The organism is Saccharothrix luteola, assembly GCF_020859565.1.
GTDB classification, from domain to species: domain Bacteria; phylum Actinomycetota; class Actinomycetes; order Mycobacteriales; family Pseudonocardiaceae; genus Actinosynnema; species Actinosynnema luteola.
The window spans coordinates 1-43,082 of the sequence record NZ_JAJHUO010000056.1 but is presented as its reverse complement, the minus strand read 5'-3'; the positions used below and the strand labels follow the sequence as shown (position 1 = coordinate 43,082).

Sequence of the window (43,082 nt, the reverse complement as noted above, 5' to 3'; positions counted from 1 at the left end):
AATTGCCTGACGGTGATCGCACGCAGCCACAGGCGGTCTTGGGGATCCGTCGTGGCGAAGGCGGACTCTTCGACCTGGAGCACGAGCGCGCGTGCCAGGCCGTGCTCGCAGGTGCATCAGCGCCCGCGACCCGTCTTCTCCTGCAACCGGTCGATCAACTGCGAAGCCTCCACCTTGGTCAGCTCCGCCGGCACCTCTTCGCCCGCCTCCTGCGCCAACGTGTGCAGGTAGGACTCCTGCGGACCGGTCATCGGCTCGTCGCCGGTCGTCCACTCCCGCGGGTCCTTCTCCGGATTGCGGTCCACGCGCGCCTCCTCACCTCGAACGCTCGTTCGAGGTACCCGCTGCGCCGTTCGGTCAACCACCTCCGCCACAGCCCTTGACACGTCGCAGGTGGTCTAGTCCAATTCGTCCTACCTGGAGGCCGCCACCGCTGGGAGGAGACGAATGTCGCGCAGGGTCCTGTTCGCCAGGGTGGCGGCGGTGACGGCGTTGGTGGTGGGTGCGGCGGTGGTGAGCTTCGCGCCCGCCCACGCCGCCTCGGTCACCGCGACGTTCGCCAAGACGTCGAGCTGGGAGACCGGCTACACCGCGCAGTTCTCGATCAAGAACGAGACGGGTTCGGCCGTCTCCGGGTGGAAGGTCGAGTTCGACCTGCCCGCCGGCACGACCGTCGGCGCCTACTGGGACGCGTTGCAGACCAACTCGGCCGGGCACTACGCCTTCACCCACCGCGAGTACAACGGCGGCATCGCGCCCGGCGCAACGGTGACGTTCGGCTTCAACGCCTCGGGCACCGCGAGCCCGACCAACTGCAAGGTCAACGGCGCGTCGTGCGCCGGTTCACCGACCACCACGACAACCACCACTACTACGACCACGACGACCGGGCCGACGACGACCACGACCACGCCACCGGTCACCGGCCTGCCCAAGCGGGTCCTCGTCGGCTACCTGCACGCGAGCTTCGCCAACGGCTCCGGCTACATCCGGATGAAGGACGTCTCCGACGACTGGGACATCGTCAACCTGTCCTTCGCCGAACCGACCTCCGCCACCTCCGGCGACCTCCGCTTCGCCCAGTGCCCCGTCGCCGAGTGCGGAGGCGTCGAGTCCGAGGCCGACTTCATCGCGGGCATCCGGGACAAGCAGGCCAAGGGCAAGAAGGTCCTGATCTCGATCGGCGGCGCGAACGGCCAGGTGCAGCTGTCCACCACGGCCGCGCGCGACGCGTTCGTCCGCTCCGCCTCGGCGATCATCGACAAGTACGGCCTGGACGGCCTGGACATCGACTTCGAAGGCCACTCGCTGTCGCTCAACGCGGGCGACACCGACTTCCGCGCGCCCACCACGCCGGTGATCGTCAACCTGATCCAGGCGTTGAAGGCGCTGAAAGCGCGCTACGGCGCGAAGTTCGTGCTCACCATGGCCCCGGAGACGTTCTTCGTCCAGGTCGGCTACCAGCACTACGGCGGCAGCGGCGGGGCCGACCCGCGCGCGGGCGCGTACCTGCCGGTGATCCACGCGCTGCGCGACGACCTCACCCTGCTGCACGTCCAGCACTACAACTCCGGGCCGATCATGGGCTTGGACAACCAGTACCACTTCATGGGCGGCAGTGATTTCCACGTCTCCATGGCGGACATGGTGCTGGCCGGCTTCCCCGTGCGCGGTGACGCGACGAAGGTGTTCCCTGGCCTGCGGCAGGACCAGGTGGCCATCGGCCTGCCGGCGAGCGTCAACGCGGGCAACGGCTTCACGTCCGTCGCCGAGGTGCACAAGTCGTTGGACTGCCTGATGAAGGGCGCGAACTGCGGCGCGTACAAGCCGAAGGCGGTCTACCCGAACCTGCGCGGCCTGATGACGTGGTCGGTCAACTGGGACCGCCACAACGGTTTCGAGTTCTCCCGCTCCCACCGCGCCTACCTGCCGAGGTGACCGGAGGCGGACCCGCCGGGACGTCACCCCGGCGGGTCCGCCCGGTTCACAGCCGGGGAAACAGGGGCTGGGGCTGGGGGAGCCGGCCCGTCAGCGTGACGCACTGCTCGGAGATCCGCGTCGCCAACGCCGGCACGAACGGGGTGAGTTCGCGGGCCAGGACCCGGCACGCGGCCAGCAGCGAGGTGACGGCCGCGTCCAGGCGCTTGCCCGCCTCGGCGTCACCGCCGCGCTCGGCACGGGCCAGGTCCCACGGCCGCACCTGCTCGACGTACCGGTTGGCCTCCTCCACGATCCGCCACACCGCCGCCGTCGCCCGCCGGAAGTCGAAGTCGGACACGGCGGCGTGCACGAGGTCCGGCGCGTCCCGGCACGCCGCCGTCAGCGGTTCGGCGTCCGGGTCCGGCGCGGCCACGGGTGGTCGGCCCTCGCGGTAGCGGTGGACCATCACGGTGACGCGGTTGACCAGGTTGCCGAGGCCGTTGGCCAGGTCCTCGTTCGCGCGGGCGACCAGGCGGGCCTCGGTGAAGTCGGCGTCGCCGACGCGCGGCACGTCGCGCAGCAGCCACCACCGCACCGCGTCCGAGCCGTACCGGTCGGCCAACGCCACCGGGTCGACCACCGCGCCCGCCGATTTGCTGATCTTGCGGCCGTCGGTGGTGAGGTAGTCGTGCACCAGGACGTCGGTCGGCAGCGGCTCGCCCGCCGACAGCAGCATGGCCAGCCAGTGCACGGCGTGGAAGCGGACCACGCCCTTGCCGATCACGTGCACGCGCCGGTCGCCCTCGACCCACCAGCGGCGGTAGTTCGAGCCGTCCGCGCCGTAACCCAGGCTGCTGATGTAGTTGCCCAGCGCGTCCCACCACACGGAGACGACCTGGTCCGGATCACCCGGCACGGTGAGGCCCCACCCGTGCGCGCGGGCGCGGGAGCGGGAGACGGAGAAGTCGCGCAGGCCGGCGTCGATGAACGCCAGCACCTCGTTGCGGCGCGCGGCGGGCTCGATCCGGACCGTGCCGTCGATGATCAGGTCGCGGAGCCGGTCGGCGTGGCGGGAGAGCCGGAAGAACCAGTTCTCCTCGGCCACCGGCTGCGGCTCGACCTCGTGCTCCGGGCACTTGCCGCCCACCAGGTCGGCGGGGGCGTAGAACTGCTCGCAGCCGACGCAGTACAGGCCCTCGTAGTGATGTCGGTAGAGGTCGTGCGCGCACGCCCGCCACAGCCGCTCCACACCGGCGCGGTGCCTGGCGTCACGGCTGGTGCGGATGAAGTCGGTGAACGACAACGCGAGCGGGTCGCGCAACGCCGCGAACGCCTCCGAGTTCCGGTCGACCAGCTCGCCGGTCGACACGCCTTCCGCCTGCGCGGCCAGCACGTTCTTCAGCGAGTTGTCGTCGGTGCCGGTCAGGAACCGCACCCGGTCACCGCGCAGGCGGTGGTGCCGGGCCAGCACGTCGGCCTGCACGATCTCCAGCGCGAAACCCAGGTGCGGGCGCGAGTTGACGTACGGGATGGCGGTGGTCACATAGTAGCGCGACATCGCGAACCTCCTGGGTGCGGGGGTCCACAGCCGGCTGAGACCCCCTGGGACGGGGGCCTCGGACTCGTCATCCGTGCAGCGTCGGCCGCCCCGCGTGGCGGGGCGTCATGACGGGGCACGAGAAGGACATGGCGGCGACGCTAGCAGCGCCACCGCCCGTCCGCGCCTGGTTTTCGCCCGGCTAGCAACCGATGCGGTCGGAGCCCAGCGCGATGTCGTCCAGCCAGATGTCGTAGCTGCCCTCGTTGGGCTGGTAGAGCTGCCAGCCCAGCTTGACCGTGTCGAACTCGGGGAACAGGAAGTCGACCTGGTTGCCGCCGTGCTCGCGGGTCGAGACGGTCAGGTCCGGGTTCGGCTTGCCGTCGAACCACAGCGTGATCCGGTTGTCGGAGGCGTCCATCCGCCACTCGACGCACTGCCACACGCCGGCCTTCGACGGCGCCGACTCGCGCCAGTTCGTCCAGTCGCCGGTCGGGCCGCCGTCCGCGCCGACGCCCCACAACGCCTTGTCCAGCGTGGGCACGTACTGGCCGCCGAGCGGGCGCACCACCTCCGGGCCGTTGCCCGTGGCCTCGATCAACGTGTAGTGCGCCCAGTCCGGCGCGTCCGGGAACGCCTCGACGCGCACCCGGACCCGGCCGTAGAAGCTGTTGCCCGGCGCGGCGAAGTCGTCGACCTTGAGGAACGCCCGGCCGTTGCCCTCGGCCCGCACGTGCAGCACCTTCTGGCCGCGCCGGTCGCGTTCGACCTCCAGCGAGCCGTTGCGGGTGTCCACGCCCCACTTGAGGCTGGTGCCCGCGCCGGTCGGCACGTGCTGGAAGTCCTCGCAGAACAACAGGTCGGCGCGGGCGCAGGTCTTCAGCCGGTGATCGGCCTGACCGGGACCGGCGGCGTCCGCGACCGGGAGGGCGACGACCGACAGCAGGACGGCGAGGACCGCCGTGGACAACCGTTTCCGCACGGGTAGCTCCTTCTGCGCTGAGGGGGCAGCAGGAAGCTATCCGTTCTGGGAACGCTCCCATACCTCTGACCGGCGCAACAGTGCTGGTGCGTTCGCGGGTGCTACTCGAAGCGGGAGGGATCGCCCGCGCCGTGGCGGACGATCTCCGGCTCGCCGTGCGAGAAGTCGACGACGGTGGTCGGCACGGTGCCGCAGTCGCCCGCGTCCAGCACGGCGTCGACCACGTGGTCCAGCCGTTCCTTGATGTCCCAGCCGTGGACCAGCGGTTCCTCCTGGTCGGGCAGCAGGAGCGTGCTGGACAGCAGCGGCTCGCCGAGCTGCGCCAGCAGGGCCTGCGCGACCGGGTGGTCGGGGATGCGCGCGCCCACCGTCTTCTTCTTCGCGTGCATCAGCCGGCGCGGCACCTCGGTGGTCGCCGGGAGGATGAACGTGTAGCTGCCCGGCGTCGCCGCCTTGATCGCCCGGAAGACCGCGTTGTCCACGTGCACGAACTGCCCGAGCTGGGAGAAGTCGCGGCACATCAGCGTGAAGTGGTGGCGGTCGTCCAGGTGCCGGATCTGCCGGATCCGGTCCAGGCCCGCCTTGTTGCCGAGCCGGCAGCCGAGCGCGTAGCAGGAGTCGGTCGGGTAGGCGACCAGGCCGTCGGACTTGATCAGCTCCACCGCCTGGTCGATGGACCTCCGCTGCGGGTTCACCGGGTGCACGTCGAAGTACCTGGCCATGCGCGGAGCCTAGTAGTCCGGCCGGCGCGCCGCGTGCGGGCCCGCGGGTCAGGCGAACACGAGCAGGGCGCCGAGCGCGACTGCGGGTCTCGCGCGGGGTGGTCACCGAGGCGTACCAACGGCTCGCCGAGGACGGCCACGTCAGCGGACGGGGCCGGGCGGGCACTGTGGTGGTGGCCGCGCCGCACTCGTTGACGCCCCGCACGGGTGGTGTGCAGGGTTCGGGTGGAGGGGACGCCCGGCAATCGGGTGCGGGCTGGTCGGGCATTCGGGGGGCGCCAGACGTGGGCGAATCGTCGGACGCCCCGGGAGCGGCGGCCCCGGGACTGGCGGGAGAGGGAGTGGCGGGTGGGTCGCCCGGCGCGGGCGGTGTGACCGCCCGGTCGGTCGATGGCGGGAGTGAGGCGGGCCGGCCGGTCGATGGCGGCGGTGTGGCGGGTTGGCCGGTAGGCGGCGGCGTATTCGCACGGCCGCCCGGCGCGGACGCGTTCGATGCCTTGCGCGGCGTTCCCGCGCGGATCGACCTGTCGCCCGGTGTGCCGGACCTGACCGCGTTCCCGCGCGCCGCCTGGTTGCGCGCCGAGCGTGCCGTCCTCCGCACGTTGTCCGCGTCGGACTTCGGCGCTCGCCGACGCGAACTGATGCGGTGGGCCGAGGCAGGCGGTCTTGTCATCGAGGACGATTGCGAAGCAGAACACCGTTATGACAGGCCGCCCGCGCCCGCGTTGCGATCAATGCTCCCCGAACGCGTTTGTTACGCCGGAAGTGTGTCCAAAGTGCTCACCCCGCATTGCGCGTCGGGTGGTTGCTCGTGCCCGACGCGAATCGAAACAGTGTGATAAAAGCGAAGCGGTATGCCGACCTCGGCAATGCGGTGCTGCCCCGACTCGTGCTGGCCGCCATGATGGCGTCCGGGGAACTGGACCGGCACCTGCGGTTCGTCCGCCGACGCCACCGCCGCAGGCGGGACGCGATGATCGCGGCGATCGCCCGGCACCTGCCCGACGCGGTCGTGCACGGCGCCGCGGCGGGGTTGCACCTGCTGATCACCTTCGACGACGGTCGTGGCACGCGCGACGACCCGGGCGACCAGGACTGGGTGCTCGGCTACGGCGCGAGCACGCCGACCGACATCGCCGAAGGCGTCGCCGTCATCGCGGACGTGCGCCGGCAATCGTGATCGTCCCTCTTGTTCTCGATCACTCAGGATTTCATTGCCGGCGGGCGGAGTCACACTATCGCGTGGATGATGTGCACGGTCGGATTTTGTTGATCATCCTAAGTGGACATGCCTGGTCGGCGCGGTCACGATGGGCGGACGCCGGGAAGTCGGGCGCGGAGATCCTGCGGCACTCCCGGTTTATTTCACGCTCTTCGTTTGAAAGCAGAACACCACTCATGACCGCACAAGCACCTACGAAAACCCACGATCGAGAGCACGACCACCACCCGTTGCCCGTCCACCTCGTCGGCTCGCTGCCGCGTCCGCTGTGCGACGACCCCGCCACCGCCATGGGCTGGTTCCTCCGGCACCGGGGCGACGCCGCGCTGACCGCCCTGCCGTCCGACCGCGATCCGCGCTGGATCGTCGACTGGCTCACCCACCACATGTCCTCCGTGCCGTCCCTCGAACAGGTGCGCGGCGGCGAGAGCCGCGGTTACGACGACATGCCGTACTACCGCGTCCGGCCCGGTCAGCGGCTGTGCGCGGAGGAGATCGGCCTGTCCCGCGTCGACCAGGCGGACGCGGCGTTCGCGGCGCTGGACCGCCTGCACGTCACCGGAACCGACGAAGCGCTGCGCGTGCAGGTGGGCATCCCCAACGCACTGGACCTGGCGGTGTTCGCGTTCGGCTCGATCGACGCCGCCCACGAGTGGCTGCCGACCATGCAGGTCGCGGTGGTGCACGAGGTGACCGAACTGGTCGCCCGGTGGGGTGACCGGCTGCAGCTCCAACTGGAGACGCCCGCCGTGCTGGTGGCCTACCACCTCACCCCGCCGTCCGCGTGGCCGGCGCTGACCGCGCAGCTCTCCGGGCAGGTGGCCGGCGTGCTGGCCGCCGCGCCGCTCACCCGGTGGGTGCTGCACCTGTGCTACGGCGACCTGGAGCACGTGCCGGTGTTCACGCCGACCGACCTGCGGCCGGCGGTGCTGTTCCTCAACGCGCTGGCCGACGTGCTGGCCGAGCAGGGCGTCCCGATGCCGACCGTGCACCTGCCCGTGGCCAGCGGTTCGAACCCGCCGCCCACCGACCCGGCGTTCTACGACGAGCTGAAGCACCTGCGTCGCGGGGTGGAGGTCATCGCGGGCGTCGTGGCCGAGGATCACCCCGAGGAGACCCGCGAGGCGCTGCGGCTCACCGTGGACGCGCTGGGCGTGCCGGTGGCCGGCGTCGCCGCCGCGTGCGGGTACGGGCGACGGACCGAGGACGCCGCCGCGGCGAACCTCGGTCTGGCCGCCCGGCTCGCGCAGGAGTGGAGCGCGAGCTGATCGCCCGGGCGGTGGGACGTCCGGCGTCCCACCGCCCGGCCGGGAGCGCTGCGCTGAACAGGCGGATCCTGCTCGGTGGCGTGGGAGACGAGCGGGGGTCGGTCCGGCGCCGACCCCCGCCCGTTCCAGGGTGACGTCCGCGGTCTGGGAGCGCTCCTGGATCGCACCGCGACAAGCCCGGTGCGAGGTGGAGATCGGACGCCGTCGGTCGGCCGTGGTCGAGTGGCACGTACGGTGAAGGCTGGTTGCGCCGTTGGAATCACCGAGGAGTACGCGACATGGCCGAACGATCCCGCGCCAGGAGCGGGCGCGTGGTGCGCACCGAGCGGATCGCGCCGCACATGGTCCGCGTGGTGCTCGGCGGTGACGGGCTGGCCGACTTCGCCGTCGGCCCGTACACCGACAGCTACCTCAAGCTCGCGTTCCCGCTGGACGACGTGCTCTACCCGGAGCCGTTCGACCTCGGCGCGATCCGCGCGACCATGCCCCGTGACCAGTGGCCCCGCACCCGCACGTACACCGTGCGCAAGTGGGACGCGCGCGCCGGCGAGTTGTGGATCGACTTCGTCACGCACGGTGACGCGGGTGTCGCCGGTCCGTGGGCGGCGAAGGCCCAGCCGGGTGACGTGCTGCACTTCGCCGGTCCCGGCGGCGGGTACGCGCCCGACCCGGACGTCGCCTGGCACCTGATGGCCGGCGACGAGAGCGCGTGGCCCGCCATCGCGGCGGCGCTGGAGGCGTTGCCCGCGGACGCCCGGGCGGAGGTGTTCGTCGAGGTCGACGGGCCCGAGGACGAGCAGTCAGTGCGGTCGGCGGGTCGGGTGGACCTGCGGTGGCTGCACCGGGGCGGCGGCCCGCGTGGACGACTCCTCGTGGACGCGGTGAAGGCGTCGGCGTTCCCCGAGGGCGTGGTCCAGGTCTTCGTGCACGGCGAGGCGAACATGGTCAAGGACCTGCGCGGGCACCTGAAAGTGGACCGGGGCGTCCCGCGCGAGCAGATGTCGATCTCCGGCTACTGGCGGCTCGGGGCCGACGAGGACGGGTGGCAGTCGTCCAAGGGCGAGTGGAACCGGCGGGTCGAGCAGGAGCAGGGTTAGCGGTTCGTGCCGTCGGCGGCCTGGTGGGCTGCGGTGCCGCGCTTCTTGTCGAGGGACTCCTGGTAGAGGTCGGCGTACGTGCGCGAGTCCTTGATCAGGTCGTCGCAGAACGCGGCGACGTCCTCGCCGATGAGTTCCAGCACGCCCTTGCCCGCCGCGACGCCCTCCTCGAAGAAGTCGACGATCCCGGAGAGCAGCGTCCCGTCGGCCAGCTCGACCGGACCGACCTTGAAGAAGTACCGCTGCATCTCCTTGTAGACGATCCGGTAGTCCGGCGGCAGCGCCTTCACCCGCGCCATGTGCGCCCGCCACTGCTTCTTGCCCTCGATGATGTCCTGGATGCCCACGTCAGCCTCCCAGCTGGGCCAGTTTCCTCGCGACGTTCCGGTTCAACTGCTCGCGCCACCGGTCGCGGTGGGTGCGACCCCCGTGCTCGCCGGCCAGCGCCGCGCAGAAGCCCGCGACGTCGTCACCCAGCACGTCGCCGATGGGCTGCCCGTCGGCCGCCGTCTCCTCCAGCAGGCCCAAGGCGCTGTCGAAGATCGGCATCAGGCCCCGGCCGGTGAAGTCGGAGTAGCCCATGAGGTGGCCCTTGACCTGTTCCCACGCCGCCAGGTAGTCGGCCGGCAAGGCCGCGGCCCGTGCTTCGAACGCGTTCCACTCCCTGGTGAGGTCGCTGCCGGTGATGGTCTCCCAGAAGCTCATCTCCCGCCCTCCTTGAGCTTGTCGATCCGTGACGAGACGTACTCCCACTTCGCCCAGAACGTCGCCAGCTGCTCGCGTCCCGCGTCGTTGAGCGCGTAGAACTTGCGCGGCGGGCCCAGCTCGGACGGTCGTTTCGCCACCTGGACGAGCCCGTTCTTCTCCAGTCGCAGGAGGATGGTGTAGACCGTCCCCTCCACGACGTCGGTGAAGCCGAGGTCGTTCAGCCGACGCGTGATGGCGTACCCGTAGGTCTCCTCGCTGCCGATGATCTCCAGCACGCAGCCCTCCAGCGTGCCCTTGAGCATCTCCGTCAGGTCGTCCATCGCGGGTCCTCTTCGGTCTTCCGGTACCCGGTGTCACCGAGTACTGCTACAAGGTATCACGGAGTAGTGGGTCAGCCCAAGGCGTCGCGCAGGCCGAGGCGCACCGGCGGCGGCAGCGGGTCGCGGGCCTGGAACGCCTGGAGGAAGTAGGCGACCAGGCGGCGGGAGGCGGCCACCGCCGCGTCCACCGAATCGGCGACCAGGCCGTTGTTGGCCATCAGCACGAGCGTCAGGTCGTCGAGCGTGAAGTCGGGCCGCAGCCTGCCGGTCGCCTTGGCGCGTGCCACCACCCCGGCGAACGCCTCCTCGGCCCGCGTGCGCAGCTCGTCCACCGGCACGGCGTCGGGGAACGCGGTCAGGAACGCCGCGCTGAACCCCCGGTCCCGGGCCTGCATCTCGCAGAGCTTCTCCACCACCCGGCAGAAGCCGCGCCACGGGTCGGGGTCCTCCGCCGCCCGGTGCACCTCGCCCGTGCAGGCGGCCAGCTGCTCCGCGAACACCTCCCTGACCAGGTCGTGCTTGGTCGGGAAGCGGCGGTAGAGGGTGGCGACGCCGACCCCGGCGCGCCGGGCGATCTCGGTCATCGACACGTCCAGGCCGTCGGCGGCGAACGTCTCCCTCGCCGAGGCGATTATGCGCTCGCGGTTCTGCCTCGCGTCCACGCGCAACCGAGTCGTCTCACCTGGCACGTCTCTCACTTTAGCTCAAGTGGAGGGTGCCTTCCGTTTCGCGTGTTAGCGTCGAAGTGGAGGGTGTCTTCCACTTGTGCGAGAGGTGAGGTATGCGCGCAGCGCTGTTCGACCGGTACGGGCCGCCCGAGGTCTTGTACGAGGGCGTCGTGCCCGATCCGGTGGCCGCGCCGGGCCAGGTGCTGGTGCGGGTCCACGCGGCCAGCGTCAACGGCGGCGAGCTGATGGGTCGGTCCGGGAAGCTGAAGGTCCTGCTCGGCCCGAGGTTCCCCAAGCGGGTCGGCATCGACTTCGCCGGCGAGGTGGTGTCCGGGCCCGGCTTCGCGCCCGGCGCGCACGTGTGGGGCGGACTGCCGCGCGGCCGGTTCGGCAGCGTCGCCGAGTACGTCGTCGTGCGCCCGCGCCAACTCGCGCTCAGCCCCGCCGGGCTGGACCTGGTCCAGGCCGCCGCGTTGCCGGGCGTCGGCACGACCGCCATCACCGCCCTGCGCGACAAGGCGAGGCTGCGCCGGGGGGAACGCCTCCTCGTGCGCGGCGCGAGCGGGGGAGTGGGCAGCGTCGCCGTGCAGGTGGGCAAGGCCTACGGCGCGCACGTCACCGCCCTGGCGGGCAGCGGAACCCTCGACTTCGTCCGCGAGCTGGGCGCCGACGAGGCCGTCGACTACCGCACCGATCCCGCCGACCTGGGCCACTTCGACGTCGTCCTCGACACCTACGGCGGCACGCCCCGCACGTACCGCCGCCTGCTCGGGCCCGGTGGCCGCATGGTCGGCATCGCGTTCCGCTCCGCCGCGGACGTCGGTTACCTCCTCGCGTCCGCGGTGTTCGGCCCGCGCCGCGTCCGCTTCTTCAGCGGCAACCCCGGGTCCGAGCTGTTCGCCGACCTCACCGCGCTGGTCGAGGGCGGCGCGGTCCGACCGGTGGTCGACGCCGTCCACCCGATCGCCCGGGTCGCCGAAGCCCATCGGGCGCTGGAAGCCGGTGGCGTGCGCGGGAAGCACGTGATCCAGGTGCTCTGATCACGTGAACGGGCTGATGGTGTTCTCCGCGCCGACCAAGGCCGCGCCGTAGATCTCCAGGTTCACCTGGGGGAGGAGCATGCCGTGGCGCGCGGCCACGTTCGCGTCGCGCCACATCCGCTGCAACGGGCTGGACTCGGCGAAACCACGCGAACCGTGCGCGTACAGCAGCGTTTCCAGGGCGCGGGTCACGTGGCGGACGGCCACGGAGGAGTCGGCGCGGCACCGGGCGCGGAGCAGCTCGGACGGGTACTCGGCGTCGGCGGCGTACCGGTCGAGGAGGTCGGCGGCGCGGTAGGCGTGCAGCTCGGCGCTGTCCACCGCCGAGGCGGCCTCGGCGACGAGGAGCTGGAACGCGGCCGAGTCGCGTTGCCGGTCGAAGCTGGTGTAGGCGATCCCCTTGTCCGCCGCGGCGTCGATGACGTGCGCCAAGGCCGCCCGGCCCAGCCCGAGCAACGGGCCGCTGATCATCGTCACGAGCGACGGCACGAACGCGGCGCGGTAGGCGACGGGGGTGTCCGGCGTGACGTTGGCGCCCGCGACCATCCGCTCCAGCCGCAGCACGCGGTGGTCGGGCACGAACGCCTCCCGCACCACGAACCGGTTGCTGCCGGTGGACCTCATCCCGGCCACGTGCCACTCGTCCACGACCTCGAAGTCCTCGCGGGGCACCAGCGTCCACGCCAGGTTGCCGTCCAGGACGGCCGCCGCCAGGCCCCATGACGCGTGCCCGATGCCGGAGGCGTAGGTCCACTCGCCGCTGAGCCGGTAACCGCCCGACACGCGCTCGACCGGGCCGCTCGGCATCAGCGTGCCGGCGACCAGGGCTTCGGGGTCGGCGCCCCACACGTCTTCCCGCGCCTGCTCGGGGAACAGGGAGGTGATCCAGTTGCTGCCGTTCCACAGCGCCGTGCACCAGCCCGCGCCACCGTCGATCCCGGCCACCGCCGCCGACACGTCCAGGTGCGTGCGGATCGACGCCTCCCCGCCGCCGTACCGCGCGGGCCGCGTGACGCGGAACGTGCCCGCGTCCCGCATGGCCGCCACGGTGTCGGCGGAGACCTGGCGTTCCTCCTCGGCCCGCCCGGCGGCAGCCGTCAACCGCGGCGCGAGGCCCGCGATGGCGGTCAGGACTTCGGCACTCATCACGAAACCCCCTGCGACGGCGGCGGCGAGTGATCCATCGTCCCACCGCCGGTCGTCGGGCCGGCACGACCATTCGCGTGGCCCCGGGCCGCCGAACGGGTCGAGGGCAACCGAACGCCGACGCCGTCTCGTCATCCTGGGCGAGGGGGTGGACGGGTGAAGGACAAAGACGCCGAGTTCGTCGAGTTCGTGCGCGCGAAGCACCGCCACGTGCGGAGGACGGCGTTCCTGCTGTGCGCCGACTGGCACCTGGCGGAGGACCTGGCGCAGGCCACGTTGCTCAAGCTGTACCGCTCGTGGTCACGCGTGCGGCGGGCCGACTCCGTCGACGCGTACTGGCGCACGGTGCTCGTGCGCACCGTGATCGACCACCGACGGCCGTTGAAGGGCTCGGAGAAGCCGGTGGCCGAGCCGCCGGACCTGCGCGCCGACGAAGTCGAGCACGAGAGCGGCATGGACGTGCAGCGCGCGCTGGCGGCGTTGCCGCCGGGTCAACGCGCGGCCGTCGTGCTGCGGTACTGGGAGGACCAGTCGGTCTCGCAGACGGCGAAGCTGCTCAAGTGCAGCGAGGGAACGGTCAAGAGCCAGTGCGCCAAAGGTCTCGCCGCGTTGCGCCGAGACCTGGGCAGCACCTTGGAGAAGGGGGGAGTGGCGTGATGAACGACGTGGACGAGGTGCGGAGGATGCTCGCGCCGGCGCTGGAAGGTGACACCGGGCCCCGGCACTCGCCGGACGAGGTGGTGAAGTCGGCGCGCGAGGCCACGGCCCGACGGCGGGCGGTGGTGGCCGGTGCGTTGTCCATCGGAGTCGTGCTGGCGATCGGGGCGAGCGTGCTCGTCGGCGTGACCGGGCGGTCCACTGTGGAATCGGCGTCGGTGGGATCTGCCTCGAGCCCAGTGCTCACCATCGTGCCGACCGACGTTCCCGCGGTGCCGACCACACCCGGGCACGCCGCCGAGCTGACCGCGAGGCTCGCGGCGGCGGATGTCGTCCCCGACGGCTTCGAGATCCTTCCCACGCACTCGGACTGGAGCGCGCCGCCGCTGCAGTTCATCGCCTTCGGTCCGGACACCTCGGGCGGCTACTTGGCGTCGGCGGTGTTCTCCGACGCCGAGGGCAGCGTGACGGTGAGGCTATACGTGCGGTCGGTCACCGCGCCGGAGAAGTGCACGGTGGAGAGCCGATGCATGCGCTTCACCGCGGCGAACGGCCCGTTCTTCCACCCGCCGACCGTGAAGTCCGTCGACGGTGTCGAGGTCCGGGTCGCGCGTGACCTCGGCACCGGTCTGCCGGGGGAGGTGTCGGCGGAAGCCCGCTTCCCGGACGGCACCGTCGTGGACGTCACCGTCACCAACCAGACCACGGTGAGGGACGACGGCTCGCTGTACCTCCAGCCGTCCACTCGCGACAGCGTGCCGTTCACCGAGCAGCAGCTGATCGACATGATCAGCAAGCCGGGATTCACCTACCGGTCGTGACCGCGCGGTCGTCGGCGTGCCTCCCCGCGGGGCGCGTCGACGGTCGCGCGTCGGCTCAGGGCACGCGCTGGTCGGCGATGTTCCGGTAGCCCGCCGCGTGGAGCAGGCGGGTGCGCCGGCGGTCGATGCTGGTCCTGGCCGGTGAGCCGGGCGGTGAGCCGCCGGCCAGCGCGCCGACGGCGACCGCGACGAGCAGCGCCGGCAGCAGCACGGTCCGGACCGTCATCGCCCACGGCGCCTTCAGCCCGACCCGGCGTCCGCTGGACACCCGCACGAGCTGGGTGCCGGTGAGCACGGCGCCGAGCGCGCGGCCGTTGCCGTAGCACAGGCCGTACAGCGGGGGCACCACGACGAACAGCGCGAGGTCGGCCAGGACGAGCTGGTTGTCGTCGATGGTCCCGGCGGTGTACAGCAGGCTGAGGACGACCACGCCGACGCCGACCGCGAGCAGGAACACCACGAAGTCGACGAACCACGCCAGGAGTCGGCGCAGGTCACCGGCGCCGACGTAGAGGACCCCGTCGGCGAACGCGTCGACGCGTGCGGCGGCGGCCCTCGACCCGAGGACGTGCGCCGCCTCGGCCTGGACGACCTCCAGCCTGGTCGGCGGCCGGTCGATGCCGGGAGCGGCCATGGCGTCCTCCAGTCGGTCGTGACAGGCGACATTCTGCATCACGTCGAATCCGGATCGGCCGCGAACGTATGATCCGGGCTCCACGACGTCAGGGGGACGGGACATGAACCCGAGTCCGAACGCCCGCGGCCACGCCGCCGCGCAGGCCGCTCCGGCGAAGGCGTCGATCGTCCCCTACTTCCTGGCGCACCTGCTGACGGGGATGGTGGTGTTCGTGGCGATGAGGTTCATCAGCCCCGCCCGCGACCCGCTCCCGTTCGGTTCCGATCTCCTGTACTACGTGACCGCCCACCTGCCGGTGCCGCTGGTGCTCTCGACTGTGCTGGCGTGGTTGCTGACCAGGAGGGCGAGGCTGCCGTTCTGGGCGGTCCTGCTGCTGTCAGTGCCGTTCTACCTGGGCGCTTCGTTCGTCTACATGATGGGCCAGATCATGGCGTCCACCCAGCAGTGAGCCCGGCTCGCGTGCGTGCGGGCTCGTTCCCGGTCCACGTCTAAGGTCCTCGTGTGCCGACCGAACTCAGCCCCACCGCGAAGGCGCTGCGCGCCATGGAGATCCTCCAGGCGCGCCCCGGGGTGACGGCGGGCGAGCTCGCCGCGGGGCTGGGTGTCACGGAACGGGCCGTGCGCCGGTACGTCGGGATCCTCCGCGAGGCGGGCATCCCGGTGGAATCGACCCGGGGCCCCTACGGCGGCTACCGGCTAGGGCGCGGCACGCGGCTGCCACCGGTCGTGTTCACCGAGCCCGAGGCGCTCGTCCTGGTCATGGCGGTGCTCGACAACCCGGCCGACGACCTCGTCGACAGCGCCCTCGGCAAGGTCGTCCGGGCGCTCCCCGAGCACGTCGGCAAGCAGGCGGCGGCGCTGCGCGAGCACGCGTCGGCCGCGCCCGACCGGAACTCGGTCCGCCCGGACCCCACCACGACCAGCGCACTCGTCGCGGCCATCGCCGCACGGCGTCGCGTGGTGGTCACCTACGGCCAGGACACGGGCAGCGAGTGGGAGTCCGAGGTGGACCCGTGGGCGGTCGTCGTCCGGCACGGCCGGTGGTACCTGCTGTGCCACTCCCACCGCGCGGGCGCGCTCCGCACCTACCGGATCGACCGGGTCCGCGCGGTCCGGCAGACCGAGCACGGGTTCGAGCCGCCCGCCGACCTCGACCCGGTGGCGGCGGTGGAGGAGAACCTGGGCGCCGGCTGGGAGTTCCCGACCCGCGTCGTGTTCCACGCGGCGCCGGAGCAGGTGGCGCCGTGGATCCGGCCGCCGATGGGCCGCCTCGAACCGCTGGACGACGGGTGCGTCCTCGTCGGCAGCACGAGCAACCCGGCCATGTACGCGCAGGAGTGGCTGGCGACCGTGCCCTTCGCCTTCCGCGTCGAGGGCGGGCCGGAACTGCGGGCCGCGGTCGTGGCGCTCGCCGCGCGGTTCGCCGCCGCCGTGGACTGACCACGAGCCCGACCGCCGCGCACCCTGCTCGCCGCCACGTCCTGACACCGAACCCGTTCGGCGGAGTGGTGGACGGGGCGACAGGGGGACCATGGGTCGGGGGGAGTGCTCATGGAATTCGGTCGCAGAAGTTTCATCCAGGCCACCGGACTCGTCGCGCTCGGCGCGTGGGAGAACGATTGGGACCGGCTGCGCCGCGTGCTCACCGGCAGGCTGGTCCTGCCCGGTGACGACGTCTACGACACCGTGCGCCGGCCGTACAACACGGTGTACGCGCACCGCAGGCCGGCGGCCGTCGCGTTGTGCGCCGACGAGTCCGACGTCGCGCGGTGCCTCGACTTCGCGGCACGAGAGCGGATCCCCGTCGCCGCGCGCAGCGGCGGGCACAGCTACGCCGGTTACTCGGTGCCCGAGAACGGTCTCGTCATCGACCTGTCCGCGCTGCGCGCCATCCGCGTGGACCGCCGCGGCCGGGTCGAGGTCGGCGCGGGCACGCGGATGATCGACCTGTACGACGAGTTGGCGCGCAGCGGCCGGTTGTTGCCCGCCGGGTCGTGCCCGACGGTCGGCATCGGTGGTCTCACGCTGGGCGGCGGGATCAGCGTCGTCGGGCGCAAGTACGGCTTGACCGTCGACCACCTGCGCGCCGCGCGGATCGTGACGCCGGGTGGCCGGCCGCGCCGGACCGACGACCACGTGGATCCCGACCTGTTCTGGGCGCTGCGCGGTGGCGGCGGCGGCAACTTCGGCGTCGTCACGTCGTTCACGTTCGACACCGAGCCCGCGCCGGACGTGGCCGCGTTCGTCCTGCAGTTCCCGGCGGGCGCGGCGACCGACGTGCTGGGCGCGTGGCAGGAGTGGATGCTCGACACCCCGGACGGCCTGTGGTCCGCGTGCAACGTCGGGGCCGGCAGCCCACCGCCCGCCAGTGTCATCGGCAGCTGGATCGGGTCCGAGGGCGAGCTGGACCGGTACCTCGACCGGTTCGCCGCGAAGGTCGCGCCCACCAGTCGCACGGTCCAGCCGATGGACTACGGCACCGCCATGAGGTTCTTCGCCGGCTGCCTGCCCGCGTGCCTGCCGGACGACGGCTCGTCGTTCGTGGCGTCGTCCCGGATGCTGCACCGACCGGTCGACCCGGCGCGGGTCGTGGCCCTGCTGGAGGGGCGGCGGACGGGACGGGCCCAGTTCGACACGTTCGGCGGGGCGATCGCGCGCGTGCGGCCCGACGCCACCGCGTTCCCGCACCGCCACGCCATCGCCAGCGCGCAGGCGTACGTCGACGTGGTCGGCGTGAGCGAGGCCGAAGCCCGCCGCATCATGGCCGACCTGCGCGACGGCATCGGCCACGACACCGGCTACGTCAACTACATCGACCCCGACATGCCGAACTGGCCGACCGCCTACTACGGCCGGAACCTCCCGCGCCTGCGCCGGGTCGCGCGCCGCTACGACCCGGACCGCGTCCTCGCGTTCCCCCAGGGGCTCGCCTGACCCGGTGGTCACCCGTCGCCCGGCCGGTGAGTCGCCGGTCGCCGCCGCGCCGGTGCTGACGACGCACGACTGGAACGATCCGGTGCGACATAGGCGTCCGGGGGGTTACGGGCTACTATGGGAGCGCTCCCAGGAGATTCCCCGCCGTCGTGGACCCTTCGGAAGGAGTTCCATGCGAAGCACTGTCCGCGCCTTCGTGCTGGCCGGGTTGATGGCCGCGTCCGCGGTCGTCGCCGCAGCCGGGCCGGCCCAAGCCGACACCACGATCTGCGAGCAGTACGGATCGACCACCATCCAGGGCCGCTACGTGGTCCAGAACAACCGCTGGGGCACGTCGGCCACCCAGTGCATCAACGTCACCTCGACCGGGTTCCGGATCACCCAGCAGCAGGGCTCGGCGCCGACCAACGGCGCGCCGCTGTCGTACCCGTCGGTGTTCCTCGGCTGCCACTACTCCAACTGCTCGCCGGGCAGCAACCTGCCGATGCAGGTCAGCCGGATCCGCAGCGCCTCGTCCTCGATCAACTACACCTACGTGGGCGGCACCTACAACGCCTCCTACGACATCTGGCTCGACCCGACGCCCAAGACCAACGGGGTCAACCAGATGGAGATCATGATCTGGTTCAACCGCCAGGGCTCGATCCAGCCGATCGGCAGCGCGGTCGGCAACACCACCATCGGTGGCCGCAGCTGGCAGGTCTGGCGCGGCAGCAACGGCGCCAACAACGTGATCTCCTACGTCGCGCCGTCGCCGATCACGTCGTGGTCGTTCAACGTGCTCGACTTCGTCAACGACGTCCGCAACCGCGGCGCGATCACCACGTCCTGGTACCTGACCAGCATCCAGGCCGGTTTCGAGCCGTGGAACGGCGGCACCGGCCTGGCGGTCAACAGCTTCTCGGCCTCGGTCAGCGGCTGATCCCGGCACCGGGCCGGTCCGGGCCGACACCCGGACCGGCCCCTCGGCGCGGTCAGCGCCCGAACACGACCTCCGCCGCCGGCACCAGGCGCACCACGCCGCCGGGGTGGACGGCCGCGCTGAGGATCCGGTTGTGCCGGTCAACGACCTGCTCGGCGGTGAGGCCCGCCTCCGGGTCGCCGTCGGCCGCCGGCGAGTGGCCGTCGCTGACCAGCACGACGTCCAGGCCGTGGCTCAACGCGGACCGCGCCGTGGCGTCCACGCAGTAGTCGGTGGCCAGGCCGGCCAGCACCACGGTGTCCACGTCCCGTTCGGCGAGCAGCGCGGCGAGGCCCGTGCGGTAGAACGCGTCGGTCGCCGTCTTGTCGAGCACCACGTCGGTCGGTTCGAGGCCGAGCCGTGAGCTGATCCGCGTTCCCGGGTCCTCGGGGTCGAACGGCGTGCCGCCGGGCCCGACCTGCCGCACCGCGATCACCGGCACGCCGTTGCGCCGGGCTTCGCGCGCCAACGCGGCGACGCGGTCAACCAGTTCCTCGCCGCGCCAGACGAGCGGGACCAGCATCTCCTGCAGGTCGACGATCAGCAGTGCCGCGTTCATGCCGACGCAGCCCATCCGGGCGGCCCGACGCGGTCAGTTGCTCCAGGTGTAGCCGTTGGTCCCGACCTGGGCGCCGCTGTCGGCGGACGCGGTTGCGGTCGAGCCGAGGAAGATCGTGCCGATCGCGAGCGCGAGAACCGGCAGCAGTCGCAGAACCCTTGCCATGGCGCGTTCCTTCCGATCCGACGAGGTCGCCTGGCGAATACGCAGGCCCGGCCAGTGTCGCAGAGCGGAACCGGCCCGAGGACGCGAACGACGTCGGCGGTCCGGCCCGTCACCCCATTGCCGCAACGCCGCGACCGCGGCGCGGGCCGGCCGGCCTTCCCGTTCGCGGCGGGCGTCGGTTTGCGGTGGGGTCGGTGTAACCGATATAACCAGTTACATGGCACTGAGCTGGAAGCTGGTCATCGACACCAGGAACGCACCCGCCCTCGCGGACTTCTGGGCCGCGGCCCTGGGTTATGAGGTGGAGGACCCGAGCGCGCTCATCGAGCAGCTGCTGGCGGCCGGCCACCTCGGCGCGGAAGCGGTCATCGAGCACAACGGCCGCAAGAACTTCCGCGGTTTCGCCGCCGTCCGCCACCCCGAGGACCCGTTCGACGCGACCAGCGGCGTCGGCCGCGGGCGGCGGCTGCTGTTCCAGGACGTGCCCGAGGCCAAGTCCGGCAAGAACCGGCTGCACATCGACGTCCACAGCGAGCCGGGCGGCCTGGACGAGTTGGTGACCCGCCTGGAAGGGCTCGGCGCCACCCGCGTCAGCGAGTTCGACAAGGGTCCGGCCGGGCACTGGTGGGTCATGCGGGACCCGGAGGGCAACGAGTTCTGCGCCTCATAGGGAGCTCGGAGGAGTGACGGGGGCGTTGATCGGGTACCTGAGGCTCACTGACTCGAAGGAGTGAACGTGACCGTCTCCGGAATCATCAGCGCCCTCATCGTGGGCCTGATCATCGGCGCGCTCGGCAGACTCGCGCTGCCCGGCAAGCAGAGCATCCCGATCTGGCTGACCATCGTGGTCGGCATCGTGGCGGCCGTCATCGGCACCTTCATCGCCAACGCGCTCGGCGTGGGTGACACCCGCGGCATCGACTGGATCGAAGTGATCATCCAGGTCGCGCTCGCGGCCGGCGGCGTCGCCGTGGCGGCGGGCTTCTACACCCGCAAACGAGTCTCCTGACCCGGGGCGACCGACCTCGTCGAAGCCTGACCTCCCGCTCACCCGGCGGGGGTTAGGCTTCGCCCCATGTCGAGATGGCGCGGCCGGACGGCGGACACCGCCGCGGCGATCGCCGCCGGCCTGGTCGCGCTGCTCGGGCTGCTGGTGCAGTCGCGCGGCGTCGACACCGCGGCCGACTGGGCGGCACTGCTCGTCGTGCTCGTCTCCTCCGGCGCGCTGGTCTTCCGACGTCGCCACCCGATCCCGGTCGGCGTGGTGGCGTTGGCCGCCATCAGCGCGTACGGGGCGCTGCTGCACCAACCCGGCCCGATCATGGTCGTGTTCGTCGTGGCGCTCTACACCGTCGTCGACGAGGGCCACCTCGCCGTGGCCATCGGGCTCGGCGTCGCCTCGGTCGTCGCCTTCGCCCTCGCGGACAGCTTCAACCGGACCGACAACGGCGCGACGTTCCTGCACGCCGGCTGGCTCATCGCGGTCATCGTCGGCGTGACCCGCAACCGCCGCGCCTACCTCGCCGAAGCGGAGGCCCGGGCCCTCGCCGCCGAGCGGCGGATGGAGGAGGAGGCCCGGCGACGCGCCACCGAGGAACGGCTGCGCATCGCCCGCGAGCTGCACGACGCGCTGGGCCACCACCTCTCGCTGATCACCGTGCAGGCGAGCGCCGCGCTGCACCGCCCCGACCCGGCCCGTTCCGAGCAGGCGCTCACCGCGATCAAGCAGGCCGGCAAGGAAACGCTGCGCGAGCTGCGCGCGACGCTCAACGCGCTGCGCCAGGACGGCGACGCGGCACCCGGCCTGGACCGGCTCGGCGAGCTCGTCACGACGGCGGGCCGGTCGGGGCTCGAGATCCGCGTCGAGCTCGCCGAAACCCGGCCGCTGCCGCCCGCGGTGGACCTGGCCGCGTTCCGGATCGTCCAGGAGGCGCTGACCAACGTGACCCGGCACGCGGACGCGACCGCCGCCGTGGTCCGCGTCCGGCCCGATCACGACACCGTGCTGGTGGAGGTGGAGGACGACGGCACCGGCGCACCGGGCGCGCCCGGCAACGGCATCCTCGGCATGCGCGAACGGGCGCAGGCGCTGGGCGGCGAGCTGACCACGGGCCCCCGCCCGGACGGCGGCTTCCGCGTCCACGCCCGCCTGCCGCTGCGCGAGGACCGGGTGCCCGCGTGATCCGCCTGCTGCTCGCCGACGACCAGACGCTCGTCCGCGCCGGTTTCCGGTCCATCCTGGACGGTGAGGACGGCATCGAGGTGGTCGGCGAGGCCGCCGACGGCGCCGAGGCGGTGCGGCTCACCCGGCACCTGCGGCCCGACGTCGTCCTCATGGACATCCAGATGCCCGGGCTGGACGGCCTGGCCGCCACGCGGGAGATCACCGCGACCTCCGACGTCCGGGTGATCATCCTGACCACGTTCGACCTGGACGACTACGTCTACGGCGCGCTGCGGGCCGGTGCGAGCGGCTTCCTGGTCAAGGACACGGAGCCTGCCGAGCTGATCCACGGCGTGCGGGTCGTGGCCCGCGGTGACGCGCTCATCGCGCCGTCGGTCACCCGCCGGCTGATCGCCGAGTTCGCCACCCGCGCCACGCACCCGGACCCGGGACCGCGGCTGAGCGCGCTCACCGACCGCGAACGCGAGGTGATGGCGCTGGTGGCCGCCGGCCTGTCCAACGACGAGATCGCGGCCAGGCTGGTGCTGAGCCCGGCCACCGCGAAGACCCACGTCAGTCGCATCATGACCAAGGCGCGGGTCCGCGACCGGGCCCAGCTGGTGATCCTCGCGTACGAGTCCGGCCTCACCGTCCCGGGCTGGCTGACCGATCAGGCGGTCTCCCGGCGCGAGCGCGCCAGCGCCGACCCGCCGAGGACCACGGCGACCAACCCGACCACCAAGGCCACGTAGGCGCCGCCACGGCCGTTGCCCGTCCCGATGCCGCTGTCGGACGTGGCCGCGACGAGCCCGCCGAGCGCCAGGGCGGCGACGCCCGTCGCCAAGGACAGGAGGGCTCCGAGCCGTCCGGTGCGGACGCCGAAGCGGCCGGTGGGTCGGGCCAGGGCCAGCGCGCCGACCACGAGGCCGACCAACCCCAGCACCGCGCCCAGGCTCGCGCCGATCCGTCCGGGGCTCATCGTGTAGGCACTGGCTGCGGCAAGCACATTGGCGAGATGCATCGGGGATTCCTCCGCTCGTACAACAGGTACGGGCAGCGTAGGAACCGACGTGGCCGCGAGTCGTCGTGCCGGAGTTGCCGATCGTCCTACCACCGGGGTTGTACGCCCTCCGCGCGCCGTACCACCCCAGTGGTCGTTCATCGGGTTCGGCGAACTACGTGACCCGCGGGCTCGACGACCTCTCGCGGATCCCGACGGCGAGCAGGATGACGAGCGCGAACGCGACGAGCGCGGTCAGGGTGCGGGCCACGTTGAACATCTCCCACCGGTCGAGGACGGCCGCGTGGTCGGCCGGTGGCGCGGTGTCGGCCCACACCTTGATCCGGCCGTTGATCGGCACGTTGCCGAACCTGGTGATGAGGAAGGAAGTCACGGCCAGCGCGCCCGCCGCACCGGCGAGGAGGCGCGGTCGGCCGCGGTGCAGCCCGGCCAGCGCGAGCGAGCTCAGCGCGGCCAGCCCCATAGTGGTCTGCATGACGGGGCCGTTCATCCGCATGAGGGCGGAGTGGAAGGTCAGCCGCACGTCGAGCGGTACGACGTCGAACGTGGTGGCGACGTTCACGGCCCCGTAGCCGAAGGCGCCCGCGAGCAGGCCGGTGGACAGCAGCGCGAGCACGGTGACGAGCCGGGTCGGCAGTTCCCGGTGCTGGAGGCGTGGCGGCGATGGCGCACTGCCGACGCTGATCTTTGACATGCCGTCAAACCTAACTGCGGCGGATAACCTTGACAACCTGTAAGAGTTGTTCCGGGGTGCGAGTCGACGCCCGGGGCGCGGTGGAGCGCGGTCCGGTGCGGCGAGGACCTACGATGACGGACAGCCGGCCACGAGGTCGGCGGGGAGCGCAGGAGAGACGGTGCGGCACGCGCGGGTGGTGGGAGCGGCCGTCGTGGTCGTAGCTCTCGCGATCGCCGCCGCGGTGCTCGACCTGCCGGATCCCGAACAGCTCCGCGGCTGGGTCGACGGCAACGGCGGGCTGGCCCCGCTGGTGTTCTTCGCCCTGTGCGCGGCGGGGACGGCGGCGTTCTTCCCGAAACCGGTGCTGGCCACGGCGTCCGGCCTGCTGTTCGGCGTCCTGCCGGGCCTGGTGGTCGCGGTGGCGGGCTTCACGGCCGGTGCGCTGATCTCGTTCTCCGTCGCACGCCTGCTCGGGCGGCGGTCCGTGGCGCGGTGGCTGGGCTCCGGCCGGCTGAAGGCGCTCGACGCGGTCTTCGCGCGCAACGGCCTGTCCGCCACGGTCGTGCTCCGCCTGCTCCCCGTGATCCCGTTCGCGGTGTCCAACTACGGCGCGGGCGTCACCGCCGTCGCGCCGAGGTCCTTCGCCGCCGGTACCGCGCTCGGCCTGCTGCCGACCACCGCCCTGGCCGCGACCCTCGGTGACGCCGCGCTCGACCTCGGCTCACCCCGCTCGATCGCCGCCGCGGCGGCGTGGCTGGCGCTGGCCGTCCTCGCCGTCGTGTGGGGCCGGCGCCTGCTCCGGCTCTCGACGGTCTAGTCACCGGTCCAGGACGGCGCGTGCCAGGTGGTCGGCCACCAGGTGCCGGTACGGGTTGGTCGCGGGGCCTGCCGCCGTCGGGTGCACGCGGTTGGTCAGCAGCAGCACGAAGGACCGGCTCGCCGGCTCGATGACCAGCGAGGTCCCGGTGTACCCGGTGTGCCCCACGGTGTACGGCGTGGCCAGCATGCCCATGAACGCGGGTTTGTTGACGTCCAGGCCGAGCCCGCGGTCGGCGCCCGGCATGGCCGCGTTCCAGTTGGTCGTCATCGCCCGCACGCTGTCCGCCCGCAGGACCCGCCGGTCGCCGTACCGGCCGCCGTTGAGCAGCATCTGGGCGAAGACGGCGAGGTCGCGCGCGGTGGAGAAGACGCCGGCGTGCCCCGCCGTGCCACCGAGGTACCAGGACGTGGAGTCGTGCACCTGGCCCCAGATCAGCCCGCGCGAACCGCCGGTGTACTGGGTCGGCGCGATGCGCGGTCGCAGGCTCTCCGGCGGGGTGAACATGGTGTCGCGCAGCCCCAGCGGCTCGGTGACCTCCGAGGCCACGAGGTCCGGCAGCGACCGGCCGGTGACCCGTTCCAGCACCTTGCCGATCACGATGAGGCTCAGGTCCGAGTAGACGTACCGCGTGCCCGGCTGCGAGCGGAGCGCCACCGCGTAGACCGCGGCCAGCCGTTGGTCGACCGTCGGGTAGGAGCCGAGCGCCAAGCCGGCCGGCAGCCCGGAGGTGTGGGTCAGCAACTGCTTGAGCGTGACGTCCTGCTTGCCGTTCTGGCCGAACTCGGGCAGGTAGCGCGCGGCTGGTTCGTCAAGGTCGACCAGGCCGCGCTCGACCAGCCGCAGCGCGACCACGGTGGTGAAGAGCTTCGAGATCGACGCCACGTCGAAGACGGTGTCCTCGCGCATCGGGATCCGCTGGTCGGGCGGCAGTTCCGCGCCGTCGGCCCCGTACCGCAGCGCGTCCCCCACGGCCGCGTGGCGGGCGATCACGCCGTTGCGCGCGGCCAGCACCACGCCGCCCGGGAACGCCTGGGGCACGGCCCGCACACCCGCCTCGACGTCGGGCACCAGTCGGTCGACGTGCTCGGCGGCGAGTCCGGCTTGCCGTGCCGTGCCGTAGCGCAGGCGTTCGTCGGGAAGCGGTCCGTCCCAGGGGGAACCGTGTCGTCGGACGATGGCCAAGTCGGCCACCACGGGCAGGTGGTCCGACGCGCCGGTCGTGACCACGCGCGTCTCGCGCACCCGGGCCGGGTAGCCGGCGGCGACGTAGTCGATGCGCTTGGTCGGCGCCGCCGCCGGGTAGGTCGTGCCGGGGGAGGACGGGTCGGTCATCGCCCACGCGTCGACCAGCTCAGTCCACAGTGGAGCGAGCTCGGGCGCGTCCGGCGTCGCGTTGAAGTCGCCGAGCAGCACCCGCGCCTCGCCCCGGTCCTCGGCCATCACGCGCAGCATGTCGGCGACCTGCGCCCGGCGCACCGCCGGGTCGGTGCGGTAGTCCAGGTGGGTGTCGTAGACGTGCACGCGTTCGCCGCGCACGTTCAGCACGACCTCGGGGAACCCCGGTGCCGGCGCGGGCGTCGGGTCCGGCACCTGGGTGGACAGCCGGGTGATCGGGTGGTTCTCCGCCGCGGTGATCGGGTGCCGGCTGAGCACCGCCACGCCGTACTGCCGCCGCGGCTTGCCCGGTTCCGCCGGGTCGAGGTCGTAGATGGGCGCGAAGTAGACGTCCATGCCGACCGCGGCGGCCAGCTCCGCCGCCTGGTCACGCCACTCGCTGCGGGCCATCCAGTGGACGTCGACCTCCTGCACGCCGACCACGTCGGCGCCGGAGGCCGTGATGTCCGCGGCCACCCGCGCCAGGTCCAGCCTGCCGTCCACGCCGATGCCGGTGTGGATGTTGTAGGTCATCACGGTCAGCGGCACGGTCGCGGTGCTCGCCGGCTCGGCCACCGCGGACGGTGTCGCGACCAGCAACGCGCACAGGACGGCGGTCGGCAGGCGACGCATCGGGTCAGCCCTCCCAGGTCAGGCCGTGGCCGAACGGGTGCAGCGCGGTCGAGGGGTCGTTCGCGACCGGGATCGTGACGGGCAGCTTCCCTGTCGGGGCCCGTTCCCCGTACAGCACCCGCACCGCCGACTCCACCGAGACCGCGGTGTAGGAGTAGGTCGCCAGGTAGGTCTGGGCTTCCGGGAAGTACGCGATGTCGTACGGGTCCCGGACCGCGATGACGACGACCGGTTTCCCGGTGGCCAGCAGCGCCTTCACCAGGTTCTGCTGGCCGACGTCGGTCCACGCCTTGTTGGTCGCGACGATCGTCAGGTCGGCGGCGGTGGAACCGGCGACCGCGCGGTCGATCGTCGCCTGGTTCGGGTTCGCGCCGGTGACCAGGGCGCTCGTCGTCGCCGAACGGCGGCCGACGGCGTCGGCGAGCCGGTGCGGCACCGGGTCGGCGGTCGTGCCCCAGCCGGTGGCGAACACCGTTGCCGGTGGCGTGCGCAGGGGCAGGACCGCGTTGCGCACGAGCGTCGTGGTCCGGTCCGTGATCCGCTGCGCCGCCTGCTTGTTCGGGGCCGTCCCGACGACCTCCGGCAGCCTCGCCGGGTCGACGAACGGGTCGTCGAACAGGCCGCGCTTCGCCTTCATCCGCAGGATCCGGCGGACCGACTGGTCGATGCGCTGTTCGGTGAGCTCGCCGTCGCGCACCGCCGCCAGCACCGCGTTGAACGCGAGGTCGATGTCCGGCGGCATCAGCAACTGGTCGACGCCGGCCTTCAGGGCCAGCACGGGCACGCGGTCGTCGCCGTACTCCTGCCGCACACCGGCCATCCCGAGCGAGTCGGTGATCACCACGCCCTCGTAGCCGAGCCGGTCGCGCAGGACGCCGGTGATGATCGGCCGGGAGAGCGTGGCCGGATCGCCGGACGGGTCGAGCGCGGGCACCACGATGTGCGCGGTCATGATCGAGTCGATGCCGGCGGCGATCGCGCGGCGGAACGGCGGCGCGTCCAGCCGTTCCCAGTCCTCGCGGCTGTGCCCGATCACGGGCAGGCCGGTGTGGCTGTCCACGGCGGTGTCGCCGTGCCCGGGGAAGTGCTTCGCGGTCGCCGACACACCACCCCGCTCGTACCCCCGGACCTGAGCCTCGACCAACTGGGCCGTCAGCTCGGGGTCCTCGGCGAACGAGCGGACGCCGATCACCGGGTTGAGCGCGTTGACGTTGACGTCGGCGACCGGCGCGAAGTCCTGGTTGACGCCCATCGCGCGCAGTTCCCGCCCGGCGATCAGGGCCGCCTCGCCCGCCGCCTCCGGGTCGCGGGCCGCGCCGAGCGCCATGTTGCCGGGGAACGGCGTGACCGGCTCCCCGATCCGCGACACCACGCCGTACTCCTGGTCGGTGCTGATCAGGGCGGGGATCGCCGACACCCGCTGGATGCCGTTGGACAGCGCCGCGACCTGCGCGGGGTTGGCCGTGTTGCCGGACCACGCGAAGTAGACGATGCCGCCGAGGTGGTACTTCCGGATCAGCTGTTCGGCGTTGTCCACGCCGTGCTGCCGCCGGTTGGCGGCCACCGAGGCCGGGTCGGACGCGTCGACCGTCGCGCCGTAGGCGTAGGTGACGAACAGCTGGCCGACCTTCTCCTCCAGGCTCATCCGCCGCACCGCGTCCGCCACGACGTCACCGGTGCCGGCCGCCGCCACCGCCGGGGCGGAGCCGACCAGCAGGGCCGCCAGCCCGACGAGCACCCGTCGCCGGTTGAAGATTTTCCTCATGCGCTCTCCTACAGTGAGGAAATCACCGATCCGGTCGAATGTACGCAGGCCGCGCCGGCGGCGGCATCGCCCGTTCGGGGGCTTTGGCGCGGGACCTACTCGAAGAGGGCGTACTGGCCGGTGGCTTCGTCCGGTGATGGCCGACCCGTCCCCGCTCCGGTGAGCGCGGTGACCTCGTCGATCATGGCCAGCGCGGTCGGCTCGGACACGTGGCAGAGATCGGCGCCCGCCGTGCTCCAGTGCGCGATCCGCAGGGCGAGGGCGGCCAGGCGTCGGGCGGTGGCCGGAGCGGTGTCCCGGACCAGGCGGGCCAGCCGCATCGTGGTTCGGCACCGCTGGTCCGGGTCGACCATGGAGTCGATCACCTCCAGCGCCCGGTCGTGGCGCCCGCAGGTGGCCAGGGCCTCGGCCAACGCCGCCAGCGCCGAAGCGCGCTGGTCGGGGTCGGTGATCGACTCGACGGTCTGCCCGGCCCGGTCGTCGTGCCCTCCTGCGGCGAGCGCGGTGGCAATCGCGGCCAGCGCCGAGTTCCGGTCGTACCAGCTGTCGATGCCGCGCATCGCCACCTCGGCCCGGTCCAGCAGGTCCTCGGCCCGGTCGTGGCGGCCGATCAGGGCCATCGCCTTCGACGCCGCGGCCAGAGACAGCGCCTGGTGGCCCGGGCCGGTGGTCTCGTCGGCGGCCTTGACGAGTTCTTCGACCAGGTCACCGACACGGTCTTCGCGGTCCGTGCCGACGAGGCGTTCGGTCAGTCCCGCGATCGCGAGCCCCCGCTGGTGCGGTCGGGGGATCGACCGGGCGACCGCGGTCGCCCGGTCGTGCCGCCCTGCCTCGACCAGTGCTTCGACCACCGACAGCAGCGACCAGCTCCGCCGCTGGGCGTCGACGATCAGGGACGCGATCTCGACCGCCCGGTCGTGCGTGCCCGCCCTGGCGAGTCCCTTGGCCACTGCGGCGAGGGCCGAATCGCGCTGGTGGCGGTGGGTGATCGGGGCGACGGTTTCCACCGCGAGGTCGTGCAGGCCACCTTCGGCCAGCGCTTCGACGACCGCCACCAGCTCCGAGCCGCGCAGGTCGCGGTCGTCGACCGACTGAGCGGGCCACAGGACCGCGTCGACGAGGCGCCGGGCTCGGTCACGACGGCCGAGGGCGTGCAGGACGCCGGCGGCCACCGCCAGCGCCGAAGTCCGCCGGTAGGGGTCCGTGATCGACCGCGCCGCCGTGACGACCTCCTCGGCGAGGTCTCCGGCCCGGTCGAGCAGGCCTGCCTCGACCAACCCCTTCGCCACCGACACCAGCGCCCAGGCCCGGCGGTCGTGATCGGTGATCAGGTCGACCGCGCCGACCGCCTGGTCGGGGTGCCCGGCCCTGGCCAGCACCCAGGCGAGCGCCATCAACGCCCGGCCGTCCTGGATCAGGTCGTCGGCCGTGTGCGCGACCTGGACGGCTTCGTCCACGAGGTCTTCGGCCCGGTCCTGGAAACCCGTTCCGTACAGCCCTTCCGCCAGCGTCACCAGCTCTGAAGCCCGCAGCTCCGGATTGGCGATCGACCGCGTGACCTCGATCGCCTGCTCGTGCAGACCGCTTTCGACCAGCGCGTTGGCCGCCGATTCCAGGGCCAGGCCCTGCAGTTCGACGTCGTCCACGGCGTTGGCGGCGGCGACGATGTCGTGCACGAGCACCTCGGCGCGGCCGTGCCGCCCGTGCGCGGCCAGCATCCTGACGACCAGCACCAACGACCAACTCCGCCGGTAGGCGTCGGTGATCGACCGCGCCGCGCGGACGGTCTCGTCGACGACCTCGTCCACTTGGTCACGGACGCCGTCCTCGGCGAACGCCTTGGCGATCGGGACCAAGGCCAAGACCTTGCGGTAGTCGTCGGTGATCGACCGGGCAGCCGTGTCCAGGGCCAGGTGGTCCAGGCCGGCCTGGACCAACCCCTTGGCCACCGCGGTCAGGAGCAGGTCCCGCTGGTCGGGGTCGGCGATCAGTCGGGCGACCTCGACGGCCACCGCGCACCGGCCGGCTTCGACCAGCGTCCGGCCGACCGAGACCAGCACCGAGCCGTCGTTCGCGTCGAACGCGACCTCCACGGCGTGGTCGTACATGCCCGCTTCGACCAACGACGCGACGACCGGGGCGGCCTCGTGCCGCGCGACGATCAAGCGGCCGGTCTCCAAGGCGCGCTCGGGGAGTCCTGCGTCCGCCAGCGCCTTGGCCGCGGACGCCAGCGCCGCGTTGCGCCGGTAGCGGTCGGTGGTGGACTCGATGGCGTACTCCGCCTCGTCGTGCCGCTCGGCCTCGAGCAGGGCCTCCGCGACGGACACCAGGGCCGCTCGCCGCCCGGCCGGATCGGTGATCGAGCGAGCGGTCTCCGCCGCCCGGTCGTGGTGGCCGGCGGCGGTCAGCGTCTCGACCACCGACTCCATGGTGGACCCCGGCGAAGCGTGCGCGAGGGCGGTCCGCTCGTGCAGGTCCTGCCGGGACGGCTGCTTCGAGTCGGCGAGCGCGGGGGCGGTCGCGGACTCCCGGTCGTCCTGGTGGGCGGTGGCGAGCGCCCTGGCCATCGACACGAACGCGGTGTTCCGCTGGTGCGGGCTGGGCATGGCGCGGACGGCCTGGGTGACCTCGTCCAAGAGGTCCTGGACCCGCGCGTGCAAGCCTTCCGCCGCCAGCGCCTCGATCACCGACACCAGCGCCGCGCCCTTCCAGTCGGCGTCGACGACGGTACGTGCGGCTTCGACGGCCCGGTCGTGGAGGTGGTCCCTGAGCAGCGACCTGACCACGGAGGTCAGCACGGCGCCCTGGCGGAAGGGGTTGGTGATCGCGGAGGCCGTCCGGATCGCCCGGTCGTGGAGTCCGCTGTGGAACAGCGCTTCGACCGCGGCTGCCAGGATCGGGCTCTGGTGGTCGGGGCCGTCGAGGGAGAGGGCGGTGTCGACGGCTCGGTCGAGCAGGTCCGCGGCTCGGTCGCGTTGCCCGGTGGCGGCGAGGGATCGGGCCACGGAGACCAGGGTGGTGCCGCGGCGGGAGGGGTTCGGGATGAGGGCGGCGGTCGCCGCGGCCCGGTCGTGCAGGCGGGTTTCGACCAGGAGGTCGACCACGGCTACCAGGATCAGGCTCTGGTGGTCGGGGTCGTTGACGGATCGGGCGGTGTCGACGGCCTGGTCGAGGAGCTTCGTGGCCTTGTCGAGCTCTCCGGCACCGGCGAGCGTTCGGGCGACGGAGACCAGGGTGGTGCCGCGGCGGGAGGGGATGGGGATGAGGGCGGCGGTGTCCGCAGCTTGGTCGTGCAGGCCCTCTTCGACCAGCGCGTCCACGACCGACGCGAGCGCCCGGCTCTGCCGGTGGTCGCCCGTGACCGCCAACGCCAAGGAGATCGCGCGGTTGGGCCGGCCCATGCGAACCCACAGCCTGGGCACGTCCGGCGGCACGCGGGTGGTGCGATCGGTCAGGTGGTCGCGGTGCACCGCCAGGCGCGCGACCGCGCTGAGGTCGGGCGCGTCTTCACCGGTGACGTGGCGGTCGAGGGTCGCCGTGATCTGGGCGACGGCGGCGCGGTCGCCACCGGTCCGCGCGAACAGCCGTTCGTGGCGGGCGGGATCGGTGCACAGGGCGGTGGCCTGCCCGACGTCGGCCGTGGTGAGCAGCATGAAGAGGTAGCCGCGCAGCAGGTACTCCGGCGTTTCCGCGGGCCATCCCCGGTGCCGGTACCCCGCGGCCCACCGGTGGACCACGTCCCGGTAGGCGGACACCGCGTCCTCGCCCAGCATCTCCGCGGCGGTGACCTGCAGGTCGCCGTGCGCCAGCAGGTACACCTCCGGGGCCGTGCCCGGGGCGAGGTCGTTGTCGCGCCGGGTGAAGCTCCGCCCCGCCGCCGTGCCGAGGTGTTCGCGCACCTCCCAGGCCAGGGTGCCGGTCAACGTGGCGAGGTCGACCGCGGTCAGCCCTCCTTCCGAGGCGACGACCAGGCCCAGCAGGTCCCGTTCGGGGTGGCCGGCCAGCAGGCGCTTCAGGTCGCGCTTCATCTCCGCGCGCACCGCGCGGGCCTCCGGCGAGACCTCCAGCTCCCGGACGACCCCGCCGTCGCGCAGCGGGTGGCCCTCCGGCACGTCGTCGGGCACGGGTGGGTCGGGCCGTCCCGCCACCACGACCCGCAGCCCCTCCAGCGGGCGAGCCGGGAGCAGGGCGGCGATGCTGTGCGAGTCCGGTCCCGCGGTGACGCCCCGGTCCTCGTCCAACCCGTCCACGACGAGCACCAGGCGCTCACCGCGTTCGGCGCACAGGGAGGCCGCGTCCTCCAAGAGCCCCAACAGGTGCGCCTCACGCGTGGCCGGGGTCAGGAACGGTGGCATCTGCTCGCCCAGGAGCGCGAGCAACTGCTCCAGCACGTTCTCCACGAACGCCACCCGGTCGGCCTGGTCGGCGAGCTGCGCCGTCACGAAGAACGACACCACCCGCACCCCGGGCGGCGGGTTCACCACGAACCACGACAGCAACGCCGACTTCCCGGCCCACGCCGCCGCCTTCAGCCACCGGAACCAGCCGTCGGCCGACGCCTCGGCGCAGAACGCCGCCAGGTCGGCCAACTCCGACTCGCGACCGACCAGCTCCTCCGGCGCGATCCTGAGCACCTGGTGCCGGTACCGCGTCCGGACCGGCTCACCGGTCCGCAGGTTCACGTCCCGACCCGCCTGGACGACCACACCGCCCGACGTGGCCGTCGCGACGTTCGACCCGGCGCCGGTCGCGCGCCCGTTCCCGGCCGGGGGCTCGGGTCCGTCGGACTCGTCACCAACTCGCACCCCCGCATCATCCAGACCGCACTCCTGCGCGGTCCCGCAATACTGCGGCGATGGCGGTGCGGTCACCGCTTCCGCCGACCGGACCGGTTGCCGGGCCGCATCCGTGACCGCGTCAGCTGCGGTCGTGGACCACGCGTGAGGTGCCCGATCGCGCGTACGCGCCCGGTGCGGTCCCGAGCATCCGGCGGAAGTGCCGGGTCAGGTGGGACTGGTCGTAGAAGCCGACGGCCGGTGCGACCTGGGCCGGTGGCAGCCCGTCGAGCAGCAGGCGGCGGGCCAGGTCGACGCGGCGGCCGGTCAGGTAGCGGTGCGGGGGCAGGCCGAACTCGCGGGTGAACGCGCGGACCAGGCGTTCCGGGGCGGCGGCCAGCCGCGTGGCGGCGTCGGACAGGGTGAGGCCGTCGGTCACGTGGGCGTCCAGCAGGTCCCGCAACGTGCGGGCCAGGCCGGGCTCGGCCTCCGGCGTCGTCGGCGCGCGCCGGGTGAGGTGGGCGTGCAGCCGGTCGCGGACCAGGGCCAACCTGGACTCGGCCTCCCACTCGTCGCCGCCGTGCAGCACGCCGTGCAGCTGGTGCACGCGCAGGCGCAGCGCCGGGTCGGCGAACGCGGGGTGGTCGACCGCCGCGCCGACCAGGTCCGTGCCGAGGACCGACGTGTCGAGGTAGAGGACCCGCTTGCGGAAGCCCTCGGAGGTCGCGTTGCGGCCGTCGTGCGGCACGTGCGGCGGGAGCAGGGTGACCGACGCGGGCGCCGCGCCGTGCTCGCGGTGGTCCAGGCCGTAGGTCACCGTGCCGGTGTCGACCAGCAGCAACGTCCACGCGTCGTGCGTGTGCGCCGGGTAGGCGTGGTCGGTGAAGCGCGCGTGCAGCACCTCGGCGATGCCCGGCACGGCGGGCCGCCACGCGGCGATGTCGGGGCCCACGTCAAGAACGTACAAGACGGGCGCCGTCCGGTTCGGCGACGGTGTGCGGGTGGAACGATTCGAGACCAAGTTCGCCGTCCTGCTCCGCGACGACCTGGCGCCGTGGCAGGCGTTGAACGTGACCGCCTTCCTGGCCGGCGCCCTCACCGCGGCCGTGCCGGAGGCCGTCGGGGAACCGTACGAGGACGCGGACGGCACGACGTACCTGCCGATGCTCGGCCAACCGGTGCTCGTCCTGACCGGCGGCAAGGAAGTCCTGACCACCGCGCACACCAAGGTCGTCACGCGGGGCCTGGCGCTGGCGGTGTTCACCTCCGACCTGTTCGCCACCGGCAACGACGTGGACAACCGGGCCGCGGTGCGAGCCGTCCCGCGTGCCGCCTTGGACCTCGTGGGCATCGGCGTGCACGGCCCGCGCAACGCGGTCGACAAAGCCCTCAAGGGCGCCCGGATGCACCCTTGACGATCGACCCGGCCGCCGCAGCGACACCGACCAGTCCGGGTGGGACGGTTCCCACGCGAGCCTCGTGACACGGTCGCCCTGGATAGTGCTGTTCGGCTCCGCAGCTTGGCAGCGGTCGCCGTGGTCGCCGTGGTGATCCTCATCGACCCCGCCCGGTCTCCTCTCCGAAGAAGGGTGACGTGATCAACGTCGCCCGAACCGGGCGCGTCGCGCGCCAAACGTTGCGTCGGCATAGGCCGTCACCGCCAGGTCCCGGTCGGCTTGGCTCAGTGGCGACGTCCGATCCGGTGACAGTTGCTCGACCAACTGCTGCTTGGCGGCGGACACCGCCGTGAACTCCGGTTGCGTGCAGCCCACCGTCAGCATCGCCTCGACGAACTTGCTCCACGTGACGTGTTCGTAGGCGTGCCCTGGCATGCGCGACAGCCGATCATCGGGGGCCCGGCCCAGGGTGAAGTACGAGGCGCGATGAGCGGGGTGCCCGCCGATGAGCCCGGACGACGGGGAGGCGGCTCAATCGGGCCGTGGTTCACGTTCACGCTGCCGGAGATCGTGCCTACCTGCGGGGCGGGGCCTCGAACATCCGCCGACGACCACGACCGGTCGGCATCGTCAACGAGTACCGCCACTCCACCTGACCTGCACGGATGACGTTCCGGCAGACGCGGGGCACTCCTGGTCAGGTGACCTTCAACGGCTGATCGGACAGCACGTCCGCGTTGCGCATCTTGGCCCACACCAGGTCGACGGTGATGCCTGCCAGCAAACCCATCGCGACCACGAACCACGAGAGCTTGTGCAGCGCCTCGATGTCCAGCGGGGTCGTGGCGGTGATGCGCTGGGCTGCTACGTACAGCAGCACCGCGGCTGCCCCCGTGACCGCGCCGCGTACGACCGCCAGCACGAAATCCGAGGTCGTCGCAGTCATGTCGTGCGCGATCGCCCCACCAACCGATGCCAGCAGCGGTCCGGCCAGAACGCAGGTGAGGGCCAACGAGAAGTTCGCCGTCTGGGATCCCAGCGCAATGCTGAGTACCGCCAGACCCAACGAGAGAAGAGCCACGACCCCGTGTAGGGTGCGGAGACGACGTGCGCTCTTCTCTCGCTGCTCCTGTTGGCGCAGATGCTCCTCGCGCCGGGCCAGTTGGTCCTGGAGGCTTTTCACCAACCGTTCGGCCGAGTCGTCGCCCCAGTCCGCCCCCATCAGGTCGAGGTCGTCCTGGGTGACATCGTTCTTGGTTTCGTTGAAGGTCTTCCACACCGTCAGCGCGCTCGCGCCGAAGCAGGCGACAGCGACGATCGGGATCCTCTGCGCCATGGCCAGCACGCCCGCGATCCGGGTGGCACGACCACCGCCGATCAGCAGCAGGCTGTCCGCCTTGAGCAGCGCGCGGTAGTAGGAGATATCCCACTCCGAGGCCGGGTTCTTCCGCACCTTCAGCACGTGTTTCAAGTGCGGGGGGACGCCGAAGTCCACCTCGCGGTTGTGCGGTGTGTGGACGATGATCTCGCCCGGATGTTGGGCGTCGAGAGCTCCCAGATAGCCCTTCACCACATCTCTCTCGATGTAGTTCTGGCTGCTGGAGAACACGGCCAGGTCGAATCCCGCCTTGGCGAGCTCGCGGCCGATCGCTTCGCTCGCGGCCGGGATCATCTCCCCGTTCTTGAGCTTCGGTTCGTAGGGACGGTCGAGGGAACCGCTGCCGGTGATCACGATCGAGGGCCGCATCACGCACGTCCTTTCGTTCCTACATCGGTTCCAGGTGGCCGAATCCAAGGTAGCTGGACCTCCTGCCGCAGACCTGGCATCTCGCCTTGGCGGTGGCTGGTCCGGTCTCGGCCAGTTCCTGCGCGCTGTGCAGTCCCTCAACGAAGAAGAAGATCCGATCCGTTGCGGCCCGGCAGTGCGGACAGCCGTGGGCGATCGCCTCGCGGTCGAGCACGACGAGCATCCCGTCGTGGCTGATCTCGGTGATCTCGCCTTCTGGCAGGAAGAGCAGCTCCTCCACGTCGCTGAACTCGATGATCTTCGCGACGTTGTCCGGTGGCAGGTTCCTCGGTTCGGGCGAACGGCCCCACAGGTCCTGAAGCCGCCACGGCACCGGTTGTCGCGTGATGTTCTCGGTCCGCATGTCCGCGAGCGCGGTGCGGATCACCTCCGCGAGTCCGGGCAAAGCGCCTTCCTCGTGCTGGAAACTGATGCCGCGATACGCCTTGTGCAGGTGCCCGACCTGTTTGTCGGTGGCGGTGAACCGCGGGGTGAGGAAGTTCCCGGCGGGGTCCGTCGCGTCACCCATCGCTCCCGCCAGCGCGATCAGGTCGTTCAACGTGCCCTGGTACTGCTCGCCGCACACCAGAACGGTGATCGGCAGCATGTTCGCGCGGTTGAGGTAGGCGACCTCGCGCAGCAGACCAGGCCCGGTGATCGGACGCGACATCGGTGCGTCCACCAATGCGTCATGCATCTCCTCACCGGTCGCGATCCGGTGCCTCGAGTCAGCGAACGGGAACTCCGGGAAGTCGATGTCCTTGGGCGACAGGTACAACACGATGGCGTCCGCGGCGAACATCCGCTCCAGCACCACGCGCCGCCAGTTCTCCCGCGTCGCCGGGATGATGTCTACGCGCGGGTCGATGGCGTCGCGGTCCCGCTGGTCGCTGACGATCTCGATCCGGCCAGCGCCACCGCCCAGTGCCGCCGCAAGACTGTCGATGACCTTGTAGGCGGTGTCGTCACCGGTGAACGTGCGCAGGAACAACACGCGCGGACTACCCGGATCAGCGGTCACATCACCGCCCGCGCGAACCCACGAGAGGCCTGACTCGCGAGGTTCGCCTCTGTTCCACGCTTGCAGCGCGGACATGCCGTACGAGGAGCTCAAACCCTCGCGATCGACCTCACCGACATCGCTGTGCACGAGCATCATGGGGGCGTTGGCGAGCTGCCGCCGCTGTCTGTGCAGGCGCTCCTCGACGGTGGCGCGCAGCTCGGTGCCATCCTCGGCCAGTGGGAGCGCACGTTCCAGCAGCCGGCAGGACTCTTCGAGGTCGGCGCGGTGACTTCGCCGCCGGTATCTGCGGTACAGCAAGTAAGCCGCGTCCTTCAAGTTGTCACTCGCCCAGACCGGAGCCGACCGCTCCGTCGCGGAGACCGCATCGAGGAGCAGGGCGATCGCGGTGTCGAGGTCCGCGCGAACCCCGCTGATCTGCCACTGCCGGAAAAGGATCTGGCCGCGCAGCCCGGTGTAGATCGCCGGATCCGGTGCCCCTCCGAGCGACTCGGCCGTTTTGAGCGCGGACATTGCCAGTTCGAGCACGGCCGGGTTGCGGGCCCTGGCACCCACCCCCGCCATCTCGACGCACGACTCGAGAATCCCTCGGTTAAGCAACGACAGCAGCGCCTTCCCCGCGCGGGGATCGATGCCATGCTCCGCGCCTCGGCGGCCGACGACCTCACCGAGGTGCGAAATGCTGCCCAGCCAGGCCGGATCCAGGTGCAGGCCTTGCTCGATCACCTGCTTCGCCTCATCGAAGGCGGCTGGATCACCGAACCGGTCGAGCCGGTCCGCGAGGAGCAGGACCAGAAGAGCACCGCATCGCATCCTGCCCGCGTCGCCGATGGACCTTGACAACGCGGCACGGGTGCAGTGAAGGGCCTGCCCGAGGTCGTCTTCCGAGCCGGACAGCTGGAAACGTCCGCGCAGTCCGGCCGCGACGTTCACGAGGAACTCGGCGTGCTCCGGCTCCGATTCCCCGAACAGCGCGACTGTCGCGCGGGCCGTGGCGATCGCGGCGTCGAACTCCTCGATCTGACCCGTCTCCTCGGCCAGCCTCACCTCGGCAACGAAGAGGTTGGACAGCCGGCGTCCCTGATCCCGCGGCGGGCCGGGCGAACTCGCGGACCTGCGCCCGAGGTCGATCGACAACCGGAGATCGTCCCCGTCACCGGTCAGCGACGCCCACTCGAACAGCATGAACCCGAGCGACGACAGCAGTCCGGGCTCGGTGGTCTGGCCCGCCAGCTCACGTGCGAGCGCGGCCGCCCTGCCGAGGTCGTCCGCGAAACCCGTCCTCGTCCACCGCTCGCGCAGCCGCCGAGCCTGGATCCACGCCAGCTCGGTCCGGTGTTCATGCTGGATCCGTTCGTCGCGCAGCAGGTCCTCGTTGAGGTCGATGAGGCCGTCGAGATCGGTCGCCACCTCAGCGATCTCGCGCCGGGCGTGCAGGAGTTCGCACAACATCGCGCTCGCGTGGAACCAGCCCTCCTCGTTCTGCGGGAACAAAATCCGCTGCCTGCGCCGCCCTGCGATCGCGTCGTCGAGGTCCTCGACGGTGCCGGTCAAGTGATAGCGCGTTTGCAGCGCGTCTGCGTGTGAGGCGATCAGAAACGGCTTGTCGTCGCGCGGCATGAACGGCATGGCCACTGTTCCCAGCCGCACCACCTCGTTCAAGTGCACAATGTCGCGCGTTCGTTCGAACGCGGCCGTACGAGCGCCACGCAGCTTCATGGCGATCCCGAGACGAACCTGACGCCAGACGTCACGGTCACCATCGCCGCGTTCCGCGAGTGCAGCGCGGACCAGGTCGTCACCTTCGCCTCCGGTGGTGATCACCTCGTCGAGGTCCTCGGCCCGGCCGGAGTCCTGCCACCGCAACCACAACGCCGTCAACAGCGCCTTGATGCACGTCGACCGGATCGTCAGTCGGTGCCCACCGTCCCGGAACTCGCCGAGGACCCCGATCGCCTCGTCCAGACTCGCGTCCGCGCAGTCGGTGACGAACGCGTCGATCTGACCGAGCGCGGCCACGGCGCACTCGTACAGGTCGAGGTCGTCGAGCACGACATCGACCAACGGCCGGAACTCGTCGACGACGGCGCCCAGTTCCACGGCCCGGGTCAACATCAGCCTGACCAGTTCAGACGAGCCGGCTTGGTCGGCGTACCAAGCGGAGGCGGTGACGATGCATGCCATGGTGCCGAGCTCGCGGTCGTCCGCGGATTGCACTGCCAGTTCCGGCGGCGTCGGTGGTGGCGAGTCGCCGTTCAGGAACGCGGCGAACCGCTCGATCGCGCCGCCGACACCGCTCAAGTCACGCCTCCCCGGTAGGGCTGGGTGACTATTTGTCGCAGGTGAGGACCGGATCGTTACGACCCGTTCGGCCCAGCCTCGTCACCTCGATGAAGTCGGGGTATCTCGGGTCTGAGCGCCCCGTTCGGCTGGAACGGTAGAGCAGTACGGAGGTACTGAGTTGCGAACCGCGCGTGGTCGCAAATGATCTGCGGACCGAGGAAGCTGCCAGAATTCTTCACCGCCGCAACGCCAGTTCCGGATTCGCGTACTCGCGCGCGCGTCATCTTGTCCGCGCATGACACCATGGCGCTCGCGACGGGCTCGTAATGGCCCGCCTCCTTCATAGTCTGCCGGTACTCCTTGATCTCGTCCTGGTTGGCGGCGGCGCGGACAGCGGGTCCGGGGGTGCCAGAAATCGGCCGACAGTTCGACGCCGATCGCCTGGTTGCCCACGGACTTCGATGTCGCTGTGGTGCGCCGGACCACCCTCGTCCGCGGCTGGATTGGGCCGATCGTGCCGTGCTCGTCGGGCTGGTTCGCCGACTGCCCCGACGGTTGCGCCAGCACCGGTTGGTGACAGCGGCCACTGTCCAGCGAGGGCACCGGCGCCAGGTTGCGAGGAGGTGGATCTGTCCGAACCGCACCGGGCGCGCCCAATGCGGTTGGGGCGGGTCCACCTCCTCGCAACCAGGCGCCGGTGCCACCGGAGCGCGGTGTCCGTGGCACCATCGATGTTCACGCAGCCGTCGGGGGAGTCGGCGCACCAACGCGACGAGCACGGCACGATCGGCCCAATCCAGCCGCGGGCGAGGGTAGGTTCGGCGCAGCACGGCGACCTCGTGCCGCAGCATCAGCAACTCCACGTCCTTGGCCGCCGATGACCGACTGAGCAGAACCAACCAGCCGACGACCCGGACGAAGATCAGGCGCAGTAGTCGTAGCGCCACGCCTCACGATCATGCTCCAACAGCACGTGGTGCGAGAATCGTCGCAGCTCAGCGCCTCAGCGCAGAGTTCTGTCACCCCACAGGCATGACAGTCAGCGGGGTGGTGAGAGATGATGCCATCGGTAGGTGAGGTCTTCCTCGGAGTCGTGAAACGTCGCAACTCCATGATCACCGATGCGGTCCACCCGCCGCCTTCGCCTGGGTGCGAGGCCTCGTCCACAAACCACAGCTCAGTGCACTGTTGACCGACTACGCAATCGCCCTGAGTCGTATGCTGGTTAAGGTCGTGGTGTGAGTGATGATGGTGTCGATCCGGGTGAATGGTCGCCGGATCAGCAGAGGCTGTCCTGGGGGGTTTCCCAGGACGCGGTCGTGGTGATACCTGGGATCATGGGTAGCACGTTGGTGGATGCGGCATCCGGTGACGTGCTCTGGGGGATCAACCGGCTTGGCTGGTATCGGGAGGCGTGGACATCCGGTCGGTCATTGCGGCGACTCGCCGACCTCGACGTGCGTATCGAAGCCCGTGGCCTGCTCAGATTCCCCGCCTGGGCCCCGCTGGGCGGTTTCGAGCCATACACGAACTTGGTGCGGGAGATTCGGAAGGTCGTCGCGCATCCGGACGCGGTCCTGGAGTTCGGCTACGACTGGCGCCTGCCCGTGGAGCACAATGCCCGGATCCTCGCCGTCGCCGCCCGCCGTCACCTGGACGCTTGGCGATCCCACGCCGCGCACGCACGGGCCCGCGATTTGCAGCCCGACGGCCGTGAAGCGCGTCTGGTGCTGGTCGCGCATTCCATGGGCGGGCTGGTGGCACGCGCGTTGGGGCTGGTCGAGGGTAGCGGCACGACTCCGGTGGTCACGGCGGACATCCGAGCCACAGTCACCCTGGGGACGCCCTTTCAAGGCGCAGCGAAGGTCGCTGTCATTTTCGGCACCGGTGCCGGCACGCCGCTGCCGAGTGGGCGACTGAAGCGCCTGGCCGCGCGACTGCCCGGGCTGCACGATCTGCTCCCGACCTACCGCTGTGTGGACACCACCGACGACGTTCGCCACCTCACCCCGTCAGACATCGAATCCCTCAGCGGCAGCGGCGAACTGGCACGGCAGTCGTTCGGGTTTCTCTCCAGACTCTCCATGGTGCCGATGGTCGGTCACCGGGCGTTGGTGGGAGTGGAGCAGGGGACGGTGCACTCCATCGGCTTGGAGCACGGCGTCGCGACAGGGTTGCGCCACACATTCCGTGTGCACTCCGACGGCGAACTCGTGCGAGATCGGTACGGACGACTCGCGAGATTCCCCGGTTCCGGCGATGGCACCGTTCCGCTGAACTCGGCCACACCGCCCGGTCCGCCCCCCCAAGTGGAGGCACAACAGCACGGCTCGCTCGGGCACGTTGACGAGGTGGGCATGTTCGTCCGCTCCGTGATCACCGGCGTGGATCAGGGCGGTCGGCTGGGCCGGGGTCAACTCGGGATCGATGTCCCGGGGACGGTGCCGAGAGGGGTCGAGTGGTCTGTCCCGGTGTCCGGTGTCGATGGCCCCAACGACGCGACGTGCGAAATCACCGATGCTGAGACCGGTGCGCTGGTCGACATGCCCGCGCTGCACAAGCGCGACGGGATATGGCAGTTCGCCGTGACGGTCGATCGGCCGCACCTGCATCGGGTGTCGGTCTCCGGCGGCGGGGGCTCGCCGGTGACGCAACTCGTGCTCGCCACCGACGGCGAGGTCGACGGTGGATGATTCCGGGACGCGCGGGCTGGAGCTCTTCCCGATCGCGATCGGGAAGTATCAGCATCACGAGGACCTCGACGTCGAGGCAGAACTGGGCGCGGTCTACGGGCTGCTGGCAGGGTTCGGCGCAGCCAGCGTCGACTGGGACGTCCCGATGGGGGAGCGGGACTTGACCACCGTGCTCGACCGCCTCAACTCGTGGGCGGAACGGGCCACTTGCGCCTCCATCCTGTACTGGGTCGGACATGGTTGGTCGAACCAGAGCCACGCGACCCTGGCGCATTCGGCGAGTCCTGATCCCGTCGAACTCGAGGGGATCACACCGGAGCTCATGGCCTACCGCATCACGGCCCGCGAGCACGCCGACGGTGACCCGAAGGCGTGGGCGATGGTTGTCATCGATGCTTGCCGGTCGGCTCGGTTCGTGGAACTGCTCAACCGCGCGCTCGACGACCGCCGGGGACCGCGCCGGGTACTTCTCGTCGGCGTGTCAGGTACCGGTTCCACGACGCTGGGCCAGTTCAGCCACGCCCTCGGCCGGGCGCTGCGCGACACCTTCGGTGCCGAGGACCAGATCAACTTGTGGCAGCTCGCACGGGAACTCAAGCTCCGATTGCCCGAGCACAGTCAGGTGATACCGAAGAACATCGCCGACGTGGCACTCGCGCGGCGCGACTTGCCGATGCCCGTGGGCAACTCCCTGGACGTAGCCATTCGGCTCCGCCACGCCATGTCCCAGCTCCCCGCCGACGAACAGCGGCACTTCCTCCCCAAAGCACAAGGCGGGGAACTCGGCGAACTCGCCTGGTACTTCGAAGGTCGGGCCGGGCAGCGTCGGGAAATCGTGACCTGGTTGCGATCGCACGACCGAGGGATGCTCGTCGTGACCGGCCGAGCAGGCGCGGGCAAGTCTGCCCTCCTGGGAAACCTGATCATTCATGCGCGCCCGATCCTCCGCCGTGCGCTGATCGACGCCGGGTTGACCTCCAGACCTGCCGCCGACGAGCAACCCCCTGATGACGTTTTCACCACGGCGATCCACCTGACCGGCCTGACCACGGCCGACCTCGTCACCCGCATCGCCGCGAACCTCGGACTGCCCTCGCCACCCGTCGACGTGCCGATCAGCGCCAAGATCCAGACGTTGATCGACGACCTGCAGGGGCGGGGTGAGCCTGCCACGGTGGTGGTGGGGACTTGACCCTGGATGTTGGACACCAGACACACTTGGATCCTGACGATCCGGGTGGACAGGAGTCCCGTTCAGATGGTGATGAAGCACTACCCGCCGGAGTTCCGGGCCGAGGCGGTCGCGCTCT

41 protein-coding genes are annotated in these 43,082 nt (G+C 71.3%); 20 read left to right on the top strand and 21 right to left on the bottom strand.

The features are described from left to right. Positions 1–116: 116 nt before the first annotated feature. A complete protein-coding gene (locus tag LNK82_RS45920; protein ID WP_308257583.1) occupies positions 117–305 on the bottom strand; it encodes a DUF3072 domain-containing protein in 189 nt (62 codons plus the stop codon). 142 nt (positions 306–447) lie between these two features. Here LNK82_RS45920 and LNK82_RS45915 point away from each other — a divergent pair, with 142 nt between their 5' ends. Beyond that, positions 448–1,938, top strand: coding sequence for a chitinase (locus tag LNK82_RS45915; protein WP_230573111.1), 1,491 nt, complete (start codon positions 448–450; stop codon positions 1,936–1,938). Positions 1,939–1,984: 46 nt separating this feature from the next. On the opposite strand, the gene LNK82_RS45910 is transcribed toward LNK82_RS45915, so the two are convergent. The 3 genes from LNK82_RS45910 to LNK82_RS45900 all read right to left on the bottom strand — a co-directional run bounded on the left by LNK82_RS45910 (position 1,985) and on the right by LNK82_RS45900 (position 5,161). After that, the gene (locus LNK82_RS45910; protein WP_230573110.1) at positions 1,985–3,478 is read right to left on the bottom strand and encodes a methionine--tRNA ligase; all 1,494 of its coding nucleotides are present in this window, start codon (positions 3,476–3,478) and stop codon (positions 1,985–1,987) included. Between the two features lie 181 nt (positions 3,479–3,659). Continuing rightward, a complete protein-coding gene (locus tag LNK82_RS45905; protein ID WP_230573109.1) occupies positions 3,660–4,439 on the bottom strand; it encodes a hypothetical protein in 780 nt (259 codons plus the stop codon). A 101-nt stretch (positions 4,440–4,540) separates the two neighbouring features. Next, the gene (locus LNK82_RS45900; RefSeq protein WP_230573108.1) at positions 4,541–5,161 is read right to left on the bottom strand and encodes an L-threonylcarbamoyladenylate synthase; all 621 of its coding nucleotides are present in this window, start codon (positions 5,159–5,161) and stop codon (positions 4,541–4,543) included. A gap of 341 nt (positions 5,162–5,502) precedes the next feature. Here LNK82_RS45900 and LNK82_RS45890 point away from each other — a divergent pair, with 341 nt between their 5' ends. The 4 genes from LNK82_RS45890 (at position 5,503) to LNK82_RS45875 (ending at position 8,748) form a co-directional block, all read left to right on the top strand. Next, positions 5,503–6,000 (top strand): aminotransferase-like domain-containing protein, encoded by a 498-nt coding sequence (locus LNK82_RS45890; RefSeq protein WP_230573107.1) that lies wholly within the window; start codon positions 5,503–5,505, stop codon positions 5,998–6,000. Further along, positions 5,997–6,341 carry an aminotransferase-like domain-containing protein gene (locus LNK82_RS45885; protein WP_230573106.1) on the top strand — a complete coding sequence of 115 codons (345 nt, stop codon included), beginning with the start codon at positions 5,997–5,999 and terminating at the stop codon, positions 6,339–6,341. The genes LNK82_RS45890 and LNK82_RS45885 overlap by 4 nt, the downstream gene beginning before the upstream one ends. Before the next feature lie 272 nt (positions 6,342–6,613). Then, complete coding sequence (locus tag LNK82_RS45880) at positions 6,614–7,651, top strand: hypothetical protein (protein ID WP_230573105.1); 1,038 nt, start codon at positions 6,614–6,616, stop codon at positions 7,649–7,651. 278 nt (positions 7,652–7,929) lie between these two features. Beyond that, positions 7,930–8,748, top strand: a complete 819-nt coding sequence (locus LNK82_RS45875; RefSeq protein WP_230573104.1) for a siderophore-interacting protein — start codon at positions 7,930–7,932, stop codon at positions 8,746–8,748. Here LNK82_RS45875 and LNK82_RS45870 read toward each other — a convergent pair. The 4 genes from LNK82_RS45870 to LNK82_RS45855 all read right to left on the bottom strand — a co-directional run bounded on the left by LNK82_RS45870 (position 8,745) and on the right by LNK82_RS45855 (position 10,465). After that, positions 8,745–9,095, bottom strand: a complete 351-nt coding sequence (locus LNK82_RS45870) for a DUF1048 domain-containing protein (RefSeq protein ID WP_230573103.1) — start codon at positions 9,093–9,095, stop codon at positions 8,745–8,747. The genes LNK82_RS45875 and LNK82_RS45870 overlap by 4 nt on opposite strands. A gap of 1 nt (position 9,096) precedes the next feature. Beyond that, complete coding sequence (locus LNK82_RS45865) at positions 9,097–9,453, bottom strand: DUF1048 domain-containing protein (protein WP_230573102.1); 357 nt, start codon at positions 9,451–9,453, stop codon at positions 9,097–9,099. Next, a complete protein-coding gene (locus LNK82_RS45860) occupies positions 9,450–9,776 on the bottom strand; it encodes a PadR family transcriptional regulator (RefSeq protein ID WP_230573101.1) in 327 nt (108 codons plus the stop codon). Before LNK82_RS45860 ends, LNK82_RS45865 begins: the two co-directional genes overlap by 4 nt. 71 nt (positions 9,777–9,847) lie before the next feature. Beyond that, complete coding sequence (locus LNK82_RS45855) at positions 9,848–10,465, bottom strand: TetR/AcrR family transcriptional regulator (RefSeq protein ID WP_230573100.1); 618 nt, start codon at positions 10,463–10,465, stop codon at positions 9,848–9,850. Between the two features lie 92 nt (positions 10,466–10,557). Between LNK82_RS45855 and LNK82_RS45850 the strand changes: the two genes are divergently transcribed. Then, positions 10,558–11,484: an NAD(P)-dependent alcohol dehydrogenase gene (locus LNK82_RS45850; RefSeq protein WP_230573099.1), complete on the top strand. Its 927-nt coding sequence runs from the start codon at positions 10,558–10,560 to the stop codon at positions 11,482–11,484. On the opposite strand, the gene LNK82_RS45845 is transcribed toward LNK82_RS45850, so the two are convergent. Next, on the bottom strand, positions 11,485–12,630 hold the full coding sequence (locus tag LNK82_RS45845) for an acyl-CoA dehydrogenase family protein (RefSeq protein ID WP_230573098.1): 1,146 nt from the start codon (positions 12,628–12,630) through the stop codon (positions 11,485–11,487). Between the two features lie 156 nt (positions 12,631–12,786). Here LNK82_RS45845 and LNK82_RS45840 point away from each other — a divergent pair, with 156 nt between their 5' ends. After that, positions 12,787–13,287 (top strand): SigE family RNA polymerase sigma factor, encoded by a 501-nt coding sequence (locus LNK82_RS45840; RefSeq protein ID WP_230573097.1) that lies wholly within the window; start codon positions 12,787–12,789, stop codon positions 13,285–13,287. Then, positions 13,287–14,108, top strand: coding sequence for a hypothetical protein (locus LNK82_RS45835; protein ID WP_230573096.1), 822 nt, complete (start codon positions 13,287–13,289; stop codon positions 14,106–14,108). Before LNK82_RS45840 ends, LNK82_RS45835 begins: the two co-directional genes overlap by 1 nt. 55 nt (positions 14,109–14,163) lie before the next feature. Here LNK82_RS45835 and LNK82_RS45830 read toward each other — a convergent pair whose 3' ends face one another. Continuing rightward, on the bottom strand, positions 14,164–14,742 hold the full coding sequence (locus tag LNK82_RS45830) for an RDD family protein (RefSeq protein WP_230573095.1): 579 nt from the start codon (positions 14,740–14,742) through the stop codon (positions 14,164–14,166). Between the two features lie 103 nt (positions 14,743–14,845). Here LNK82_RS45830 and LNK82_RS45825 point away from each other — a divergent pair, with 103 nt between their 5' ends. From LNK82_RS45825 to LNK82_RS45810, 4 genes are all read left to right on the top strand, one after another. Continuing rightward, the gene (locus LNK82_RS45825) at positions 14,846–15,193 is read left to right on the top strand and encodes a hypothetical protein (RefSeq protein ID WP_230573094.1); all 348 of its coding nucleotides are present in this window, start codon (positions 14,846–14,848) and stop codon (positions 15,191–15,193) included. 53 nt (positions 15,194–15,246) lie between these two features. Then, positions 15,247–16,185, top strand: a complete 939-nt coding sequence (locus LNK82_RS45820; protein ID WP_230573093.1) for a helix-turn-helix transcriptional regulator — start codon at positions 15,247–15,249, stop codon at positions 16,183–16,185. Positions 16,186–16,296: 111 nt separating this feature from the next. Beyond that, complete coding sequence (locus LNK82_RS45815) at positions 16,297–17,679, top strand: FAD-binding oxidoreductase (protein ID WP_230573092.1); 1,383 nt, start codon at positions 16,297–16,299, stop codon at positions 17,677–17,679. 172 nt (positions 17,680–17,851) lie between these two features. Beyond that, positions 17,852–18,601, top strand: coding sequence for a GH12 family glycosyl hydrolase domain-containing protein (locus LNK82_RS45810; protein ID WP_230573091.1), 750 nt, complete (start codon positions 17,852–17,854; stop codon positions 18,599–18,601). A gap of 52 nt (positions 18,602–18,653) precedes the next feature. On the opposite strand, the gene LNK82_RS45805 is transcribed toward LNK82_RS45810, so the two are convergent. Together LNK82_RS45805 and LNK82_RS47445 are read right to left on the bottom strand one after the other, a co-directional pair. Beyond that, positions 18,654–19,199 carry a cysteine hydrolase family protein gene (locus LNK82_RS45805; protein WP_230573090.1) on the bottom strand — a complete coding sequence of 182 codons (546 nt, stop codon included), beginning with the start codon at positions 19,197–19,199 and terminating at the stop codon, positions 18,654–18,656. 33 nt (positions 19,200–19,232) lie between these two features. After that, the gene (locus tag LNK82_RS47445; RefSeq protein ID WP_268998211.1) at positions 19,233–19,364 is read right to left on the bottom strand and encodes a hypothetical protein; all 132 of its coding nucleotides are present in this window, start codon (positions 19,362–19,364) and stop codon (positions 19,233–19,235) included. 217 nt (positions 19,365–19,581) lie between these two features. Here LNK82_RS47445 and LNK82_RS45800 point away from each other — a divergent pair, with 217 nt between their 5' ends. The 4 genes from LNK82_RS45800 to LNK82_RS45785 all read left to right on the top strand — a co-directional run bounded on the left by LNK82_RS45800 (position 19,582) and on the right by LNK82_RS45785 (position 22,280). Then, the gene (locus tag LNK82_RS45800) at positions 19,582–20,034 is read left to right on the top strand and encodes a VOC family protein (RefSeq protein ID WP_230573089.1); all 453 of its coding nucleotides are present in this window, start codon (positions 19,582–19,584) and stop codon (positions 20,032–20,034) included. Between the two features lie 66 nt (positions 20,035–20,100). Further along, a complete protein-coding gene (locus LNK82_RS45795) occupies positions 20,101–20,373 on the top strand; it encodes a GlsB/YeaQ/YmgE family stress response membrane protein (protein WP_230573088.1) in 273 nt (90 codons plus the stop codon). A 66-nt stretch (positions 20,374–20,439) separates the two neighbouring features. Continuing rightward, entirely contained in the window at positions 20,440–21,546 is a 1,107-nt protein-coding gene (locus tag LNK82_RS45790) for a sensor histidine kinase (protein WP_230573087.1), read from the top strand. After that, positions 21,543–22,280: a response regulator transcription factor gene (locus LNK82_RS45785; RefSeq protein ID WP_308257578.1), complete on the top strand. Its 738-nt coding sequence runs from the start codon at positions 21,543–21,545 to the stop codon at positions 22,278–22,280. The genes LNK82_RS45790 and LNK82_RS45785 overlap by 4 nt, the downstream gene beginning before the upstream one ends. Here the strand turns inward: LNK82_RS45785 and LNK82_RS45780 are convergent. Then, a complete protein-coding gene (locus LNK82_RS45780) occupies positions 22,199–22,549 on the bottom strand; it encodes a DUF6223 family protein (protein ID WP_230573086.1) in 351 nt (116 codons plus the stop codon). The genes LNK82_RS45785 and LNK82_RS45780 overlap by 82 nt on opposite strands. A 154-nt stretch (positions 22,550–22,703) precedes the next feature. After that, positions 22,704–23,243: an anthrone oxygenase family protein gene (locus LNK82_RS45775; protein ID WP_230573085.1), complete on the bottom strand. Its 540-nt coding sequence runs from the start codon at positions 23,241–23,243 to the stop codon at positions 22,704–22,706. A gap of 160 nt (positions 23,244–23,403) precedes the next feature. Here LNK82_RS45775 and LNK82_RS45770 point away from each other — a divergent pair, with 160 nt between their 5' ends. Further along, positions 23,404–24,042, top strand: coding sequence for a TVP38/TMEM64 family protein (locus tag LNK82_RS45770; RefSeq protein WP_230573084.1), 639 nt, complete (start codon positions 23,404–23,406; stop codon positions 24,040–24,042). On the opposite strand, the gene LNK82_RS48140 is transcribed toward LNK82_RS45770, so the two are convergent. The 4 genes from LNK82_RS48140 to LNK82_RS45745 all read right to left on the bottom strand — a co-directional run bounded on the left by LNK82_RS48140 (position 24,043) and on the right by LNK82_RS45745 (position 33,544). Then, positions 24,043–26,052, bottom strand: a complete 2,010-nt coding sequence (locus LNK82_RS48140) for a serine hydrolase (RefSeq protein WP_308257577.1) — start codon at positions 26,050–26,052, stop codon at positions 24,043–24,045. A 4-nt stretch (positions 26,053–26,056) separates the two neighbouring features. Continuing rightward, positions 26,057–27,817, bottom strand: coding sequence for a glycoside hydrolase family 3 protein (locus LNK82_RS45755; RefSeq protein WP_230573083.1), 1,761 nt, complete (start codon positions 27,815–27,817; stop codon positions 26,057–26,059). Between the two features lie 95 nt (positions 27,818–27,912). Further along, positions 27,913–32,622 (bottom strand): tetratricopeptide repeat protein, encoded by a 4,710-nt coding sequence (locus LNK82_RS45750; protein WP_230573082.1) that lies wholly within the window; start codon positions 32,620–32,622, stop codon positions 27,913–27,915. 112 nt (positions 32,623–32,734) lie between these two features. Then, on the bottom strand, positions 32,735–33,544 hold the full coding sequence (locus LNK82_RS45745) for an AraC family transcriptional regulator (RefSeq protein ID WP_230573081.1): 810 nt from the start codon (positions 33,542–33,544) through the stop codon (positions 32,735–32,737). A gap of 49 nt (positions 33,545–33,593) precedes the next feature. On the opposite strand from LNK82_RS45745, the gene LNK82_RS45740 reads away from it, so the two are divergent. Further along, positions 33,594–34,007 (top strand): DUF2000 domain-containing protein, encoded by a 414-nt coding sequence (locus tag LNK82_RS45740; protein ID WP_230573080.1) that lies wholly within the window; start codon positions 33,594–33,596, stop codon positions 34,005–34,007. A gap of 183 nt (positions 34,008–34,190) precedes the next feature. On the opposite strand, the gene LNK82_RS45735 is transcribed toward LNK82_RS45740, so the two are convergent. From LNK82_RS45735 to LNK82_RS45725, 3 genes are all read right to left on the bottom strand, one after another. Beyond that, the gene (locus LNK82_RS45735; protein ID WP_230573079.1) at positions 34,191–34,424 is read right to left on the bottom strand and encodes a hypothetical protein; all 234 of its coding nucleotides are present in this window, start codon (positions 34,422–34,424) and stop codon (positions 34,191–34,193) included. A 262-nt stretch (positions 34,425–34,686) separates the two neighbouring features. After that, on the bottom strand, positions 34,687–35,736 hold the full coding sequence (locus LNK82_RS45730; RefSeq protein WP_230573078.1) for a hypothetical protein: 1,050 nt from the start codon (positions 35,734–35,736) through the stop codon (positions 34,687–34,689). 19 nt (positions 35,737–35,755) lie between these two features. Next, positions 35,756–39,097 carry a hypothetical protein gene (locus tag LNK82_RS45725; RefSeq protein ID WP_230573077.1) on the bottom strand — a complete coding sequence of 1,114 codons (3,342 nt, stop codon included), beginning with the start codon at positions 39,095–39,097 and terminating at the stop codon, positions 35,756–35,758. A gap of 1,220 nt (positions 39,098–40,317) precedes the next feature. Here LNK82_RS45725 and LNK82_RS45720 point away from each other — a divergent pair. After that, positions 40,318–41,772: a lipase/acyltransferase domain-containing protein gene (locus tag LNK82_RS45720; RefSeq protein ID WP_230573076.1), complete on the top strand. Its 1,455-nt coding sequence runs from the start codon at positions 40,318–40,320 to the stop codon at positions 41,770–41,772. Then, positions 41,765–42,964 (top strand): hypothetical protein, encoded by a 1,200-nt coding sequence (locus LNK82_RS45715; RefSeq protein WP_230573075.1) that lies wholly within the window; start codon positions 41,765–41,767, stop codon positions 42,962–42,964. The genes LNK82_RS45720 and LNK82_RS45715 overlap by 8 nt, the downstream gene beginning before the upstream one ends. Positions 42,965–43,082 lie beyond the last annotated feature (118 nt).

Bases quoted from the DNA above. Each gene is read 5' to 3' on its own strand.
- LNK82_RS45910 (WP_230573110.1), bottom strand. From the start codon at position 3,478: ATGTCGCGCTACTATGTGACCACCGCCATCCCGTACGTCAACTCGCGC.
- LNK82_RS45845 (WP_230573098.1), bottom strand. From the start codon at position 12,630: ATGAGTGCCGAAGTCCTGACCGCCATCGCGGGCCTCGCGCCGCGGTTG.
- LNK82_RS45755 (WP_230573083.1), bottom strand. From the start codon at position 27,817: ATGAGGAAAATCTTCAACCGGCGACGGGTGCTCGTCGGGCTGGCGGCC.
- LNK82_RS45915 (WP_230573111.1), top strand. From the start codon at position 448: ATGTCGCGCAGGGTCCTGTTCGCCAGGGTGGCGGCGGTGACGGCGTTG.
- LNK82_RS45875 (WP_230573104.1), top strand. From the start codon at position 7,930: ATGGCCGAACGATCCCGCGCCAGGAGCGGGCGCGTGGTGCGCACCGAG.
- LNK82_RS45815 (WP_230573092.1), top strand. From the start codon at position 16,297: ATGGAATTCGGTCGCAGAAGTTTCATCCAGGCCACCGGACTCGTCGCG.
- LNK82_RS45780 (WP_230573086.1), bottom strand. From the start codon at position 22,549: ATGCATCTCGCCAATGTGCTTGCCGCAGCCAGTGCCTACACGATGAGC.
- LNK82_RS45790 (WP_230573087.1), top strand. From the start codon at position 20,440: ATGTCGAGATGGCGCGGCCGGACGGCGGACACCGCCGCGGCGATCGCC.
- LNK82_RS45735 (WP_230573079.1), bottom strand. From the start codon at position 34,424: ATGCCAGGGCACGCCTACGAACACGTCACGTGGAGCAAGTTCGTCGAG.
- LNK82_RS45730 (WP_230573078.1), bottom strand. From the start codon at position 35,736: ATGCGGCCCTCGATCGTGATCACCGGCAGCGGTTCCCTCGACCGTCCC.
- LNK82_RS45800 (WP_230573089.1), top strand. From the start codon at position 19,582: ATGGCACTGAGCTGGAAGCTGGTCATCGACACCAGGAACGCACCCGCC.
- LNK82_RS45830 (WP_230573095.1), bottom strand. From the start codon at position 14,742: ATGGCCGCTCCCGGCATCGACCGGCCGCCGACCAGGCTGGAGGTCGTC.
- LNK82_RS48140 (WP_308257577.1), bottom strand. From the start codon at position 26,052: ATGCGTCGCCTGCCGACCGCCGTCCTGTGCGCGTTGCTGGTCGCGACA.
- LNK82_RS47445 (WP_268998211.1), bottom strand. From the start codon at position 19,364: ATGGCAAGGGTTCTGCGACTGCTGCCGGTTCTCGCGCTCGCGATCGGC.
- LNK82_RS45900 (WP_230573108.1), bottom strand. From the start codon at position 5,161: ATGGCCAGGTACTTCGACGTGCACCCGGTGAACCCGCAGCGGAGGTCC.
- LNK82_RS45810 (WP_230573091.1), top strand. From the start codon at position 17,852: ATGCGAAGCACTGTCCGCGCCTTCGTGCTGGCCGGGTTGATGGCCGCG.
- LNK82_RS45805 (WP_230573090.1), bottom strand. From the start codon at position 19,199: ATGAACGCGGCACTGCTGATCGTCGACCTGCAGGAGATGCTGGTCCCG.
- LNK82_RS45825 (WP_230573094.1), top strand. From the start codon at position 14,846: ATGAACCCGAGTCCGAACGCCCGCGGCCACGCCGCCGCGCAGGCCGCT.
- LNK82_RS45865 (WP_230573102.1), bottom strand. From the start codon at position 9,453: ATGAGCTTCTGGGAGACCATCACCGGCAGCGACCTCACCAGGGAGTGG.
- LNK82_RS45860 (WP_230573101.1), bottom strand. From the start codon at position 9,776: ATGGACGACCTGACGGAGATGCTCAAGGGCACGCTGGAGGGCTGCGTG.
- LNK82_RS45775 (WP_230573085.1), bottom strand. From the start codon at position 23,243: ATGTCAAAGATCAGCGTCGGCAGTGCGCCATCGCCGCCACGCCTCCAG.
- LNK82_RS45835 (WP_230573096.1), top strand. From the start codon at position 13,287: ATGAACGACGTGGACGAGGTGCGGAGGATGCTCGCGCCGGCGCTGGAA.
- LNK82_RS45850 (WP_230573099.1), top strand. From the start codon at position 10,558: ATGCGCGCAGCGCTGTTCGACCGGTACGGGCCGCCCGAGGTCTTGTAC.